This is a genomic window from Staphylococcus massiliensis (assembly GCF_043186315.1).
In the GTDB taxonomy this organism is placed as follows: domain Bacteria; phylum Bacillota; class Bacilli; order Staphylococcales; family Staphylococcaceae; genus Staphylococcus; species Staphylococcus massiliensis.
In genome coordinates this window covers 461,372-519,042 of record NZ_CP171119.1, presented here as the reverse complement: position 1 = coordinate 519,042, position 57,671 = coordinate 461,372, and the positions used below count along the sequence as shown (strand labels likewise).

Below are 57,671 nucleotides of genomic sequence, written 5' to 3'. Positions count from 1 at the left end.
TAATTAATGTTTCATTATGCTCTACAATAATACGTGTTTCATCCAGTCCCAATGATTGAATTATTTCTTGTATATTAATTGGTTGTTCAAAGTTAAATACGTCACCATTAATCTTACATTTCATTTCGTTCATCTCTCCTAATCTGAAAATCATACAATTGTTTCGGCCTATGCCCACTGATAATCCATTGACTCATCAACTCACCTATTAAAGGCGAAAGTAAAATTCCATTGCGATAATGGCCAGCAATGACAAATAAGTCTTTATCCACTTCATCCATAATAGGCTGTTCGTTTTGACAATAAGGCCGTATACCTGACCATTGGTTTATGATTTTTCCATTTTTCAAATCTGGTATATAGTGCAAAGCTTGTGATTTAAGCCATGATTTACCAGAATTAGACACCCCAACTGAATAATCATTAAAGTAACTTGTTGCACCGATTAAATATCTATTTTTTAATTTTGGAATGACGTAACAACCATTAGTCAGAAACATGGTAATATTCAAGTTTAAATCAGGTTGTTCTACCAATAGCGCTTCTCCTTTTACCCCAATAACCGTTTCACAAGGTAAATATTGCTGTAAAAGTTTTCCTGTCCAAGCGCCTCCTGTGACAATTAACTTTTCAGTATAATAAGCTCCATTTCGTGTCTCCACACGGTACCCATCTTTTATGGATTCAATATGGGTTACAGTTGTTTGGTATATTCTATCTATATGTCTATTTGATAATGACTTCAACAACCCTTTAGTATAGCGGTTTGCATTGATTTGATTATCTTCAGGCATATAAATACCATTTGTATGTTTTGAAGTTATAGCACCGTTGGACATGTGTTGAACATCAGTAGGACTAAGACGTTCTACAGATGCAAAATGTTGTCTTAAAAATTGATATTGCTGTTCAATCTTTTTATTATCATAATGGTTCGTAGCCAATTTTATTAATCCACTATTTAAATACTCAATATCCACGCCAACCTCTTCCAACAAACTATCTCTTAGAGGTTTGAACATCTTTTGAGAAATTGTTGCCAAACTAAACAAAGCACTATTTTTGGTGAATTCATTTTGCGCGCCTAACATCCCACCTGCTTTATAAGATGCATGCTTACCTGCTTCATCTCTATCTATCACAGCTATATTCGCAAAAGACTGACTTAACCCACGTGCGATTGACATGCCCATGACTCCCGATCCAATAATAATGACATCATACATGTCCATCCCACACTTCCTTCATGTTTATAAGTTTTTCTTTCGAATATTGATTAAAAACAGAAATACCGGCTATTCCTGAAAATCCATTAGGTAAAGAAGATAAAGTATGTTGATTAATACCTCCAATTGCAATAATCGGAATATCAATTTGTAGCGCTTCTTCAACCTCCGACTTTGCTCTAGGTGTTTGTTGAGGTTTAGATGACGTCTCGAATACGTGTCCAAATAATACAAAATCTAGCCCTAAATATTTAGCGTTAGCAATAGCATCTTTATGGTGCGTAGACATACTTATTTGCATATCGGGATAACTAGCTTGTACCTCCTCAATATAAGGATCACTTTCCCTAAAATGAATTGCCGACAAGTCACATTGTATGATTACATTGATATCACTATGAACAATAATCTTATCCTTAGGAAACTCATTTTTTAGTAATCCGTGAACCCACTGAATGACTTCTTCAGTATTCATTGGCACTCTTATTAATAAGTAATCGATAACGCCTTCGATTTCACAGTAATGCTTAATATGTGATTTAGACAAATCTTGATATGGTGTAATAGCAATAAACAATATTTTCACCTCAAATAAAAAAACGTTACTTTTCCTGGTGGAAAAATAACGTTGTATGATTACATTTATCATAGAAAACGACACTTTCCTACGCCAGTGCGAACTGGATCAGGTTCTAGGAATCCCTCAGTTATTACTTCGGTCTCAGCCTTTATCAAAGGCACTTCCAGTGGTTTCTATCTATTAAATTTTCGTTTCATAATGTTTTAGCGATTACTTACAATCTAACTTATAATCATTTACTTTTCAAGTCTCACTTCAACTTTGACAACATGTATCCTAAAGTCAGCTGGCTTAATTGTGCATAATCACGCTTATAGAGACAACTCGGTTCTGTTGCAAAGTTGAATTTATAGTATAATTTTAACAAAAAGGAGTCTTCTGTATGAACTATTTCAGATATAAACAATTTAACAAGGATGTTATCACTGTAGCCGTTGGCTACTATCTAAGATATGCATTGAGTTATCGTGATATATCTGAAATATTAAGTGAACGTGGTGTAAACGTTCATCATTCAACGGTCTACCGTTGGGTTCAAGAATATGCCCCAATTTTGTATCAAATTTGGAAGAAAAAGCATAAAAAAGCTTATTACAAATGGCGTATTGATGAGACGTACATCAAAATAAAAGGAAAATGGAGCTATTTATATCGTGCCATTGATGCAGAGGGACATACATTAGATATTTGGTTGCGTAAGCAACGAGATAATCATTCAGCATATGCGTTTATCAAACGTCTCATTAAACAATTTGCTAAACCTCAAAAGGTAATTACAGATCAGGCACCTTTAACGAAGGTCGCAATGGCTAAAGTAATTAAAGCTTTTAAACTTAAACCTGACTGTCATTGTACATCGAAATATCTGAATAACCTCATTGAGCAAGATCACCGTCATATTAAAGTAAGAAAGACAAAGTATCAAAGTATCAATACGGCAAAGAATACTTTAAAAGGTATCGAATGTATTTACGCTCTATATAAAAAGAACTGCAGGTCTCTTCAGATCTACGGATTTTCGCCATGCCACGAAATTAGCATCATGCTAGCAAGTTAAGCGAACACTGATATGATAAATTAATGGTTAGCTTTATTTTTTTACTTTGCAACAGAACCGATGAGCGTATCCATAGAATTATTTGTCAGAGGATAAATATTTACTCTAAATATCAAAGTCCTACTGTAAATCAGAGGTACTTTTGAGAAATTTTTAATTCACTAAACTCAAAATGGCGCGGAAAGTTTCGTTCTCCACCATAATATATATTCCTAATCCTATAAACACAATTGGGATAATCCAGCGGCCGTATTTCTCAAGTGTTTCAGAAACATATCTGAACCTTGCTAGACGATAGCCAATTAAACACCAGACAGCAACCATTATAAAGAAAGTAACAACTGTAATTATCAGTTGGTTGTTATTTAAGGTAGAAAAGAATGGAACATAAATTCCAATATTGTCTCCGCCATTGGCGAATGTGATAAAGGCTACACTTAAATAGAACTTATTAAATTTGTTTAAGCTGGAAAGAATGTTACCTTCATCCTCATCTTCACCCTTTATAAAGAGTTTTACTCCTAGATATATCGGTATTAATCCTAGCAAACCTACCCACTGATCAGGAATGAGTGTTACTCCAAATGTTGCTAAAAGACTGATTAAAACTAAAAGTGCAAAACCAAGATATTGGCCAATGACTATATCTCTTGGATAAATACGGTTTCCTTTCGACTCCATGCTAACTATTCCACTGTTACCCGTTTTAGTTTGTGACCTTGCTTGAGAGAACAGTAACATCAAGACAAAAATATCATCGACATTGGTTACTATAAAAGAACCTAAAGCAGAGAGAATAGTTAAAATTAAATTCATTTATATCAACTCCTTCATCGTACATAAACAGTCAGAAAAACGATTGGATATATTTCATAATTTGTATTAACCCAGTTCATTAGAAATTCATGAATAGTGATTAATCCATACCATCAGGAATTTTATACAGTAATACATCTATCAATACAAAATGTGCATGAGTCTCCATCCATTAATAAAAATTCAACCTGCACTTATGAAAAAGTGCAGGTTGGCCTGCATTCACATTATTGCTTTTTATTCAACGTGTGTATAGCATGTCCCATCACACCTTCTGCTGCTTCCATAAGTGGCTCTGGTAAGGTAGGATGAGCATGAATCGTAAGGCTAAGATCTTCCGCATTTGCCCCAGCCTCAATCGCAAAAACAGCCTCTGCAATCAGAGAGGATACCTCTGGTCCAACCATCTGTACTCCTAACACTCTTTTCGTATTCTTTTCGGCTACAACTTGTACAAAGCCATCTGCATCCGAGACAGATAACGCCCTAGCATTTGCTTGGAATGGAAAACGACCGGATACTGTTTCGTATCCTTTTTCCTTTGCTTCCTTCTCTGTTAAACCTGTATAGGCTACTTCAGGATCGCTGAAGATAACAAAAGGCATCGCTTGAAAATCAATCACACTATTTTGACCACTGATCACTTCGGCTGCTATCTTTGCTTCATAACTAGCTTTATGAGCAAGGAGGTCACCACCAGCACAATCCCCTATTGCATAAACATGTTCAATGTTTGTTTGACATTTGTTATTTATCTTAATAAATCCTTGGTCGTCTAATACTACTCCGATATTTTCCAGACCAATTTTACCTGTGTTTGGTTTTCTCCCAATAGAAACTAAGCAATAATCACCTTGAATAATTTCTTCCTTTCCATCAACTTGAACATGGACGTTAACTTCATCGCCTGTATTTTCTCCACCTTGAACAAGGGCATCCGTTATAACAGTGATTCCAATTTCCTTTAAATGACGTTTTACTGTTTTTGTTAGGATAGGATCTGTCCCGGACAAAATTGTATCCGATCCCTCAAGGATGGTCACTTTTGCCCCAAACTTTGCATAAGCAGTACCTAACTCTAAACCGATATAACCACCACCTACCACAACTAAATGATTGGGTACTTCCTGTAGTTGCAATGCCTCCGTTGAAGAAATGATTCTTTTTTGATCAAATGGCATACTTTTTAACTCGACTGGCAAAGAACCTATTGCAAGAATTAAATCTTTGTAGGAAAAAATCTGTTCCTCGTCCGCTATTTTTATTTTTGCAATATGTGCTTCAGTGAGATAGGCTTCCCCACTGATGACCTCTACACCATTTCCTTTTAACAAGGTGCGGATCCCATCTGTTAGCTTGTTCACGATTCCGTCCTTCCACTTTACTACTTCTGGCATATCAACTTGAACCTCACCCGAAACCTTAAGCCCCATTGTATTGGCATGTTTAATGTGTTTGACTCGTTCAGATGCACTAATAAGAGCTTTTGAAGGGATACACCCTCGATTAAGGCAAACTCCTCCTAACTCCGCCTTATCAACCAGTACCACCTTTTTTCCTAACTGGGCAGCACGTATTGCCGCCACATAACCTCCAGACCCTGCTCCTATCACTAAAAGGTCTACATCTTTTTTCACTTCTCCAGTCATCCTAGATTCCTCTTTTGATAAGTAACTATAATTACTATTTGTACTCAAGAATATAGTTGTGTAATATCTATCTAACCTTTTTCTTATTTTCACCTATTTTTCTTCTCTTATTAGACAATTTATAAAAAATAATCTACATTTTGATTAAAAGGGCTTTCTAAATGGAAAGCCCTTTTTACTCTTACTCTTTCACTCGCATAAGTCGTAAACTGTTCAACGCTACAAGAAGAGTTGTACCCATATCTGAAAGAATCGCAATCCAGAGTGTTAACCAACCTGGAATAACCAATAATAAGGCAATAAATTTAATAGCAATTGCAAAAGTAATGTTAGCTTTTATTATGTTTAGCGCTTTTCGACTTAGTTTTACCGTAAACGGAAGTTTTCTTAAATCATCTCCCATTAGTGCAACGTCCGCCGTTTCTAATGCTGTATCAGTACCAGCTCCACCCATTGCAATTCCAACAGTGGAAGCTGCCAATGCAGGTGCATCATTGACACCATCGCCAATCATAGCTACGTTGTTGTATTCCGATTTCAATTGTTTAATATAATCCAATTTATCCTGAGGCATTAATTCAGCCTGAACTTCTTTTACTCCGACATGACTTCCAATGGCATTCGCAGTACCTTTATTATCACCGGTAAGCATAATTGTATTTTTGATGCCAAGTTGATGTAGTTTTTGAATGACTTCTTTACTTGATTCACGTACTTCATCTGCTACTGCAATAATAGCTAGTATTTCTTTGTCAGTTCCAACAACCATAGCAGTTTTCCCTTGATTTTGAAGAGTTGCAACTTTTTTCTCTAAATTCTTATCAAAACTAGAGTTTGACAGTTCCTTAAATAGTTTTGGACTTCCAATATAATAGGTCGTTCCGTCTACAGTACCCTTAATTCCTTTTCCTGTAATGGAAGAGAAGTCATCTACCACAACATCTGAATAAGAAATATTCGCCTCTTCTGCTCTTTTCATGATTGCTGATGCAAGAGGGTGCTGAGAACGATACTCTAATGCAGTAATAATGGATAGCATTTCATTTTCATCTACCTGTTTGTTCAACACATTGAAATCAGTTACAACAGGGACACCTTTTGTCAAAGTACCTGTTTTATCGAAAGCAATGGCCTTTAAGGCACCCATTTCTTCTAAATAAACGCCACCTTTTATTAGGACACCCTTTTTCGCTGCATTTCCAATTGCTGAAACAATCGAAATCGGGGTGGAAATAACCAACGCACATGGACAACCAACGACTAAAACAGCTAAACCTTGATAAACCCATGTTTCCCAACTAGCCCCAAAGAATAATGGTGGAACTACAGCAACTAACGCAGCTATGATGATGATGATCGGAGTATAATATTTCGCAAATTTTTCTACAAAGGCTTGAGATGGTGCTCGTTCTCCCTGTGCTTCCTCTACAAGATGAATAATTTTTGAAATGGTTGTATCTTCTACTAATTTAGTTATTTCTACTTCAAGTAATCCTTCTTCATTTAGAGTACCTGCAAATACTTCATCATCAACCGCTTTTTCAACAGGGACTGACTCACCTGTAATGGCAGCTTGATTAACAGCAGAGTACCCACTTACAACCATCCCGTCCATGGCAATCTTTTGACCAGGTTTGACAATCATAATATCTCCAACTGCAATATCATCTACATGAATCATCATTTCTTGACCTTTTCGTCTAACAAGTGCCTCTTTAGGTGCAATATCCATTAATGATTGAATTGATTGTCTCGCTTTATCCATAGAAAATCGTTCTAGAGCTTCACTAATTGCAAAGAGTATGACAACAACAGAAACTTCTGCCCATTCTCCTATAATCGCACCACCTATAACTGCAACAGTCATAAGTGTTTTCATGTCAAATTCAAAGCGTAACAAGTTTTGGAAACCAACTTTAAAAAGCGATAATCCTCCTATTAACATCGATGCTACAAATAATAATGTAGTAACAATGTTCTCATCCCCATTAACAAAGACTGAAAGATATCCGAAAACAATCAATAAGGTCGAATAGAGTAAAGTACTGTGCTTTTTATAGAATGGCACTTTTTCTTCTTTTTCATCCTCTTTTTCCTGGTTAATCTCTTGTGTAGCTTGCCGTACAGGTTTTTCAGAGGCCACTTTAAGATTCTCAAAAGCACCTGCTTTTTCTAATTCTTCAATCGTTGCTTCTCCGTATACGGAAATTTTAGATGCTCCAAAATTTACTTTTGCATCCTCCACACTCGGAATTTTTTTAACATTTCTTTCAAACTTTCCTGCACAGTTTGCGCATGAAAACCCTTCAACACGATATATATTTTTGTCTTTTTTAACCTCTTGCGGAGCCTGCCGTCTAGGTTTTTCTGGAGCCACTTTAAGGTTCTCAAAGGCACCTGCTTTTTCTAATTCTTCAACCGTTGCTTCTCCGTAAACGGAAATTTTGGATGCTCCAAAATTTACTTTTGCATCCTCTACTCCCGGAATTTTTTTAACATTTCTTTCAAACTTTCCTGCACAGTTTGCGCATGAAAATCCATCAACACGATAGACATATTTCTTCTCTAATGGCTTCGTTGCTTCACTCATATTTAATAACCTCCTTCTTAATTAACTAATGTATCTTTTATCAATCAATGCATGTGGAATTCCTATATTCTTGGCCACCTCTCATTATGATATTCATTTGAATATTACGTTATGTTCTGTTGCTATTATATATCCACACATATAGATAGTCAAATGATTATTTGATTATATTTTATTTCTTTTTTTGCTAAGACTAAACTCAACTTTTCTGTTTAATTTCCTCAACTGATTATTCAAGGCTATTCCTTTAATATTTTCATTCCAACCCAACAACTCCTATGATCCAAGAAGCTATATAGAAAACGGCTACACCAAGCAAAACGTAAAGACCAGTTTTTCGATTTTCAGATTGATTAACAACTGGAAGTAAGTCCGTTGCTGCAACATATAGAAAAACACCTGCTGAAAATGACAAAGCAATTCTTGCAAAAGAATCGCCAAGTACTTCAGCTGCAAATTCTGTGTCACTGAGTAGCCATACTAAAGCCCCTCCAAATATAGTAGCCAAAGCCAGTACTGCAGAGGCAATAAACGCCTTTTTCCTGTCATTAAATACTACAAGAACAATCGAAGAAATGGTTAAGCCATCTGGTATTTTATGAAGTAATACAGCAACAAACACAAGGAAACCTAATTCACTGCTTACTTCGAATCCCGCAACAATGGAGACCCCATCAAAGAAACTATGAATGGTCATTCCGATAAAGGCACCTAAACCGCCCGTTTTTTTACTGAGTTTATCCTCATGTGTTTCATAGCCGAAATGAAAATGAGTTGTGAGGATTCTTTGAAAGGCAAATAATACTAAAAATCCTATTAATATATAGATTCCATTTTCAGGTGAATTTTCTAATCCTTCTGGCATTAGATCAAGAATACCTATGGATAAAAGAAAACCTGCACTAAAAGCCATTAAATATGTAAGAGCTTTGGGGGACCATTCTTTTCTCACGACAATAAGTCCTCCAACAAGATTAGCTATACTTGTGAGTAACACAAGAGATACTACAGTCCATGAGAACATTACAAACTCTCCTTACTTTAATTCATTCCATTTCACAAATAATTTGGACCATCAGGGTACAATTCAGAGAAAAAACAAGATTTAAGCCCCAGTGGATACCAGGGCTTAAATCTCCTGAGATGATTTTTTATCTAATGGTCTTTTCTTAGGTAATTTTTATGGTTTATTTTTGAGCAACTGCATTCCATCACGTAAAACGGAGGACTGAGTTGTTTGTAACATTTTAACTAATTTTTCCCAACACTCATCACATTTACTTCTTTTCCTTCAACTGTAGTGCTTCTTGCATAAGGTGATGCACATGATTACTTACTAGCCTATAAAAAACCATCTTCCCTTTTTTACGGTACTCGGCAAGCCCCATATTACGTAACATACGTAGGTGGTGTGAAGCAGTAGCATTCGTAGAACCAATAATCGTTGCTACATCACAGACACACATTTCATCTTCTTGCGTAAGTGCATAAACAATTTTCAACCGTGTATCATCCGCAAAAACTTTAAACAATTGTGATAAGCCATCCGTTTGACCGACTTCCTGCTGACGGCGCTCAACCTTTTCTGGGTCAAATATAAATGTCTCACAAGCATCTTTTCCCCTTGATTTTATACCATCTAAATCATGTTCTTTTTTATTTATGGAAGTAATACTCAAAACAACCCCTCCTCTGTAATTAGTGTATACAATAACATTCAAATTATTGTTTGTATATATTAGTATAAATAACATAACGTTTTATTGCAACAATAAAATATACATTTGTTCGTTATATCATGGTATACTTTAAAATAATGAATATTGGAGGAGAATCAGGATCTACTATATCATTGCAGTCATCGTTTTAATCATTGATCAACTATGGAAATCTGCGATTGTCAAATGGATGGAAATAGGTCAAACCATTCCTTTATGGGAAGGAGTATTCCATATTACTTCTCTTCGAAATAAAGGAGCAGCATTTGGAATTTTGCAAGGTCAACGCTGGTTTTTTATTATTGTAACGTTAATTGTTGTACTGGGTATCATTTATTATTTACAAACAGAAGGAAGGAATAACCGACGAATCTCTTTTGCCTTATCACTGTTGCTAGGTGGAGCAATAGGGAACTTTTTTGACCGCTTGATTAGAGGAGAAGTAGTAGATAGCCTTGATTTTCGGCTTATTGATTATCCTATCTTTAATCTCGCTGATGTTTTCATAGTTTCTGGTGTTGCTTTAATGATATTGGATATGTGGTTGGAAACTCGTAAGGGGCAACAAAAACAGGAAAATGAAAAAGTATAGTTTAAAACGAGGATTTTTAGTGGAATTAGGAACACAAACAACCAAATATAAATGTACAAAAAATCGGTTCATTCATAATATAGAGAACCGATTCTTTAATAGCTATTCAAAAAAGAAATACAAACCGACAAGAAATAATCCAACGCCAATTGCTTTACTCAAGAGTTTCTGCCACCGTACCATCCATCTGGTATTCTTCAATACCCTAGCCAACCATCCAATGATCAAAAAGGGCATGCCATGTCCAATCCCATATACTAGTAACAAAAGGGTACTTTTAACTAATGACCCAGTAATTGATGCGAAGGCGATCATTGCAATAATCATAGGTGTTGTACATGGTGATGGTGTAAGGCCAAACAAGGTACCTAACGAGTAAGCCTTCATTATAGGATTACGAGGTTTTTGTTGTTTTTTTCAGGTTTGGAATAAAAGGTAACAACTCTAAAAGGAAGTAACCCTAGAAAGTGATGAAGCCTTAAACCGAGAACATAAAATCCAATTAATAAAAATAAGAAACCTAGAAAATTATGAAATAAATCTTCATATTGTTCCGTCCATTCTAATACTTGCTCACCAAAAAAATACTAACCACACCAAGAATCGTGAACGTAAGTGTAAAAGAAATCATAAAAGTCAAAGTGATGGGTAAAATGCTTTTGTTTTTAGATTCTCCTTTAAAAGCAAAGATACTGGAAGCCATCCCTAGCATACAGGGATTAAAGCTTGTCAATAATCCGACCGAAAAACTAACTATTAATGCAATAGAGAAATGTATATTTGCCAATTGGTCTATAATATGTGTCGCCCACTCCATTTTTATCACCCCTTGTACAAGACTATTTAAGGATGATAAATATTAGTGGTTCTGTTGCAAAGTTAATTTTATAGTATAATTTTAACAAAAAAGGAGCGTTCTCTATGAATTATTTTAGATATAAGCAATTTAATAAAGATGTAATAACTGTAGCCGTTGGCTATTACTTAAGATACGCGCTTAGTTATCGTGATATATCTGAAATACTAAGAGAACGCGGCGTTAACGTTCATCATTCAACGATCTACCGTTGGGTTCAAGAATATGCTCCTATTTTGTATCAAATTTGGAAGAAAAAGCATAAAAAAGCTTATTATAAATGGCGCGTTGATGAGACATACATTAAAATAAAAGGAAAATGGTGCTATTTATATCGTGCCATTGATGCAGATGGTCATACATTGGATATTTGGTTACGTAAGAAACGAGATAATCATTCAGCATATGCGTTTATTAAGCGACTTATTAAACAATTTGGTAAACCTCAAATGATAATTACAGACCAGGCACCTTCGACGAAGGTGGCAATGTCTAAGTTGATTAAAGATTTTAAACTTAATCCCGACTGTCATTGTACATCTAAATATCTTAATAACCTCATTGAGCAGGATCACCGTCATATTAAAGTGAGAAAGACGAGATATCAAAGCGTCAATACGGCAAAGAATACACTCAAAGGTATTGAATGTATTTATAGTCTATATAAAAAGAACCGTAGGTCTCTTCAAATCTACGGATTTTCGCCGTGCTACGAAATTAGTCACATGTTGGCCAGTTAAGGGAATACTACCATGTTAAAATGATAATTAGTTATATTTTTTCTGACTTTGCAACAGAACCCTATTATATTTCTTAGTGAAGTATTTGACGTTTTACTTCACTATCAACGTTCCTTAATGAAGTATTTCCCGTTTTACTTCACTATCGACATTCCTTAGTGAAGTATTTCCCGTTTTACTTCACTATCGACGTTCCTTAATGAAGTATTTCCCGTTTTACTTCACTATCGACGTTCCTTAATGAAGTATTTCCCGTTTTACTTCACTATCGACGTTCCTTAATGAAGTATTTCCCGTTTTACTTCACTATCAGTATTCATCTTCATAGAAACAACCAATCGTTTTACTAAATTTGTATAATTTCAAGTAACTGAGGGCAGTAATAAATTTTATTTCGTTTCTTATCGGTAGATTTAATGTAACCCAACTTTTCCATTTTATTTAATAGCGTATATATACTTCTAATACTTAGTTGAGAAGCCTTACTAGCTTGCTTTGCATTAAATACCGGAGACTCAAAAATAAAGTTTAAAAGTTTAATACTATTTGCCGAATTAAGTTGATTAATTACTTTATTTTTCATAAATTCATACAAAGCATAAATTTCTTTAGCAACTTGTATACTATATTCGGTTTGAGCGATAATCCCTTCAAGGTAGTATTTAATCCAACCAATCCAATCGTTCTTCTGAGATACACGGCTTAACTTATCAAGATACAAAGCTCTATCATTTTCAAAATACATACTCATATATAGCGTTGGAAAAGGTAAAATTTCTCTATAATACAGAAATAGTGGAATTAACAATCTGCCTATTCTACCATTGCCATCTTCGAATGGGTGTATCATTTCAAATTGAGCATGTATAATCGCAGACTGGATGAGTACATCAAAATCTTCTTTATGTATATAAGCTTCCAAATTCTGCATATAGTCATCAGTTAACTGAGGTGATACTGGTGTAAATGAAACGCTTGATTTACCCCCTATGTAATTTTGGTAGACTTTGTAGATACCTTTACGCTTAGAGTTACCTCTTGCGCCTTCTAAAAGTATGCAATGCATATCCTTTATAATTCGACCAGTCAATGGTAATTTTTGAGGATCGTCTTCATAAAACGTTCCTAGTACATCCATAGCATAAAAAAGAGCTTTTCTATAGTTGACTACTTCCCTCATTTCATCACGTTCAATATCCACCACGATACCTGCATCGTAGTTTAAGACATCTTCTAAAGTAGCATGTGTACCTTCTAATTTAGAAGATAATACCGCTTCTTGATTAATTAAGGGAGAAATCAATAATATCGGATTAATTAAAGTTGATAAAAAACCTTTATATTCACCTAAATATCGATTAGCTTTAGTTAAACGCACTAAGGTTTCATAGTCATTAATATAGATACTCGAGTCTATAGGTAATCGTTGAGGCTCAAAAGGCTTTGGAACAAGAAATTCATTCATAAAGAACACCCACTCACTTAACTTAAAAACTAAGTAATTTTTAATTATTATACCTGGGTTGTGTCTTATATAAAAGTTTTAACATAACAAAAAATCCCTAAAGCCTTAAGCCTTAGGGATTTAGCAATAATTATTGCTCTTCTTTAACATATGGTAATAATGCCATGTGACGTGCACGTTTGATAGCTGAAGTTAACATACGTTGATACTTCGCTGACGTACCAGTAACACGACGTGGTAAAATCTTACCGCGTTCTGAGATAAAACGTTTTAAAAGATCAGTGTCTTTATAGTCGATGTGTGTAATACCATTTGCTGTGAAATAGCATACCTTTTTACGACGACGTCCGCCTCTTCTTGGTCCTCCTGCCATGATAACTGCCTCCTTTTAGATAATTTTTATATAACGTTTATTATTTTAGAATGGTAAATCATCATCACTAATATCAATCGGTCCATTAGCGTTTGCGAATGGATTATCTGACTTAGGTTTTGATGAATCTTGGTAAGACGAAGTATTTTGACCTTGTTGTTGTCCGCCAAAGTTTTGTTGTCCATAATTTTGGTAGTTATTACCTTGATTATTAGACTGACGACCACTTTGAGCTGATTTAGGTTCAAGGAATTGAACGCTATCACAGACAACTTCTGTAACAAAAATACGACGGCCTTCTTGGTTTTCGTAACTGCGTGACTGTATGCGACCATCAACGCCAGCAAGACTTCCTTTAGATAAATAATTATTTACATTCTCTGCTTGTTTTCTAAAAACAACACAGTTAATGAAGTCCGCTTCACGTTCCCCTTGCGCATTCGTAAACGTACGATTTACTGCTAAAGTGAATGTCGCTACACTTACGCCTGAGGGAGTCGTTCTGTATTCTGGATCCTTAGTTAAACGACCTACTAATACAACTCGGTTAATCATGTTAACGCCCCCAAATTAAATTACTTCTTGTCTTCGTCTTCGCGAACTACGATATAACGAATGATATCGTCATTAATCTTAGCTAAACGTTGGAATTCATCTGTAGCTTCGTTACCTTCAGCATTGATGCGTACGATGTAATAGAAACCTTCTTTAAAATCATTGATTTCGTAAGCAAGGCGACGTTTGCCCCACTCTTTAGTTTCTAATACTTCTTCACTTTTAGATTCTAGAATGCCGTTGAAACGTTCAACTAATGCTTTTCTAGCTTCATCGTCGATATTTGGACGAACGATGTACATAACCTCATAAGTTCTCATATTATATTTGCACCTCCTTGTGGTCTATACGGCTTACTAACTTAATAATAAGCAAGGAATAATTTTCATTACTCACAATCAAGTATTATAGCATACCGAGTTACATTATACAATAATAAATCCTTAGTTCAATGTTCAAATCATTTCAATACTTTCCCTCTTTGAAAAGCCCTTTAGTTACGCCTTCTTTGCAACTTCAATTAACTCGTAAACATCGTTACGATCCAATACACGATCGTTACGCTCTAGCTGCAATAATTTATTTTTGTCTTTTGAAGCGAAAATGAGTAAATAATGTTTCGAATACTCAGGAATATAATACTGACCCATAGCAACACCGTTCTTTTCGGAGTCGTCATAAGCCGTTGTAAGTGAGTCAACAGTTTTCGAACCTTTCATTTCAAATATCACTTGAAAATGTTCAAGCCTTCTATTATAGAATACGTGGTCATTCTCAAAATCAAGGTCTTCAAATAATGTTGCTCTAATCGGTTTACATTCCATCGTAATTCCTCCATCTCATTTGCTTGGATAAAAGTTAAATGCAATTAAAAGATAATTATGAATTTAATTTAATTATAACAGACGATTGTTAATACTGCAGAAAAGTTTCTTTTTTAAAAAGACTTAATGAATCAAAGCATTTATAATGATAAATAAACTTACGATAAGCATAAGTACCTGCATACTTATTACAATCAATTGATCTCGATATGGCTTGATGACGACTCCGTTTTTCATAGGTGGTATTAACGTAAGCAGAAATACAAATACCGTCACACCCATACAAGCAACAAAGGCAAATAGCTTTGGCAATGTATATGTTAAACGTCCGTCAGACTGCTTTTGCATGACGATGTCCGATGGTAACAGGAATAACATCACAAGCCATGTTAAAGCGTGAAGCGCCATTATCACAAGCGCCCATTTAAAATGCTTAAAGATGTCTTGCATGACCTCAACCGCTCCTAACTTATAAAAAAACAGTGAGCATGTCACTCACTGTTTCGACTATTAGCATTAAACGTTGAATCTAAAGTGAACAACGTCGCCATCTTTCATAATATAATCTTTACCTTCTAAACGTACTTTACCCGCTTCTTTAGCACCTTGTTCGCCACCGTACTCAACTAAATCATCATAGCTTGTTACTTCGGCACGAATGAAACCACGTTCAAAGTCTGTATGAATAATACCCGCACATTGTGGTGCTGACATACCATGTCTAAATGTCCAAGCACGTACTTCTTGTACACCTGCAGTGAAGTAAGTCGCTAAACCTAATAAATCATAAGTCTTACGGATTAAACGATCTAAGCCTGGCTCTTCAATACCAAGGTCTTCTAAGAACATTTCTTTATCTTCATCATCAAGTGTCGCAATTTCTTCTTCAATCTTAGCACTAATCACGATAACGTCAGAACCTTCGTTCTCAGCATATTCTTTAATTGCTTTAACCTTTTCATTATCGTCATCATTAATTTCATCTTCGCCTACGTTAGCGATGTATAACATTTCTTTAGATGTAAGTAATTGTGCTTGCTTAACATACTTTTGGTCTTCAGGCGTGAATTCCATACTACGAACTGGTTTACCATTTTCAAGCACTTCTTTAATTTCAGTTAAGATACGCACTTCATTCACAGCGTCTTTATCTTTTTGACGCGCCATCTTTTCAAGACGAGGTAAACGTTTTTCAACAGATTCTAAGTCAGCAAGTACAAGCTCCATGTTAATAACTTCGATGTCGTCAATCGGATCAACTTTACCTGAAACGTGCGTTACATTGTCGTCATCAAACGCACGAACAACCTGACAAATTGCATCTACTTCGCGAATATGAGATAAGAATTTGTTACCTAAACCTTCACCTTTAGAAGCACCTTTTACGATACCTGCAATATCAGTGAATTCGAAAGTCGTTGGAACTGTCTTCTTAGGTACAACAATTTCAGTTAACTTTTGTAAACGATGGTCAGGCACTTCTACAATCCCTACGTTAGGGTCGATTGTTGCGAAAGGATAATTTGCAGCAAGTGCACCTGCTTTTGTAATTGCGTTAAATAATGTTGATTTACCTACGTTTGGTAACCCTACGATACCTGCTGTTAAAGCCATTATTCATTCTCCTTATCATTTGTATCCTGTGATACTAATATTTTTTTAAGTTTTTTATTGAAGGTTTGTCGTGGCATCATGATACTGCGATCACAGTGTTCGCATTTAATACGAATATCTGCGCCCATACGTATAATCTTAAATCGATTCGTACCACATGCATGCTGTTTCTTCATTTCTACTATATCATTTAACTGATAGTTAGATGTCAACTTATTTCCTCCTTGATTTACGCGTTATGAGTTGGACGATTAGGATCATAACTAACATAAGCTGGCGTAGATGGTTTGATACCTTCTCGTTGGAAGAATTCTTTAATCTCACGTCGTAAGATACGAGCACCTGCAAATCCTTCGCCAGGTATTGTTTCAGCAGTGATTTTAATCACGATTTCTAAACTTGTCACACGCTCTACACCAAGTACAATTGGATCTTTCGTAAAGACATCATGTTCCTTGCGCATTTTCGGCAAGAATTCGCTTAATAACGTCTCTACCTTTGTAATGTCTTCCTCCGCAGAAAAAGGCATTTCGACAACTGACGTGTTATTGCTAACAGAGTAGTTTACCACTTCGTTAATCGTACCATTTGGTAAGATCACAAGTTCACCTGAAAACGTTGTCAGTCTTGTAGAACGAAGTCCAATTGATTTAATAAAGCCTTCTGCCACTGTAGCGCCTGATGTATTAATTTTAACATAATCACCAACGTCAAATTGATTCTCAAAGATGATAAAGAAACCAGTGATGATATCTTTAACTAACGTTTGAGCACCAAAACCAATGGCTAAACCTACAACCCCAGCACCGGCTAAGATACCTTCAACACTTACACCAAATTTACCTAAGATTGTAGTAATTGTAATAAACCAAATAATATAACCTACGACGTTCTGAACAAGTGTAATCAACGTTTCAGAACGCTTCGCACGTGCATAATTCTTGTTACGTTTATTCATCTTAAAGAACTGTGCGATAACTTTATTTACGATACGCGTTAAGATAAACGCGACGATAATATAAATCGCAATAATAATTAATTTTGTTATGAGTTGTTCATACGTTTCTGGTTTCGTTAAAGGTTCAATTAACCCTTTAAAAATATTATCTATTTGTTTCACCATGTACTAGTCACGCTCGTTTCTATCTTGTAGTAGTTGAATCAAGTGATGATATTCTGATTCTGATTTAAAGGTAAACGCAATTTCACCTTTTTGTTTTTTAATCGATATGTTTACGTCCGTACCATACGCTTCCTTAAGCTTACGTTCATGTTTTTGAATGAGTCTTGGTAATGACGTAGAAACTTTAGATGAAGGCTTTTTAGACGGTTGGTAAGACTGCACGACCTCTTCTAAATAACGGACGCTATACGATTCTTGAATTGTTTTATGTGCTAAATGAATCATATCGTCTTGATTCTTTAGTGCTAATAACGTACGTCCGTGCGCACCTGATAATTGACCTTTTTGCACTAAGTCTCTAATCTTAACAGGTAATTTTAGCAACCTCAACATGTTCGCGATATAGGGTCTAGATTTACCTAATCGCTTCGCTACCTCTTCCTGATTCATATCAAGTTCCGTCATCAATTTTTGATAACTCATCGCTTCTTCAATCGCATTCAAATCTTCACGCTGTAAATTTTCAATAATCGCAAGCTCCATCATCTCTTGCTCAGAAAGCAACTTAACGATAGCTGGGATCGTATCAAGACCTAACTTCAATGAGGCACGATAACGTCTTTCTCCAACCACGATATGATAACCTCTAATAGTTTGACGTAGAATGATAGGTTGTAAGACACCATGCGTTTTAATGGAGTCTTTTAAATCATCGAGTTGCTTCTCATCAAAAGTCACACGCGGTTGATATGGATTAGGATGAATGTCGGAGAGTGCTATCATGCGTACATTTTCATCATCTTGATGTGTACGGTCATTTTCAAAATGAGAAATGGTCAACACCTTCTTTAAGTTAATAAACTCTGAGTAATATTTTATAAGTAAACAAAGCCATTTAACAAGTGTTATTTAGGAAAATGAGCGCTTAATTTTCATCACGAAAATTCTTTTTAATCAAAATTTTCAGATTATTTGTTGACAAACCTAAACGAACCGTGTAAAGTTTGGATTAACCAAACAACAACATTACAAATTACACACATTAACAAGGAAAGTAGAACATACCCTGCTATCACAGAGACTCTTCATTTTGCTGAAAGAAGAGATAGAAAGCATGTTTGAAAATGGCCTTTGAGTGGTGGTTTCGATATGAGGAATCACCGGGTTCGCCCGTTATCGCGATACAGTATAAGCATATATAATATGTCGTACTGGAAATTTTTATAATGACCACGTACCACAATTGATATGCCGTACTGGTAGAGGTTGTTTTAGCGATAAAACAACAAATTAAGGTGGTACCACGAAATAGAGCTTTCGTCCTTTTTATCTGAGTCTAGTATTCGGATACGAAGGACGGGAGCTTTTTTTATTGTTAGGAGGTTCATTTATGAAAAGCACACAACTTGCACAAATCACACGCACCGACGACTCAACTGGTGCGATTAGTAATCCGATTTATCTATCAACAGCATACAGTCACCCTAAGCTTGGTCAATCAACAGGTTTTGATTATACACGCACAAAAAATCCAACAAGAAGCACGTTTGAAGAGGCTTTCGCAAAACTTGAAGGCGGCATCCAGTCTTATGCGACATCAAGTGGTATGGCAAGCATTCAACTCATCTGTAATCTATTTAAACCAGGTGATGAAGTACTTGTATCGTTCGATTTATACGGTGGCACATTCCGCTTATTTGACTTTTACGAAAGGCAATACAATATCACATTCAAGTATGTTCACTTTGAAAACTTTGAAGATGTGGAAGCAGCTGTTACACCACAAACGAGAGCTTTCTTCATCGAACCAATATCGAATCCATTGATGATTCATATTGATTTAGATGCGTACTATCGACTGGCTCAAGCACACAATATCTTAACGATTATTGATAATACATTTCTAACGCCTTACTTAAGCACACCTTTAAAGGACGGTGCAGATATCGTGTTACATTCCGCTACGAAATATATTGGTGGTCATAACGACGTGTTAGCCGGAGTCGTAACCGTCAAAGATGCAGAATTAGTAGAATCGTTAAGTGCCTTTCACAATATGATAGGCGCAACACTATCACCTATTGACAGTTATCTATTATTACGCGGGCTTAAAACATTGCACTTACGCATGGAACGTTCAGAAAGAAATGCCAAGCAGTTAATCGACGTACTACAATCATCACCAGCTATTCAAGAGGTATTATATAGCGGGCACACGGGTATGCTGAGTCTTCGATTAAATAAGCAGTATGACGTAGGTCGCCTACTTGAACATATTAAGGTTTGTATCTTTGCTGAAAGTCTAGGTGGCACGGAATCATTTATCACATTCCCTTACACACAAACACATGTCGATATGCCAGATGATGAAAAGGATAAACGCGGTATCGATCAACAACTCATCCGCCTGTCCATTGGTATTGAAGACTTCGATGATATTAAAGACGACCTAATTCAGGCTCTTGAAAAATCTAAATTGGAGGTGACGCCATGAAACACAAATTACACGATTTAATTTATGACCCTAATGTGGGTAATCATTATGACTCAGCGAATCAACCGCTATATTACTCGTCTACTTATCACCAAGATACGCTTAACGGTCAAAGTGATTACGATTATGCGAGAAGCGGTAATCCGAATCGAAAGCATCTAGAGTCGAAACTTGCGAAGCTTGAAAATGCAACTTATGCACTCGCTTTTAATGCAGGGATTAGTGCCATCAATGCTTTATTTCTATCCTTTAAAGCAGGCGATCACTTTATCCTTCCTGATGATGTATACGGCGGCACTTACCGACTCACTCAGGACATTCTAACACGATTTAATTTATCATTTACGACCGTTGATCAAATTGATTTATCCGCCATTGAAAGGGCCATTCAACCTAATACGAAATTAATCTACATTGAAACACCGTCTAATCCGTTATTTAAAGTTACCGATATTAAAGCCATTACATCTTTAGCGCAGTCACATGACATCCTAACAGCTGTAGATAACACCTTTATGACGCCACTCGGACAATCACCTTTAGCACTAGGAGCTGATGTCGTCATTCACTCGGCGACTAAGTTCTTAGGTGGTCATAGTGATATGATCGCGGGTGCATTAATGACCAATGATAAGGCTTTGCATCAAGATCTATACAATGTACAAAACGGAACTGGCTCAGCGCTTAGTGTCTATGATTGCTGGGTTTTAAGCCAACATTTGAAGACATTTCCGCTTAGATTTCAACAATCGGTGCAACACGCTGAAAAAGTTATCGCGTTTCTAAAATCGCACCCAAGTGTTGCACACGTCTATTACCCGGGAAATGATAGCGTTCACCAACAACAAGCATCTACTAACGGTGCTGTATTTGGTTTTAGGTTGAAACATGAAGATGCTTATCAAACATTTGTCGATCATTTATCGATTCCAATTGTTGCTGTAAGTTTAGGCGGCGTTGAAACGATTTTATCGCATCCTTTCACGATGTCTCATGCCTCTATTCCTGAACCGGTTCGAATTGCACGCGGTATTACGAAAGGGCTTTTCAGATTGAGTGTGGGACTTGAGGATCCAGACATCTTAATAGAAGATTTAAATCAAGCGTTAAATGAGGTGACTGATGATGACGTTACTTAAGAAACTTGAATCAAATATTCTTGTTGCTGACGGTGCGATGGGAACGATTCTTTACTCGGAGGGTTTAGATACGTGTCCGGAGGCTTATAATTTATCGCATCCAGATAAAATTGAGAAGATTCATCGGTCCTATATTGAAAGCGGGGCCGATATTATACAAACGAATACGTATGGTGCCAACTTTGAAAAGCTCAAAGCATTTGGCCTTGAGCATAAAGTTAAGGACATACATGTGAAAGCAGTCGAGATCGCGAAACGCGCAGCTCGAGATGATACGTATATTCTAGGAACGGTCGGTGGCTTTCGGAGCGTACGACAAACTGAACTGAGTCTGGAAGCAATACGTTACCACGCAGAAATTCAAATCGACACGCTCGTTAACGCTGGCGTAGATGGGTTACTCTTCGAAACGTATTATGATTTGGAAGAACTGTTGCAAGTGATTCAAGATACGCGGAAGAAATATGAAATACCAATTATTGCGCAGCTAACCGCTTCTAATATCCATTATTTAAAGGACGGTACAGAGCTAAATGAAGCGTTTGAACAATTAATTGAAGGCGGGGCCGATGTGGTTGGCCTCAATTGCCATCATGGTCCGCATCACATGTTAAAGGCTTATGCGCATTTGAAATTACCGAAGCAAGCTTACTTATCGTGTTATCCAAATGCGAGCCTACTTGACTTACAAGATCAAGCATTAACGTATAGCGACAACGCGACTTACTTTGGCGACGTTGCACGTTCGCTTATTGAAGAAGGCGTACGTATTATCGGAGGTTGTTGTGGTACGACGCCAGAGCATATTCAAAAGATTAAACAATCTGTTAAGGATATGAAGCCAATTACAGATAAACGCGTTGTACCTTTAAAGCAGCCTTCACGTCAAACGCGTCAAACTGAGGCAAAAGAGAACTTAACAACGGCAGTTAAAAAGCGTAAGTCTATTATCGTTGAACTTGATACACCGAGACATTTAGATACGACAAAGTTCTTTGAAAACGTAGAAAAGCTTGATAATGAGCGGATAGATGCCATTACGCTAGCGGATAATTCACTCGCTAATGTGCGTATTTCGAACTTTGCGGCTGCGAGCTTGATTAAACAACGTTACAATTTAGAACCTTTAGTACATATCACATGTCGCGACCGTAATTTAATAGGATTACAGTCTCATTTACTAGGTTTATCGATGATAGGCGTTAATGAAATTCTGACCATCACTGGCGACCCTTCTAAAATCGGCCATTTGCCTGGTGCAACCAATGTCTATGACGTGAATTCTAAAGGGCTCGCTGAACTTGCCATTCGCTTTAACCAAGGTATTAACACAGACGGCGCTGACCTTAAGGGTGCCACCCATTTTAATATCGCTGGCGCCTTTGACCCGAACGTTCGGAATATTCAAGGTTCTGTGAAACGACTCGAGAAAAAAATTGAAAGTGGCATGAATTACTTTATTACGCAGCCTGTCTTTTCAAGTGAGAAAATCATTGAAATCTATGAAGCAACGAAACATCTTGAGACACCATTCTTTATCGGCATCATGCCAATCACAAGTTATAAGAACGCTGTCTTTCTACACAATGAGGTGCCGGGCATTAAGCTTGAAGCGGATGTCTTACAATCATTTGAAGCCATCAAAGACGATCCTGAACAAACCCGCGCACTCAGCATTAAACTTTGTAAGTCACTCATTCACACCGTACATCAATACTTTAATGGTTTGTATTTAATAACACCATTTGAGCGCGTCGATTATTCAATCGAACTCGCGCAATACTTTAAATCTTTATCATCAAAAGAGGAGGTCATTTTATGACAATTAAAACATCAAATTTAGGATTCCCAAGATTAGGACGTAAAAGAGAATGGAAGAAACTTATCGAAAGTTATTGGTCTCAAAAGATCGATTTAGATACACTTCATACAGAATTAGCGAATTTGCATAAAGAAAATTTATTACTTCAGAAAAATTATCATTTAGACAGTGTCCCTGTTGGTGACTTTTCACTATACGACCACATTTTAGATACGTCATTATTATTCAAAATCATCCCTAAACGTTTCCAAGGTCGTGACGTTAACGATGATTTATTATTCGATATTGCACGCGGCAACAAAGAACATGTCGCGAGTGCGTTAATTAAGTGGTTTAACACGAACTATCATTATATTGTGCCTGAATGGGACGATGTAACACCGCAGCTGAATCATAACGTTTTACTTGAACGTTATAACTTTGCGAAGTCATTAAATGTGAACGCGCATCCAGTGATTGTTGGGCCTATTACGTTTGTGAAGCTTTCTAAAGGTGGCGATCAATCATTTGATGAAAAGGTACGTACGTTACTACCGCTTTATAAAGAGGTATTCAATGCTTTAATCGACAGCGGTGCTTCTTACATTCAAGTAGATGAACCAGTACTTGTGACAGATGAAAGTCAATCTTTAGAAGCTATCACGAAAGAAGCGTATGACTATTTTGAATCTGAAGGCGTTGCGAAATCGCTTATCATTCAAACGTACTTTGAACGCGTAGATTTAGCTTTCTTAAATACCCTTCCTGTAAAAGGCTATGGCTTGGACTTCGTTCATGATCATGGGCATAACTTAGCTCAAATTGAAAAAGGGCTTTTAAATAAGGAAAAAACGTTGCATGCAGGCATTATTGATGGACGTAACGTTTGGGCGAGTGATATTGAGGCGAAGAAAGCGTTAATTGAAACGTTATCACAATATACAGAGGAACTGTATATTCAGCCGTCGTCATCTCTACTTCATGTGCCGGTGTCATTAGATGACGAAACGTTAGACGATGCTGTCCGTGACGGTTTAAGCTTTGCGACTGAGAAATTAGATGAACTTGATGCGTTGAAACGCTTGTTTAATGAAGACGATGATACAAAATTTGAAGCGTTTAAAACAAGTTATGACCGCTTCCAAAATCAAAGCTTTAAGAACTTAGAGTATGATTTCGATAGCGTTCGTACTGCACGTGCCTCAGCATTTAGTGTGCGTCGTGAGAAACAAGATGCGAAGTTACAATTACCGGAACTTCCGACTACAACGATTGGTTCTTTCCCTCAATCAAAAGAAGTACGTAAACAGCGTGCGGATTGGAAGAATAAGCGTATCACGGATGAGGCCTATGAAACATTCCTTAAGAATGAAATTAGTCGCTGGATCGATATTCAAGAGGAAATTGGTTTAGACGTATTCGTTCATGGTGAATTCGAGCGTAATGACATGGTTGAATTCTTTGGTGAAAAGCTACAAGGTTTCTTAGTAACGAAATATGGCTGGGTTCAATCTTATGGATCAAGAGCTGTAAAACCACCTATTATTTACGGTGATGTTAAGTGGACGGAACCGCTTACTGTGAAAGAAACCGTATATACGCAAAGTCTTACGGACAAACCAGTTAAAGGTATGCTTACAGGACCTGTGACGATTTTAAACTGGTCGTTTGAGCGTGTGGACGTTCCACGTGAAACGGTTCAAAACCAAATTGCGCTTGCGATTAATGAAGAAGTATTAGCGCTTGAAGCGAACGACATTAAAGTGATTCAAGTAGACGAACCTGCTTTAAGGGAAGGCTTACCGCTTCATTCTGAATTCCATGAAACATACCTTGAAAATGCGGTTAAATCCTTTAAACTTGCGACATCTTCTGTGAAAGATGAAACGCAAATTCATACGCATATGTGTTATTCGCAATTCGGTCAAATTATCCATGCGATTCACGATCTTGATGCGGATGTAATCTCAATTGAAACATCAAGAAGTCATGGTGATTTAATTAAAGACTTTGAAGATATCACTTATGACTTAGGTATCGGACTTGGTGTATATGATATTCACAGCCCACGTATTCCTACAGAAGCTGAAATTACGACTGCCATTAACCGTGGTCTTCAACAAATCGACCGCTCATTGTTCTGGGTAAATCCGGACTGCGGACTTAAAACACGCAAAGAAGAAGAAGTTATTGATGCATTAAACGTGCTCGTTAGCTCTGTTAAAAAACTTCGCCAGGGATAAGGCGGGGCGTAATTTAAGGAGAGAAAGGAGGGTTGCCCATGACATATCCTTTGTGGGCGCAACTCGAAACGTTAAAATCACATAAGTGGGTCGACCTTACCCACACTTTTCACAGCGATATTCCTCACTTCCACGCGTTTGACGGTGCAAAAGTCGACGTACCCTTTACGGTAGATAAAGATGGCTTCTTTGTACAAGAATGGTCGCTTGTGACACAATATGGCACGCACATTGACGCACCCATTCATTTCGTAAATCAAAGACGTTATCTGCATGAACTCGAGTTACAAGAGCTTGTGCTACCTTTAATCGTACTTGACTTCTCAAAAGAGGTTGCTGTAAATGCGGACTTCATATTAACGAAAGATCACATAGTTGCGTGGGAAGCGGAACATGGTGAGATTGAAGCGGGAACGTTCGTCGCATTTAGAAGCGACTGGTCGAAGCGCTTTGGTGACGCTGACCGCTTTGAAAATAAGGACGCTGAAGGAAACCAACATTTACCTGGTTGGGGACTTGATGCTTTGAAGTATCTATTTGAAACACGTGGCGTTAAAGCAATTGGCCATGAAACATTTGATACGGATGCATCGGTCGACATAGCGAAGAATGGCGATATTGTTGGTGAACGTTATGTGCTTGGTCTTGATACATTCCAAGTTGAATTACTTACGAATCTCGATCAATGCCCGACACGCGGTGCAATTATTGGAACGATTAGTCCAAAGCCAGATAAAGCGCCTGGCTTCCCGGTTCGTGCGTTTGCGATTGTGCCTTAGATAAAAATTACGCTACATGATAGGTTAACCTGTCATGTAGCTTTTTTGTGTTTGGTTTGTTTGGTTACTTTGAAAAGCGTACAGGTACTTGCCCCCATTTTCATAAAGAAAAAGCCTGGACTTAAGTCCAGACTTAAAATTAAGCTAATGATTGATGTGGAATTTGATAATCAAGTTCAAATGCTTTACCTGACGTGTTCTTCTTATATTGGTACATGAAGAAGGCAATCCATAATAACGTGAGCACGACGGCTAGATAATAACTCATCGTTAAATCGAGACCGAAGCCTATAGGTTGACTGAGAATATACGTGAAGATGTTCCAAGTCATGAATGTCGCTGGAATCATTGAAACGATGAAATTCTTCTTAGCTAACATGAGGTACATCGTGCCGACCCAAAGTGCAACGGTTGCTGTCGTTTGATTCGCCCATGAGAAGTAACGCCAAAGTAACATAAAATCAACTTGTGTTAAGATGAAACTCATGATGAATAATGGACCTGCAACGATGAATCGTTTCCAAATCTTACGTTGGCCAAGGTTAATGTAATCTGCAATTATCATACGCGCACTTCTAAATGACGTGTCACCACTCGTGATAGGTAGGATAATAACACCCAACACCGCGAAAGTACCGAATACGGAACCTAATAGAAGTGTTGAAACTTTACTTACAACTAGCGCCGCTTCACCTTTAGCGAGCACTTCTTGAAGGCCACCATAGCTACCGAATAAACTCATCGCTGCTGCAGCCCAAATCATTGCGATGATACCTTCAGCGATCATCATACCGTAGAAGATAGGACGTGCATTCTTCTCATTATTTGTCGTTCTTGAAATAATCGGTGACTGCGTCGCATGGAAGCCTGATAATGCACCACACGTAATCGTAAAGAATAGTAACGGAATTACGGGTGCGTTTTTAGGGTGCATGTTCTCGAGTGTGATTTCTGGAATCGGCGCACCTGTTTGAATCAGTCTAAAACCGACACCTAAAGCACTTATAACAAGTAATGCGCCGAAGATCGGATACACTTTACCGATAATCTTATCGATTGGTAACACTGTAGAAAGAATGTAGTAAACAAAGATTAGGAAAATTATAACGCCTAAAGCGATTTTGCCATCTACTAAGTTATGTAACAATAACGCTGGACTTGTGACAAATACTGTTCCTGTTAAAAGTAAAAGCAATAATGTAAATATGTTTACAAAGTGCTTCATGAGTTTGCCTAGAAACTTACCCGCTAATTCAGGTAGATGCGCGCCTCGGTTACGGATGGAAATCATACCTGTTAAGTAATCATGAACGGCACCTGCGAAGATACAACCCACTACAATCCAGATAAAAGCGACAGGTCCATATAGAGCACCCATAATAGGTCCAAAAATAGGTCCTACACCTGCAATGTTGAGTAGTTGGATGAGTGAATTTTTCGTCGTTTTCATTGGTACGAAATCGACATTGTCTCGTTGATCATGTGCTGGGGTTGGTCGTTGATTTTTAGGACCAAACATCTTATCAATGTATTTCCCGTAAGTAAAATAACCCAAAATAAGTAGTACGATAGAGACAATAAACGTTATCACATAAACCCCTCCCCTAAAATCGTGTAAACGCTTTCTCAAACTCTATCATAAATCTATTTTCACAAAATTGCCACATTAAATTTATGAAAATGAAAATTGTTGGAGAATTAGAAAAACCCTCCACTTAGTAGTGGAAGGTTACTTGATGTTAATAAAAGGCGATTCCGATGACTAAACCGATAAGTACGATGGCCCATGATGGGAACTTAAAATACATCAATAATGCGAATAGTAGTGCTGCAAAGCCAAAGTCCATATTCGTCTTGATTGTAGACGTCCATATAGGTGTGAAGAAAGCTGTGATTAAAATACCAATAACCCCTGCGCTTACGCCTTTTAAGACGGCTTTAACGTGATGATTGTTTTTCACAGCATCCCAAAACGGTAAAATGCCGAATAATAGTAAGAACGCTGGCAAGAATATCGCGATGGTTGCGAGTAAACCACCTGGAATACCTGATATAGCTGTACCAAGGTATGAAGCGAACGTAAATAAGGGGCCTGGTACGGCTTGTGCTGCACCATAACCTGTAATAAACGTATCTGCGTTCATCATGCCGCTCGGTACGAGTTCTTGTTGAAGTAGTGGTAAAACAACATGTCCACCACCAAATACCAATGCACCTGAACGATAGAAACTATCAAACATTTTAACCCAATGTGAGTTTGTCATTGAACTCATAATAGGAAGTATAAACAATAATATAAAGAAGAGTGATAATGACACTATTCCTAAAGATTTAGGTAAGTGAAATAACTTAGAATCGCCCTTTTCAGAAGTGTCAATTTCATCTCTTAAAAAGAAAAATCCGATAATACCTGCTATAGCAAGCGCTATGATTTGAATCATAACGTGATTGATAAGTAACGTCATTAAAAGAACAAATAAAGCAATGAGCTTTGTTTTCTTAGTTTTATTAAGCTTCTTACCCATACCTATGATCGCTTGTGCTACGATAGCGACCGCAACTAATTTCAAACCTTGAATCCATGTAAATTCTTGATTTGAACTTGAAAAGATTAATGCAAATAACATGAGAACGATGACTGAAGGTAAAGTAAATCCAATGAATGATACAATACCACCCATTAGACCTCCCCTAGCCGTCCCGATACCGATACCAACTTGACTGCTTGCTGGTCCTGGCAAGAACTGACATAAAGCTACTAAATCTGTGTAGGACTTTTCATCAAGCCACTTTCGTCTTTTTACATACTCGTCATAGAAATAACCTAAGTGCGCTGTCGGTCCCCCAAACGACATTAGTCCTAACTTAAAAGATATTACGAATATCTCAATAAGCCGCTTCAATTTTGTATCCCCCTCGTTTAATTAAACTTCTTGAATGAGTTCTTTCAATTTAGCCTTACTTTCCTCGAGAAACAAAATGCCATCATTGGTAATCTCGTAATACTTGCGATTATGACCATTCACTGTACGTGTTTCTGATTTAAGTAAGCCTTCTTTTTCCATTGTGTGAAGTATTGGATAAAGCGTACCTGAACTCATTTGATAACCATGTTCTTCGAGTTCCGCCTTCATCCAACTACCATAGATTGCTCCTTCCTTCGCATGATGCAAGATATGAATATAAATAAATCCTAGGAAAAGCTTGCGATGTAATTTCGAACGCATAAAATCAAACCTTTCTAATATCGAAAACCGATATCGCAATTCGATAATAGCATTATTAATCAATTGCTACAATAAAAAAGCTACTTTCAGAATGTTGAAAGTAGCTCACTTAAAGTTTATTTTTTATAAACGCGAATTTTAATTTCATAGTAGTCCTGATGTTCTTTCTCTCGTTGTTCAAGCTTCAAGCCTGAAGCCTTGATTTGATCAATACTTTTCGTAATTTCATCACGAGCTTCATTTAAGTCTTTCGTGAACTGAAAAGATTGTGCTTTGACTTTTTCAGGACCAGTTTTTTGTTTCACACGGTCTTCGGTTTGTTTAACATTTAGCTTTTGCGAAATGATGATTTTTACCATTTCTGCTTGTTCTTCTTTGGATAAATTTAGGAGCGCTCTTGCATGGCGTTCTGTAATTTTGCCCTCTCGTAATGCTTCGATAACTTGTTCGCTTAATTTAAGCAGTCTCAGTTTATTTGCGATAAAGCTTTGACTTTTACCAAGACTTTTCGCAAGTTCACTTTGTGTCGCATTTCCAAACTCTAATAACTTCTTATAAGCTTCCGCTTCTTCAACAACAGACAAGTTCTCACGTTGAATATTCTCAATTAACGCGACAACTGCTGTTTCTTCGTCATCAAGTGGTCTAATAATCACATCTGCATACGCCATTTGGTTCATTTGTAGTGCACGAAAACGACGTTCACCTGCGATGATTTCGAACATACCTTCTTCAATTGGTCTCACTACAATGGGTTGTAATAAGCCATGGGTCTTGATGGAATCAGCCAATTCTTTAATTTTAGCTGACTCAAACGTCTGTCTCGGTTGATAGCGGTTTGGTACGATGCGTTCAATGCTTATCGATTCTACATTACTATATACTTCTTCTTTAGATACAGGGCTAATTTCTTTATTTTTTAAACCAAATAATTTAGAAAAAGGTTTTTTCATATTTCATTCGCTCCCTCTAACGCCTTTTGAACCTTATTCTTTTTCTAGTAAAGGTGATTTATTAGGTGTTCCAGGCTTTCTAGGATATTTCTTCGGTGTTTTACTTCGTTTATCAATCATAATCATTTGTCTTTCGCCAGCATCTTCTGGTAATTCAAAGTGATGAATCTGATTAACTTTCCCGCCTAATATACCTATAGCAAATCGTGCATCTTCAAGTTCCTCTAAACCTTTAGAAGATTTAAGTGACACAAACTGACCGCCTTTTTTAACTAGAGGTAAGCATAATTCGGAGAGCACAGATAATCTAGCAACAGCCCTTGCTGTAACAATATCAAAAGACTCACGGTAGTCTCCCTTACCAAAACTTTCAGCACGATCATGCACAAAGTTAACACCTTCTAATTCTAACGCATTTGCTAACTGATTTAAAAACTGAATACGCTTGTTTAAAGAGTCAACGATCGTAACGTGAATTTCAGGAAACACAATTTTCAAAGGGATGCTAGGGAACCCTGCCCCAGCACCAACATCACATAAATGTACGGGCTCCTTTAAATCCATATAGAAGCCTGCTGTAATTGAATCATAGAAATGCTTTAAATAAACATCGTGCTCTTCAGTAATGCTCGTTAAATTTACCTTTTCATTCCATTCAACCAACATTTTAAAATACATTTCAAACTGTGATTTTTGTGTTTCATTTAATTCGATACCTTCTTTAGATAACTGATCCTGTAGCCAATTAACACTCATCTATTGATTCACCCTTTGAATTTTACCTTGTTCTAAATAAACAAGTAAGATTGAAATATCTGCAGGATTAACACCTGAAATACGTGAAGCTTGTGCAATATTTAGCGGTTTAACTTCAGCTAATTTTTCACGCGCTTCTGACGCAAGACTGTCGACTTTGCTATAATCCATGTCTTCTGGAATTTTCTTGTTTTCCATACGTTTCACTTTATCAACTTGTTGAAGTGATTTGCTAATATAACCTTCGTACTTCGTTTGAATTTCAACTTGTTCTTCTACATCATCACTTAAATGTGATGTTTCTTCTAAAATATCTAAAATTGTCGCGTAGCTCATCTCAGGACGTCTTAATAATTCAATGGCTAAGATACCGTCTTTTAAGCGTGAACCACCTTTAGATTCAATGATTTCTTGTACACGTTCTTTAGGTTTAATACGAATATCAGTTAAACGTTTAATTTCGTCCTCAATTTGACGGCGTTTTTCGTTGAAGTTCTCATAGCGCTTTTCAGAGATAAGACCAAGCTCATAACCTAAGTCAGTTAATCGTAAATCAGCGTTATCATGACGTAATAGTAAACGATATTCTGCTCTTGAAGTTAGTAAGCGATATGGCTCGTTGGTACCTTTAGTTACAAGGTCATCAATTAACACACCGATGTAAGCATCTGAACGGCTTAAGATCACTTCTTCTTTACCTAACACACGACTCACTGCGTTAATACCTGCCATGATACCTTGGCCTGCCGCTTCTTCATAACCAGAAGTACCATTGATTTGACCTGCTGTATATAAATTTTTAATTTTCTTCGTTTCAAGCGTTGGCCATAATTGAGTTGGTACAATCGCATCATATTCAATCGCATAGCCAGCACGCATCATATCTGCACGTTCAAGACCTGGGATCGTCTTAAGCATTTCACGTTGCACATGTTCTGGAAGACTTGTAGATAAACCTTGAACATATACTTCGTTCGTATTGCGACCTTCAGGCTCTAAGAATAGTTGATGACGTGGTTTGTCATTAAAGCGTACGAATTTATCTTCAATAGAAGGACAATATCTTGGTCCAGTACCTTTAATCATACCTGAATACATCGCTGATAAGTGTAAGTTATCATCAATTACTTTGTGCGTATCACCATTTGTGTAAGTTAACCAACATGGAAGCTGGTCTAAGATATATTCTGTAGTTTCGTAACTGAATGCACGTCCTACATCATCACCAGGTTGAATTTCAGTCTTACTATAGTCGATAGATTTAGAGTTCACACGTGGTGGTGTACCAGTCTTAAATCGAACTGTTTCAAAACCAAGTTCACGTAAATGATCGGCTAACGTAATAGATGGTAACTGATGGTTAGGCCCACTTGAATATTTAAGGTTACCTAAAATAATTTCTCCACGTAAGAACGTACCCGTTGTTAAAATAACTGCCTTAGAACGGTACTCTGTTCCGACATTAGTTTTAACACCTTTAATTTCATCGTCTTCGATAATCAGTTCGTCTACCATACCTTGCATAAGGTCTAAGTTATCTTCATCTTCAATCACGCGTTTCATTTCTTGTTGGTATAAAACTTTATCTGCTTGAGCACGTAACGCACGTACTGCAGGTCCTTTACCTGTATTAAGCATACGCATTTGAATGTGCGTTTTATCAATCGTCTTAGCCATTTGGCCACCTAAAGCATCAAGTTCTCTTACCACAATACCTTTAGCTGGTCCCCCTACTGATGGGTTACATGGCATGAATGCTGTATTATCTAAATTTATTGTTAACATTAACGTTTTAGCACCTCTGCGCGCTGAAGCTAGTCCTGCTTCAATACCAGCGTGTCCGGCACCAACAACGATTACATCATAATTTTGTGTCATTCTCAGTTTTCACTCCTTTATATATTATTTTCCTAAACAGAATTGACTAAATAGTTGATCGATTAGTTCTTCACTGGCTGATTCACCTATGATTTCACCTAGAATTTCCCAAGTTCTTGTTAAATCGATTTGTACCATGTCCATTGGTACGCCCATTTCTGCAGCATCAATGGCATCTTGAATGCTATTTCTTGCTTGTTTTAATAATGAAATGTGTCTTGAATTAGAAACGTATGTCATATCTTGGCTTTGTACGTCGCCACCAAAGAATAAATCACGAATCTGAATTTCTAATTCATCGATACCACGTTGTTCTAACATGGATGTTTCAATTAATGGCATATCGCCTATCATACGCTTAACCTCATCTAAATCAAGGTTTTGCTCAAGGTCAGTCTTATTAATAATAACGATAGCATCTTCGTTTTTAACGACTTCATACAATTTGCGATCTTCTTCAGTTAAAGCCTCATTATAATTAAGTACAAATAAAATGAGGTCAGCTTCACTAAGGGCTTTTCGAGAGCGTTCCACACCAATACGCTCAACAATATCTTCAGTATCACGAATGCCTGCTGTATCAACGAGTCTCAATGGTACACCTCTAACATTCACGTACTCTTCTAAGACGTCTCGTGTTGTACCTGCTACCTCCGTTACGATAGCTTTATTATCTTGAATTAAGTTGTTAAGCATGGAAGACTTCCCGACGTTTGGTTTACCAACAATTACAGTAGATAAACCTTCACGCATGATTTTACCTTGCTGCCCTGTCTCTAATAAAGCATCGATTTCTTTCTTGATCGCTTTAGATTGCGTCACAAGGAATTCGCTCGTTGCATCTTCTACGTCGTCATACTCAGGGTAGTCTATATTTACTTCAATTTGTGCGAGAATCTCTAGAATTGTTTGACGTTCCTTTTTAATAAGTTCGCTTAATCTACCTTCGATTTGGTTCATCGCGACTTTAGAGGCACGGTCAGTTTTAGAACGAATAAAGTCCATAACTGCTTCAGCTTGTGACAAGTCGATACGACCATTTAAGAAAGCACGTTTCGTATATTCACCAGGCTCCGCAATTCTGGCACCGTGCGTCATTGTTAATTCTAATACGCGATTAATTGTTAAGATGCCCCCGTGACAGTTAATTTCTACGATATCTTCTCTGGTAAAAGTCCTAGGCGCTCTCAGAACAGATACCATAACCTCTTCAACAACTTCGTCTGTTTCTGGGTCTATAATATGTCCGTAATTAATCGTATGTGTTTGAACATCTTTTAATTGTTTCTTACCTTTATATAATTTATCTGCAATTTCGACTGCATCTTGACCTGACATTCTTACGATGCCGATAGCACCCTCCCCCATTGGGGTCGATATACTTGTAATTGTATCTAAATCCATAGTACTTTCTCGCCTCCTTAACTTATATGAACTAATTAAAAGCGAACGTTTTATAAAAGCGCTTGATAACAATGATTAAGTCGGTTAAGGTTAGACTTCGGTTTGTCTTAAGTAAGACTGGCTTCCGTCTAAATCCCCTACCCTTTTATATCTTTTTATTAAATAAGCGTGCAATTTTTAAAACATGTTCTAAGCTTTTTTGAATTTCATTAACTGACATTTTATTAGCTGGAAATCTAGCAATTACGATGATGTCTTTCGAATGAAGATTATGTTTATGAACTTTAAAACATTCTCTTATCGAACGTTTAATTCGATTACGTACAACAGCATTACCTAACTTTTTGGAGACGCTAATACCTAATCGAAAATGATCACATTCCGGGTTTTCTCTCATATAAATAACAAATTGTCGATTTGCGACTGATTTACCCTTTCGATAAATGAGTTGGAAATCGCGATTCTTTTTAATACGATATGCTTTTTCCATCTTAATTCACTCGTTTCTCTTACATCTTTCAAGTCTCATTATATTCCAATATAAAATCAAAAAAAAGACCACTGATATGCCAGTGATCTCAGACTAAATAACAAATGAGCATCATCTGCAGTTGATGCTCAATCAAATCGTCATAACAGCTTGCCGACTACTGAAATGACTTGATACTAATGAGAGCACACATAAGTGTATCTCTTTATAAGTTCGTCTTATGCAGAAAGAACTTTACGGCCTTTACGACGACGACGCGCTAATACTTTACGGCCGTTCTTAGTGCTCATGCGTTTTCTGAAACCATGAACTTTACTGTGTTTACGTTTATTTGGTTGATACGTACGTTTTACCATTAAAATACACCTCCATAAAGTTTGTTGTTATCTAACGTTAGTTAATAGATAAGATTGATATACCAATTTAATTTTCTGAAAGATCTTGATTTTATATCAATGAAATAGCCATATTTCAAGCAACTACTAAAATATAACAAATTACCGTCTATAAAGCAAGATAAAATTTCTCTTCTATATATAATAAAGTTATCCACTTATTCACATTAGAACTTAATTATTTTGTGGATAAAAAATTTTGTTCACAAGCTTATTATAATTTTAGGAACATATTCACAGCCATTTGACATGTCTCATTGTGAAAAAGTATAATGATGTGGATAAGTAGTTTAACACTTGTTATATCTGAGTTTATATCACTACAATTATATACAAAATACTGTGCATAAATCATAGTTGTGTTATACTTACCCACAGAATGTGACTAACCTGTGGATAATTATCAACATGCTGTGATTCTTTTTATCCACGCATGAGAATTATGTGTATAACTAAATTTACAAGGAAGATGGAATTTATTATGTCAGAACAAGAAATTTGGGATAAAGTTCTCCTTCACGCTAAAGAAGAAATCAGCGAAGTTAGTTATCAAACGTGGCTGAAAGATACAGAACTTTACACATTACGTAATGATGAAGCCATTATCGTAACCGAAAGTCCTTTTATTGCAAATTGGCTCAAGCAACATTATCTTCAGATCATTGAACAGTGTTTATACAAATCGACAGGTCATGAATTAAAACCAATATTCATCACACGCGATGACATTAGTGATCTTGAAAGTGTTCAGCAAGCCCACCAGAAAGAAGAATCAAAAGAAGCTTTAAATGAAGGAAACGGTGCTCAAGGTGAAGAGCAATTCAATATCAATAACACATTCGAAACGTTCGTTATTGGACCTGGCAACCGCTTCCCACACGCCGCAAGTCTCGCTGTTGCAGAAGCACCAGCGCAAGCTTACAATCCTCTATTTATATATGGAGGCGTTGGGCTCGGTAAAACGCATCTTATGCATGCCATTGGTCACTACGTCCTAGCGAACAATCCGGATGCCAAAGTACTTTATACTTCAAGTGAGAAGTTTACAAACGAATTTATTAAATCAATTCGTAACAACCAAACTGAGGCTTTCCGTGAAAAGTACCGTAATATTGATATCTTATTAATTGATGATATTCAATTCATTCAAAAGAAAGAACAAACGCAAGAAGAATTCTTCCATACGTTTAATGATTTACATCAAGCCAATAAGCAAATTGTAATCTCAAGTGACCGACCGCCAAAGGAAATTTCAACGTTAGAAGAACGCTTGAGATCACGATTTGAATGGGGATTAATCGTGGATATTACACCGCCAGATTACGAGACTCGAATGGCAATCCTACAGAAGAAAACAGAAGAAGAAAATTTAGACATCCCGCTAGAGGCCCTTACGTATATCGCTAACCAAATTCAATCCAATATACGTGAGCTCGAGGGTGCTTTAACACGCGTGTTAGCGTACTCCAAGTTGCAAAATAAACCAATTACGACTGAACTTACAGCTGATGCTTTAAAAGACATCATCCAGTCACCAAAATCAAAGAAAATCACTATACAAGATATACAGAAAGTTGTAGGCCAGTATTACAGTGTTCGCTTAGAAGACTTTGCAGCTAAAAAGCGTACGAAGTCCATTGCATATCCTAGACAAATTGCAATGTATTTAGCACGAGAACTTACAGATTTTTCATTGCCTAAAATCGGTGAAGAATTTGGAGGTCGAGATCATACGACAGTCATTCATGCGCATGAAAAAATTCGAAATGACATCTTAAATGATCCTACTTTTAAACAAGAAGTAGAAACGTTAGAAAAGGATATTCGTAACTAAAATGTGAATCGTGTTGATAAGTCATACACACCATCAACAAGTTATCCACACTTTAAAATTCCGAATTGCTAAAGACTTATTAAAGTTATCCACGAATCCACAGCCCCTATGACTATTACTACGAATTTAAAACCTATATAATATATATAAACGACTGGAAGGAGTTTAGAATACTAATGGAATTTTCTATTCAAAGAGATTATTTCTTAAATCAATTAAATGACACACTAAAAGCCATCTCACCACGTACGACATTACCAATTCTAACTGGTATTAAAATCGATGCGACGAGTGACAAAGTTATACTTACAGGTTCAGACTCTGAAATTTCAATTGAAATCGCTATTCCTAAAGAGCAAGATGGGGAAACGATTGTAGACATCGCTGAAACAGGTTCAGTTGTATTACCTGGACGTTTCTTCGTAGATATTGTTAAGAAATTACCTGGTAAAGAAGTTAAATTATCAACAAACGAACAATTCCAAACATTAATTACTTCTGGTCTTTCAGAATTTAACTTAAGTGGTTTAGACCCTGATCAGTATCCATTATTACCTGAAGTTTCCCGTGATGACGCGATTCAGCTACCTATCAAAGTACTTAAGAATGTTATTGCTCAAACGAATTTTGCAGTGTCCACCTCAGAAACACGCCCTGTATTAACAGGTGTTAACTGGCTTATACAAGATAATGAATTAATATGCACTGCAACCGATTCTCACCGCTTAGCTGTCAGAAAGCTTAAACTTGAAGATGAAACTAACGAAGATAAGAATGTCATCATTCCAGGTAAAGCTTTAGCTGAATTAAATAAAATTATGAGTGACAGCGATGACAACATTGATATTTTCTTTGCATCAAACCAAGTTTTATTTAGAGTCGGTAATGTAAACTTTATTTCACGTTTACTTGAAGGTCATTATCCAGATACGTCTAGATTGTTCCCTGAGAACTTTGAAATTAAATTAGGTATTAATAACAGCGATTTCTATCATGCGATTGATCGTGCATCATTACTTGCTCGTGAAGGCGGTAATAATGTTATTAAATTAAGTACTGGTAACGAATTAGTTGAATTATCTTCAACTTCTCCAGAAATTGGTACTGTTAAAGAGGAAGTTACAGCAAGCGATGTTGAAGGTGGTAATCTTAAGATATCGTTTAACTCTAAGTACATGATGGATGCTTTAAAAGCCATTGATAATGACGAAGTTGAAGTGGAATTCTTCGGTACTATGAAACCATTTATTCTTAAACCAAAAGATGATGACTCAGTAACACAATTGATTTTACCTATCAGAACATACTAATACACCGCATATTTAAAAGGGGTGAGGCTAAAGGAGGTCTCACTTCTTTTTATTTATGAGAAGAAAAAATAATATTCTTAACGTATAATTATATAGAGAGTACTTAAAAGAGGTGTCAAAATGTTGAAGGGTAAAACAAATAAATTTTTTATGATTCTAACGTTATTTGTAATCGCGATGATTTTAATCACAGTGTTTCTATTATTTCAAAATAAAACTCAGAATCACTCAGCGAAAGAGCTTTTCGATAAGGTAAAAGATCATCCAACCATGGGGCATAAAGATGCTAAAGTTAAGGTGGTTGAGTTCGGTGATTATACGTGTCCTTACTGTAAAGCTTTAAACGCGGATATTAAAAAGCATCTTTACAAGGATTTCGATAAGAAAGATGTATCGTTTACATATGCAACACGTTCGGTGCATGGAGAGGTTTCTGATCTAGGAAATCGTGCGATGCATGCTGTACATATTAATGCGCCTGACAAATATTGGGCATTTCATCAAGCTATGTTTGATAAGCAAACCGATGAAGCACCTGAATCTTGGATGAATGAGAAGACGATTCAACAAGTATTGAAGTATATTGGTGTGAGTGAATCAAAGCGTCAAAAAATTCAAGATGCGTATCAAAACCCTAAAAGTGAAGCACAAGCTAAGCTTGATCAAGATAAAATTCTTGCTGATGAACAGAACGTCAAGCAAGTGCCAAGTGTCTTTGTAAACGGGCACAAAGTTGAAAATGGCACGGATTATAAACAGATTAAAGCTCAAATCAATAAGGAGCTTAAACAAAAGTGATGTTTTTTACGAATAACGAAATTGTGGTAAAATTTTCACTTTAAAAACATCGCTTAAATCGTACGCTAACACATGAAATTTAGCCTAAAAAAAGGTATAATATAGGAGTGAGTACGATTAGAATGGAGTGATAAATTTGGCTACAGAAATTGTTGTAGAAGGTGACATAACTTTAGGTCAATTTCTAAAAAATGAAGGCATAATAGAATCAGGTGGTCAGGCTAAATGGTTCTTAAACGAATTCGAAGTTTTCTTAAATGGCGAACTCGAAAATAGAAGAGGTAAAAAGCTTCATGATAATGATTTAATTGAAATCCCTGAAGTCGATTCATTTAAAATCATTCATGAAGGTGAACGATGAAATTAAACACACTCCAATTAGAGCATTATCGAAATTACGAATATGTCATGCTAGATTGTCATCCCGAGGTTAATATTTTAATCGGTGAGAACGCTCAAGGTAAGACAAATCTCTTAGAATCTATCTACACATTAGCTTTAGCAAAGAGCCATCGTACAACGAATGACAATGAACTCATTCGTTTTAATAAAGAGTATGGTAAAATAGAAGGGGAATTGTCTTATCGCCACGGGGTGATGCCTTTAACCATGTTTATCACAAAAAAAGGTAAGAAAGTTAAAGTAAATCACATAGAACAAAGTCGTTTAACAAAGTACATAGGTCACTTGAATGTCGTATTATTTGCGCCTGAAGACTTAAACATTGTCAAAGGTTCACCTCAAATAAGACGACGTTTTATTGATATGGAACTTGGTCAAATTTCTGCACTTTACTTAAATGATTTATCTCAGTATCAGCGCATACTTAAACAAAAAAATCATTACTTAAAGAAATTACAAATAGGTAAGACAGACGATACAACGATGCTAGAAATATTAAACCAACAGTTTGCTGAGTATGCCCTCAGTGTAACGAGACGACGCCAACGTTTTGTGGATGAGCTTCAAAAATTAGCGAAGCCGATTCACAGTGGCATTACGAATAATCAAGAGACACTTAGTTTGAAGTATCAACCAAGCGTTAAGATCGAAGCGGATGACGAAGCAACACAATATGAAGCGTTGCTTGAAACGCTTAATAATCACATAACTAAAGAAAAAGAACGTGGTGTATCTGTTATTGGTCCGCACCGTGATGATTTAAGCTTTAACGTAAATGGCATGGACGCTAAAACATATGGCTCACAGGGCCAACAACGCACAACTGCATTATCAATAAAGCTTGCTGAGATTGAATTAATGAATCAAGAAGTCGGCGAATACCCAATTTTATTACTAGATGATGTATTAAGTGAGCTCGATGATTCAAGACAAACGCATTTACTAACAACAATTCAACATAAAGTTCAAACGTTTGTGACGACGACATCTGTTGATGGCATAGACCATGAAATTATGAAACATGCGAAGTTATATCGAATTAATCAAGGTGAAATTATGAAGTAGAGAAAGTGAAGGTGGAACTATTGAAAGACAATAACAACACGGAAAGTTATGGTGCAGGACAAATACAAGTCTTAGAAGGACTTGAAGCGGTTAGAAAACGCCCAGGTATGTACATTGGCTCGACTTCAGAAAAAGGATTACATCACCTCGTATGGGAAATTGTTGATAACAGTATTGACGAAGCACTCGCAGGTTACGCTTCAGAAATTACAGTCACAATTGAGAAAGACAACTGGATTAAAGTTACAGATAACGGTCGTGGTATTCCTGTAGACATCCAAGAGAAAATGGGCCGTCCAGCTGTAGAAGTTATTTTAACGGTATTACACGCTGGTGGTAAGTTCGGCGGCGACAGCTATAAAGTATCAGGTGGTCTACACGGTGTAGGTTCATCTGTAGTTAACGCGTTATCAGAAGACTTAGAAGTTTATGTATACCGTAACGAAACCGTATATCATCAAGCTTATAAAAAAGGTGTTCCACAATTTGATCTTAAAGAGATTGGCGATACATCTTTAAACGGAACGACAATCCGTTTTAAAGCTGACCCTGAGATCTTCCAAGAGACTACGACGTATCAATACGAAACGTTACAGAACCGTATTCGTGAACTAGCATTTTTAAATAAAGGGATTTCTATAACGCTAAAAGATGAGCGTGAGGAAGAAGAACGTGAAGATAATTACTACTATGAAGGTGGTATTAAGTCTTACGTTGACCTTTTAAACGAGAATAAAGACCCGTTACATGAATCACCTATTTATGTTCATGAACAACGTGAGGATGTTGAAGTTGAAATTGCACTTCAATACAACCGCGGCTACGCTACAAACCTATTGACGTATGCGAATAATATTCACACTTATGAGGGTGGTACACACGAGGATGGCTTTAAACGTGCGTTAACGCGAGTGTTAAATAGTTACGGTCAAAAGAATCGCCTTCTCAAAGAGGATAAAGAGCGTTTAACTGGTGAAGATACACGTGAAGGTTTAACAGCAATTGTTTCAATCAAACATGGTGATCCTCAATTCGAAGGACAAACGAAAACGAAGCTCGGTAATTCAGAAGTACGACAAATCGTTGACAGAGTCTTCTCAGAGCTCTTTGAACGTTTCCTAATGGAAAACCCTCAAGTTGGAAAAATTATCGTTGAAAAAGGGCTCATGGCTTCTAGAGCACGTATCGCTGCTAAGAAGGCGCGTGAAGTGACACGACGTAAATCTGGTTTAGAAGTATCTAACTTACCAGGTAAATTAGCGGACTGTTCTAGTAAAGATCCTTCAGAGAGTGAGATTTTCTTAGTAGAGGGTGACTCTGCCGGGGGGTCTACGAAACTAGGCCGTGACTCAAGAACACAAGCAATTCTACCACTTAGAGGTAAGATACTTAACGTTGAAAAGTCACGTCTTGATAAAATCTTAAATAACAACGAAATTCGCATGATGATCACAGCGTTTGGTACAGGCATTGGAGAAGATTTCGATATTTCTAAAGCGAGATATCATAAGATCGTTATTATGACAGATGCCGACGTTGATGGAGCGCATATTAGAACATTATTACTTACGTTCTTCTATCGCTTTATGCGTCCACTTGTTGAAGCGGGTTATATTTATATCGCGCAGCCACCGTTATATAAATTAACGCAAGGTAAACAAAAGTACTACGTGTTTAATGATCGTGAGCTCGATAAGCTTAAATCCGAATTAAAACCGACACCTAAATGGTCTATTGCACGTTATAAAGGTCTTGGTGAAATGGATGCTGATCAACTCTGGGAAACTACTATGAATCCTGAACACCGTTCAATGCTTCAAGTTAAGCTTGAAGATGCGATTGAAGCGGACCAAACGTTTGAAATGCTCATGGGTGACATCGTTGAAAATAGACGTCAGTTTATTGAAGACAATGCAGTATACGCAAACTTAGATTTCTAAAGTTAGAATTTGAAGATGAATTAAGGAGGATATCTTGATGGCTGAAATACCTGAATCAAGAATTAATGAACGAAATATAAGCAGTGAAATGCGTGAGTCATTTTTAGATTATGCGATGAGCGTTATCGTTTCACGTGCATTGCCAGACGTTAGAGATGGTTTAAAGCCGGTTCACCGACGTATTTTATACGGTTTAAATGAACAAGGTATGACGCCGGATAAACCTTATAAGAAGTCCGCACGTATTGTCGGTGATGTAATGGGTAAGTATCACCCTCATGGTGACTCATCTATCTACGAGGCTATGGTACGTATGGCTCAGGATTTCAGTTATCGTTATCCACTTGTTGATGGACAAGGTAACTTTGGGTCTATGGACGGCGATGGTGCCGCAGCAATGCGTTATACTGAAGCGCGAATGACAAAGCTCACGCTTGAATTACTGCGTGATATTAATAAAGACACGATCGACTTTATCGACAACTATGACGGCACGGAAAGAGAGCCGTCAGTCTTACCTGCTCGTTTCCCTAACCTTCTTGTTAACGGTGCGTCAGGTATTGCGGTAGGTATGGCAACGAACATACCACCTCATAATATGACTGAAGTTATTGATGGTGTTTTAAGTTTAAGTTATAACCCTGATATTACTATTTCAGAGCTTATGAACGATATTCAAGGTCCAGATTTTCCTACTGCGGGGCTTATTCTCGGTAAAAGTGGAATTAGACGCGCTTATGAAACTGGACGAGGCTCTATTCAAATGCGTGCTAAGGCAGAAATTGAATCACGTGGAAATGGTCGTGAAAGCATCGTCGTAACTGAAGTACCGTTCCAAGTGAACAAGGCGCGTATGATTGAAAAGATTGCTGAACTTGCTCGTGATAAGAAAATCGAAGGTATCACAGACTTACGTGACGAAACAAGTTTACGTACTGGTGTACGTGTTGTAATCGATGTTAAAAGAGAAGCGAATGCGAATGTCGTATTAAACAATCTTTATAAATTAACTCCACTACAAACGTCATTTGGTGTGAATATGATTGCTTTAGTTAACGGCAGACCACGCTTAATTAACTTAAAACAAGCTTTAGAATCTTATCTTGAACATCAAAAAGTCGTTGTACGTCGTAGAACTGAATACAACCTTAGAAAAGCCGAAGACCGTGCACATATCCTTGAAGGTTTACGTATCGCGTTAGACCATATCGATGAAATCATCTCAACAATCCGTGAATCTGAAACAGATAAGATTGCGATGGATAGCCTGCAAGAGCGCTTTAAATTATCTGAACGTCAAGCTCAAGCTATTTTAGATATGCGTTTAAGACGTTTAACAGGCTTAGAGCGAGATAAGATTGAAGACGAATATAATCAACTTATTGAATATATTAAAGAGTTAAAGGCTATCTTAGCTGATGAAGAACTCTTACTTAATATCGTTCGAGAAGAACTTGAAGAAATTAAAGAACGCTTTGGTGATGAACGTCGTACTGAAATTCAAATAGGCGGCATTGATCACATTGAAGACGAGGATTTAATTCCTGAAGAGCAAATCGTGATTACATTAAGTCATAATAATTACATTAAGCGTTTACCAGTGTCTACATATCGTGCGCAAAATCGTGGTGGTCGCGGTGTGCAAGGTATGAATACGCTTGAAGAAGACTTTGTAAGTCAGCTTGTAACGCTGAGCACGCATGATCACATCCTATTCTTCACGAATAAAGGTCGCGTGTATAAACTTAAGGGTTATGAAGTACCAGAACTCTCACGTCAGTCTAAAGGTATTCCTATTGTGAATGCTTTAGAAATTGAAAAAGACGAAGTGATCAGTACCATGATTGCTGTTAAAGACTTAGATAAAGAAGATGATTATTTAGTCTTTGCGACAAAACAAGGTATCGTGAAGCGTTCACGTTTAAATAACTTCTCTCGCATTAATAAGAACGGTAAAATAGCAATTAGTTTTAAAGACCACGATGAGTTAATTGCGGTAAGACTTATCGATGGCAACCAAGATATTCTAATTGGTACTAAACACGCGTCATTGATACGTTTCGACGAATCAACGTTACGACCTCTCGGACGTACTGCGGCAGGTGTAAAAGGTATTACACTTCGTGAAGGTGATATGGTCGTCGGCTTAGACGTTGCACATAAAGAAAGCGATGACGAAATTCTTGTTGTAACTGATAAAGGTTATGGTAAGCGTACTAACGTAAATGAGTATCGTTTATCTAATCGTGGTGGTAAAGGTATTAAGACAGCCACGTTAACTGAACGTAACGGAGATATTGTATGTATTACGACTGTTAGTGGCGATGAGGATCTCATGATTGTAACGAACCTAGGCGTTATTATCCGCCTTCAAGTAGAAGACATTAGTCAAACAGGTCGTGCGACTCAGGGTGTGCGTCTTATCCGATTACAAGATAACCAATTCGTATCTACTGTAGCAAAGGTCAAAGAAGACGACGATATTAAAGGTGAAGATGATTCGGAATCTGAAGACGACAATGATGTTTCTAAAGAACAAGTACTTGAAGATGAAGCACCAGGAGATGTTATCAAAACTGAAGAAGCGGATAGCGATTCAGAGGAACGCATCGAAGTCCGTAAAGACTTCATGGATCGTGTAAACGAAGATATCGAAAATAGCGATAAAGACGACGAATCTTAATTTCATATTATAAAAAAGACAGGCTAGAACATCACCTTGTTCTAGCCTGTCTTCTATTTTAATTAGTCTTCTAAACGTTTCATTGCGTAAGGAATTTCATCAATTAGGTTTGAAGGCGGTACAACATACATACTTTTTGATAATTCTTCTCCAATATAACTGTGTGTATACGTCGCACTTGTAACCGCATCGTCGTTTTCAAATTGGCCTACAAAGCTTGTAATCATACCTGCTAAAGTATCACCCATGCCACCTGTTGCCATTGCTGGGCTACCAATTTGTAATTTATATTCGCCTTCTTGGAAGAAAATTTCCGTGCCGTGCTTTTTAAGCACTACAGTCGCGTTTAGACGGTCGACCGCTTCACGGTTACGTTCATACGTTTGTTCTTCAATCGGAATACCACTTAGACGTTCCCATTCTTTTTGATGTGGTGTGTAAATCACATGACACGCAGGAATGTCTGGTTTCAGTTTACTAATGATTGAAATTGCGTCACCGTCAATAATTAAAGTTTGATGAGGTTGAATGTTTTGTAATAAGAACGTGATTGCATTGTTACCTTTAAAGTCACAACCTAGACCTGGTCCAATTAAGATACAATCCGTTGCTTCAATATGCTTCGTTAATTTTTTAGTATCGTTGATATCAATAACCATGGCTTCAGGACAATTTGCATGTAATGCTGGGTGGTTAGTCGGATGCGTTGCTACAGTAATTAATCCGCTTCCACTATTCACACATGCACGAGCTGCTAACATAATAGCGCCACCTAAATTGCTATTTCCGCCGATGAGTAAAATTCTGCCGTAATCACCTTTATGCGTTTCCTTTTTACGTTTGGGTATGCTAACAGTGGATAAGATTTCCATACGAAAGCCTCCTTATATCCATGATTTAACAAATACTTATAGATAACTGTAAGAACTTTACATTCTCTAAAAGATTCATTAATGATTATATTTGCACCAAATACAATAAGATATATTATACCTGTACACAGGTTAAGTCAATAAGCAATTTCTTTACCCCTTTAAAATACTAATTCAATACCATGTTACGGATTTCACGAACTTTATTGTTTCCCCTATTTTCTAAGCGTATACTTTTAATAAGAGAGAAAAATAAGGGGGATTATATATGGCATTACAACTATCAGGAGCTAACTTATCTATAGAAGACATTCGTGTATTTTTAAAAGACAATCAAAAAGTATCTATCACTGAAGACGCACTAGAACGCGTTAAGAAGAGCCGTGAGATTGTTGAAGGTATTATCGCTAATAAAGAGACGATTTATGGTATCACAACAGGTTTCGGCTTATTTAGTGATGTTTTAATAGAAGGTCATCAAACCAACCAATTACAAATGAATTTAATACGTTCTCATGCATGCGGTATGGGGAAACCATTTTCACAAGAAGTATCGTTAGTAATGATGGTGTTGCGTTTAAATACTTTATTAAAAGGCCATTCAGGTGTAACAACGGACTTAGTCGATCAACTCATATACTTTATCAATGAACGCATTATTCCTATCATTCCAAGTCAAGGCTCTTTAGGAGCGTCAGGAGATTTAGCACCTTTATCTCACCTTGCACTAGCACTAGTAGGTGAAGGTCGTGTCCATTACAAGGGAGAAGATTTAGACAGTCGGGAGGTCTTAAATCGCCTTAATAGAGAGCCTCTTGTGTTAAAAGCCAAGGAAGGCCTAGCACTTATCAATGGAACACAAGCTATGACTGCTCAAGGTGTTATTAACCACATAGAAGCTACAGCTCTCGGATATCAGTCTGAATGGATAGCTGCACTTACACATCAAGCACTAAATGGTATCACGGATGCATACAATGAGAACGTACATAAGGTACGTAACTTTAAAGAACAAGTAGAAGTTGCAGCGCGCATGCGTGACTGGTTAAAGGGGTCTCAGTTAACGACGCGTAAAGGTGAAGTACGTGTACAAGATGCCTATACGTTACGTTGTATCCCTCAGATTCACGGTGCAAGTTTTCAAGTATTCAATTACGTAGCAGAAAAACTAGAGCATGAAATGAACGCTGCGAACGATAATCCACTTATCTTTGAAGACGGTGATGAAACACTTGTGATTTCAGGAGGTAACTTCCATGGTCAACCTGTAGCATTCGCATTAGACTTCCTTAAAATTGGAATTAGTGAGCTTGGTAACGTTTCAGAACGTCGTTTAGAGCGTTTAGTGAACCCTCAGCTTAATGGTGAATTACCAGCTTTCTTAAGTCCTGAGCCAGGTTTACAAAGCGGTGTAATGATCATGCAGTATGCGGCAGCGTCACTCGTTTCAGAGAATAAGACACTAGCTCATCCTGCGAGCGTCGATTCTATTCCTTCATCAGCTAACCAAGAAGATCACGTATCCATGGGTACGATTGCGTCACGTCACGGATACGATATGCTTGAGAACACACGACGTGTTCTTGCAATAGAATGTATCATCGCGTTACAAGCTGCTGAATTAAAAGATGCGTCATTATTATCTCCTAAAACAAAAGCACAGTTCGATACCTTACGTGAAGTTGTACCTTCAATCACTGAAGATCGTCAATTCCATAAAGATATCGAAAATGTGGCAAATTATTTAAAAGAACAAGCTTACCTATAATATTTCTTGAATTTTGAGAAATCTTTTGGTATATTAAAATTAACTTAATAAACTTATTATTGTTTTGTGGAATAAGTAATATTGTGTATTTAAATTCAGAGAACTTGTGGTTAGTGCGAACAAGCATTTAAACATAATATGAATCTACCCACGTTAAGATGAACAATCGGTTTAACCGTTATTTTAGTGAGAGTGCAGTCTAATTTTAGACTGTTAAATAGGGTGGCAACGCGTCGTACCACGTCCCTTGTAACATAGGGATGTGGTACTTTTTTTATGCGTGAATACTCAAATATATATAAATTTGAAAGGGTGTTTTTAGAAGATGTTAGATATTAAAGTTTTTAGAAATGAACCTGATTACGTTAAAGAAAAAGTTAGATTAAGAGGTATGGAGCCTAGTGTTGTTGATGAAGTTCTAGAGCTTGATGCAAAAAGCCGTGAATACATTAACGAAACTGAACAACTTAAAGCTGAGCGTAACAAAGCAAGTGAAGAAATCGCTCAGAAAAAACGTAATAAAGAAGACGCGGATGATGCGATTAAAGCTATGCGTGAAGTTGGCGACAAAATCAAAGACTTAGACGCTAAATTAAAAGAAGTTAAAACTGAAATTGAAGATAAATTAGCACGTATACCAAACTTCATTCATGACGATGTACCTGAAGGTGATTCAGATGAAGACAACGTTGAAGTTAAAAAATGGGGTACGCCACGTGAATTCGACTTCGATTACAAAGCTCATTGGGACTTAGTAGAAGATCTTAAGATGGCTAACTTTGAACGTGCTGCAAAAGTTTCTGGTGCACGTTTCGTATACTTAACAAACGATGGTGCGTTACTTGAACGTGCTTTAATGAACTACATGCTTACTAAACATACAACTCAAAACGGTTACACTGAAATGATGGTACCACAATTAGTTAACGCTGATTCAATGTATGGTACTGGTCAGTTACCTAAATTCGAAGAAGACTTATTCAAAGTTGAAAAAGAAGGTCTTTACACAATCCCAACTGCTGAAGTACCTTTAACAAACTATTACCGTGACGAAGTTATCCAACCAGGTGTCTTACCTGAGAAATTCACTGGAATGTCAGCTTGTTTCCGTAGTGAAGCGGGTTCTGCAGGCCGTGACACTAGAGGTCTTATCCGTTTACACCAATTCGACAAAGTTGAATTAGTACGTTTCGAGAAACCAGAAGATTCTTGGAATGCTTTAGAAGAAATGACTGAGAACGCTGAAAGCATCCTTGAAGAATTAGGCTTACCATATCGTCGTGTAATCTTATGTACAGGTGATATCGGCTTCGGCGCAAGCAAAACTTACGACTTAGAAGTTTGGTTACCAAGCTACAATGAATACAAAGAAATCAGTTCTTGCTCTAACGTAACTGACTTCCAAGCACGCCGTGCAAATATCCGTTTCAAACGCGATAAAGATGCTAAACCAGAATTTGCACACACATTAAATGGTAGTGGTCTAGCAGTAGGTCGTACGTTCGCAGCTATCGTTGAAAACTATCAAAACGAAGACGGTTCTATTACAATCCCTGAAGCGCTTGTTCCATTCATGGGTGGTAAAACTAAGATTGAACCAATCAATAAATAAATCTTAAACATTATAAATGGCTTTTAACAGGAGCATCTAGATCGGTTACGAATCGATCTAGTTGCTTTCTTTTTTTATCATTGCTAAGACATTAAAGATGAATTGTACTTAAGAAGAGGGGAGGTTGCTTTTAAGGTCGCCTCTTTTTTAAAAGCCCTTTAAATCAAGGGTTTTATTTAAATTAAGTAACCCCCCCTGGTGGGGTAGGGGAGTTTGAAGGGTGTCTAAAAATATCAGGGAAGTCTAAATTTTCGAGTAAAAATTCACAAGCAATAAAACGCCATAATATTAGCTTTCCGAGTATGACGTTTGTCTTACTTCAGACAAACGGAAGTGTAACTAAGGATGCTATAAAGTAATTTTTATCAGAATATTTTGACATATCACTTTAATAATAAAGCCATATAAGTTATGATTAACTTAATCAATTTCATATTGCTTATTAAGAGAAGTGGAGGGACTTGGCCCGATGAGACTTCAGCAACCGATCTCAAGACACGGTGCTACAACCAACGTTCATTCGATTGATAAGTCTACAAACACCTTACAATCGAGTAAGGTGTTTTTTTAATATGCAAGGAGGTTTTGGAATGAACTATACAGTAGATACGTTACATTTAGGTGAATTTACAACTGAATCAGGTGAAACAATAGAAAATCTTAAACTCAGATACGAGCACGTAGGCTACAAGGGTCAACCACTCGTCCTCATTTGCCATGCGCTTACAGGAAACCATCTAACTTATGGTACAGATGATGATCCAGGCTGGTGGCGAGAAATCATTGATGGGGGATATATGCCTGTACATGATTATCAATTTTTAACGTTCAATGTTATAGGTAGTCCATTTGGTTCAAGTTCAGCATTAACTGAGCGTGCTTTTCCAGAGAGATTAACGATACGAGATATCGTTCGCGCGATTGAAATCGGTATTTCACACTTAGGGTTTAAAACGATTGATATCTTAATCGGAGCGTCCTTAGGTGGTATGCAAGCGATAGAACTGCTATATAATAACCAGTTTAACGTTAAGAAAGCCGTAATTCTCGCTTCAACGTGTAAGACATCTTCATATAGCCGCGCATTCAATGAGATAGCGAGACAAAGTATACATTTAGCGGGTAAGGAAGGGCTAAGTTTAGCAAGACAAATTGGGTTCTTAACGTATCGATCTTCAAAGTCTTACGAAGAAAATTTTACGCCTGAAGAAGTGGTAAGTTACCAGAAGTATCAAGGAGACAAATTCAAGGAACGCTTCGATTTGAAGTGTTACCTGACACTGCTCGACGTCTTAGACAGTCATAATATTGATAGAGGCCGTGAAGATGTTGATGCAGTCTTCAAATCGCTCGAAACTAAAGTCCTCACAGTAGGATTTAAAGACGATTTATTGTATCCAAACGAAGACGTCTATCACGTAGGGAAACGATTTAAATATCATAGGCATTTCTATGTGCCTGACAACGTAGGTCATGATGGATTTTTATTGAACTTCAATATATGGGCACCCAACTTATATCATTTTTTAAAAGTAACGCGAAATAAGCGTAAATAAACCGAATTTGATGATTTGTAAATCAATATACTACAATTGTATAACAACGCTAAAGATTGTAGAATAGAGATTAAAGATTATAAAGTTTGGAAGTGGCATTATTGTTTTCGAAAATAGATGTTAAAGCAACGATGATTGCTACAAGTGTCATGATTGTCTTAGCTATAATATTAAGCTTCGTACCATGGCTTAGCGTATTGTTACTTTTATTTGCAACAATTCCAGGTATCGTATTATGGCACAAATCAATTCCATCATTTGGCATGAGTGCATTAATCACGGTGATAATTACAACGCTTACGAAAAGTGTCTTTGCATTAAGTATTGTAATTATCATCTTTATTTTAAGTGCCGTGATCGGTCAATTGTTAAAAGAACGCGCATCAAAGGAACGCATTTTTTACTTAGCTTCATTTATATCAAGTCTGATCACTTTAGTGGTTATCATGATTTTACAAAGTATAAAAATGATTCCACTCACATATCAAATGATTAAACCGTTAGAATCATTAATGAAAGAAGCGCAAAAAGTAAGTGATGTGTCTAAAGAGTCAATGGATATGTTAGAAAATAGTATTCATACCTTAAGTGCGTCTTTCCCATCATTTTTAGTACTTTTTATCATATTCATTGTATTTTTAAATCTACTCATCACTTTTCCAATGTTACGTGAATTTAAGATTGCAACACCATCATTCAAACCCTTGTATTCATGGGAAATGAACCGCTCATTCTTGTGGATATATTTTGTCGTATTATTGGGTATGATGTTTACAACGGAAATTAACACATGGACAAGCATTCTATTGAACTTACAAGTTATGTTACAATTAGTTATGTTTATTCAAGGATTAAGTTTAATACATTACTTCGCGCACAAGAAACGATTCCCTACAGCGGTATCCGTTATTTTCGTGATTTTAGGTGTTATCTTTTATCCGATTACGAGACTCATTGGAATGTTAGATTTAGGTATAAATTTAAAAGGCTTCATTAAAAAATGATTTGAGGTGACAAAATGAACCGTCAAACCACTAAAAAGTCACTGTTAATCCCTTATCTTTTAATGGTGATTACATCGATCGCTATCGTTGTTATATGGTTCATATTTAGGCCGTTATTGGCTTTATTTGTAACGATTGGTCTTATCGTAATGATTATCATTACAGCTTTCATGTTAAGACACGCTTACAAGAAGATGGACGAATACGTCAATCAACTAAGTGGTGAAATATGTGGAACGAGTGATAGAGCAGTAAAGACGTTGCCGATTGGTATCGTCATTCTCGATGAAAATGACCAAATCGAGTGGTTAAACCAATTTATGCATGATCGCATTGATCGTAACGTCATTTCGGATCCGATTAATGAGGTTTATCCTAATATTTTAAAGCAATTAGAAAAGACAGAAGAAATCGAAATTACAGACGAACCATATCACTACCGTGTTAGTCACGCAGAAGAGGAAGGCGTACTTTATTTCTTCGATATTACTGAAGAGGTACAGACTTCTCAATTATTTGAAGATCAGCGTCCAATCATTGCAACGCTTTTCCTAGATAACTATGATGAAATCACGCAGAATATGAACGACACACAACGTTCAGAAATCAACTCAATGGTTACAAGAGTGATTAACCGCTGGGCAACAGAGCATGACGTTTACTTTAAACGTTATAGCTCAGACCAGTTTGTCGCATACTTAAACCATCGTATCTTAAAGGAAATTGAAGATACGAACTTTGATATTTTAAGTCAACTTCGTGAAAAGAGTGTCGGTTACCGTGCACAACTTACATTAAGTATTGGTATCGGTGAAGGTTCAGATAACCTCATTGATTTAGGTGAATTATCACAATCAGGCTTAGACTTAGCGCTAGGTCGTGGTGGTGACCAAGTTGCCATCAAGAATATGAATGGTAACGTTCGTTTCTATGGCGGTAAGACTGACCCGATGGAGAAACGTACGCGAGTTCGTGCGCGTGTTATTTCTCACGCTTTAAAAGACATTTTAATGGAAGGTGACAAAGTGATTGTTATGGGTCACACGAGACCTGACCTTGATGCAATCGGTGCAGCTATCGGGGTATCACGATTTGCGATGATGAATAACCTTGATGCATATATCGTATTAAATGAAGAAGATATAGACCCAACATTACGCCGAGTAATGAATGAAATTGATGAGAAACCAGAACTTAAAGAACGCTTTATTACATCGGATGAAGCTTGGGATATCATGACATCTAAGACAACCCTCGTTGTTGTAGATACACACAAACCAGAAATGGTTCTTGATGAAAATATTTTAAATAAAGCAAACCGTCGTGTGGTTATTGACCATCACAGACGTGGTGATAGTTTCATATCAAACCCATTACTTGTTTATATGGAACCTTATGCAAGTTCGACTGCTGAGCTTGTTACAGAATTGCTTGAGTATCAACCTAAAGAACAACGTTTAACACGTTTAGAGTCGACAGTGATGTTTGCAGGTATTATTGTAGATACACGCAACTTTACACTACGTACTGGTTCTAGGACTTTTGATGCAGCAAGCTATTTAAGAGCACACGGTGCAGATACAATTCTGACGCAACATTTCTTAAAGGATGATATTGATACGTATATTAATCGTTCTGAATTAATTCGTACGGTAGAATTACAAGATCATGGCGTAGCAATCGCACATGGCTCTGACGAAAAGATTTATCATCCGGTAACAGTCGCTCAGGCGGCAGACGAATTATTAAGTCTTGATGGCGTTGAGGCATCCTATGTGGTAGCGAAACGTGAAGAGAACTTAATTGGTATATCAGCACGTTCGCTTGGTGAAATTAACGTGCAACTTACGATGGAAGCATTAGGTGGCGGCGGACATTTAACAAATGCTGCAACACAACTTAAAGATTCAAATATAGAAGATGCAATCGCACAACTTCAAGAAGCAATTACAGAACAGATGAATAGGAGTGACGAATCATGAAAGTAATTTTCACAGAAGATGTTAAAGGTAAAGGTAAGAAAGGCGAAGTTAAAGACGTACCAGTAGGTTATGCGAATAACTTCCTTTTAAAAAAGAACTTAGCAGTTGAAGCAACACCAGGTAACTTAAAACAATTAGAACAACAAAATAAACGTAAAGAAGAAGAAAAACAACAAGAATTAGAAGACGCTAAAAAGTTAAAAGAACGTTTAAGTGAATTAGAAGTTGAAGTTACGGCTAAATCAGGTGAAGGCGGTAAATTATTTGGTTCAGTGAGCACGAAACAAATCGCTGAAGCACTTAAAGACCAACATGATATCAAAGTAGATAAACGTAAGATGGATTTACCAAATGGTATCCACGCACTTGGTTATACGAACGTACCAATTAAACTTCACAAAGAAGTAGAAGGTACATTACGCGTTCACACAGTGGAAAAATAATACGTAAGGTAATGAGGTGCTCCGTATGGATGGTATGTATCAACAACAAAATCAAATGCCACATAACAATGAAGCAGAGCAGTCTGTACTTGGTGCAGTTCTCATTGATCCAGAACTGATTATAACAACTCAGGAAGTCTTACTTCCTGAGTCATTTTATCGTATGGCACATCAACACATCTTCCGTGCCATGATGAATTTAAATGAAGACGGCAAAGAGATCGACATCGTTACATTACTCGAACAACTCACGACTGAAGGTAAGCTCAGTGAGTCAGGTGGACCATCATATCTCGCTGAACTTGCGAATAACTTACCTACAACTCGTAACATCGATCATTATATCGACATCGTAATTAAGCATGCGATTAAGCGTAAGTTGATTTATGTTGCTGAGAGTATCGCAAATGATGGTTATAATGATGAGTTAGATTTAGAAGTCGTGTTAAATGACGCCGAAAAACGTATTCTTGATATTTCGTCTACACGTGAGAGTGACGGCTTTAAAGATATTCGTGACGTCTTAGGTGATGTGTACGATAATGCAGAATTGCTTGATCAGAATAGTGGTCAAACACCTGGTATCCCAACAGGGTACCGTGATTTAGATAATATGACAGCGGGCTTTAACCGCAATGATTTAATCATCTTAGCAGCAAGACCATCTGTCGGTAAGACTGCCTTCGCACTAAATATTGCGCAAAAGGTTGCGACACACGAAGATCAATTTACGGTAGGTATCTTTTCACTAGAGATGGGTGCTGACCAGCTCGCAACGCGTATGATTTGTAGTTCAGGTAACGTAGACTCAAACCGTTTACGTACCGGTACGATGACTGAAGAAGATTGGAATCGTTTCACGATTGCAGTCGGTAAGTTGTCACGTACGAAGATTTTCATCGATGATACGCCAGGTATTCGAATCACAGATATTAGATCAAAGTGTCGTCGTCTTAAACAAGAGCACGGCCTCGATATGATTGTGATCGACTACTTACAACTGATTCAAGGAAGCGGTTCTCGTATGTCAGATAACCGTCAACAAGAAGTGTCAGAGATTTCGCGTACATTGAAAGCTATCGCAAGAGAGATGGAGTGCCCTGTGATTGCACTCAGTCAGTTATCACGTGGTGTTGAACAGCGACAAGATAAACGACCTATGATGAGTGATATTCGTGAATCAGGGTCTATCGAGCAAGACGCGGATATTGTAGCTTTCTTATATCGTGAAGATTATTATAACCGTGGTGAAGATGACGACGATGAAGATGGCGACAACTTACCTCAAACGAATGATGATAATGGTGAGATTGAGATTATTATCGCCAAGCAACGTAACGGCCCTACAGGAACCGTTAAACTTCACTTCATGAAACAATATAATAAATTTACAGACATTGATTACGCACACGCAGAAATGTAATGCGAAGTATTTAACCGTACATTTAAAAGTTTTTATGCTTTAATGTACGGTTTTTGTATTGATTTATCGTTCATAATCATTCAGAAGTATGTATTTTTAAAAAGAATGTATTGAGCGATAAACGTTGTAACGACGGCCTTAGCGGGCTTTTGTTGGTTCGTAATCGCGGTGGCGCACGCCTTTTAAAAAGTCAAATAAATGTTCGTTTTTATGTTTGCAATTACAGAATAGTATTGGTAGAATACATATGGTTAAATGAGAAAAACTTGGAGGTGCTCTTATGTCATCAATCGTAGTTGTTGGGACACAATGGGGAGACGAAGGTAAAGGTAAAATCACAGATTTCTTAGCTGAACAAGCGGATGTAATCGCACGTTTTTCAGGCGGAAATAACGCGGGTCATACAATCAAGTTTGACGGTGAAACATATAAATTACATTTAGTACCATCTGGTATTTTCTATAAAGATAAATTAGCTGTTATCGGTAACGGCGTTGTAGTAGATCCAGTCGCATTATTAAAAGAGTTAGACGGCTTGAACGAACGCGGTGTATCAACAGATAATTTACGTATCTCAAACCGTGCTCAAGTTATCTTACCTTACCACATTAGACAAGATGAACTAGAAGAAGAGCGTCGTGGTGATAATAAAATTGGTACGACTAAAAAAGGTATCGGTCCAGCATATGTAGATAAAGCACATCGTATGGGTATCCGTATGGCAGACCTTTTAGATAAAGAAACATTCGAACAAATTCTTAAAACGAACCTTGATTATAAAAATGATTACTTCAAAGGTATGTTTAACGCTGAAGAAATCAAATTCGAAGACATCTTCGAAGCATACTATGAAGCGGGTCAACGTTTAAAACAATACGTTACAGACACTTCAAAAGTGCTTGACGATGCGTTTCAATCAGATGAGCGCGTATTATTCGAAGGTGCACAAGGTGTTATGTTAGATATCGACCACGGTACATATCCATTCGTTACATCAAGTAACCCAGTTGCAGGTAACGTTACAGTAGGTACTGGTGTAGGTCCAACATTCGTTTCTAAAGTAATCGGCGTATGTAAAGCATACACATCTCGAGTAGGTGACGGTCCATTCCCAACAGAACTATTCGATGAAGACGGTAACCACATCCGTGAAGTTGGCCGCGAATACGGTACAACAACAGGTCGTCCACGTCGTGTAGGTTGGTTCGACTCAGTTGTATTACGCCATTCACGTCGTGTAAGTGGTATCACAGACCTATCAATCAACTCAATCGACGTATTATCAGGTTTAGACACAGTTAAGATCTGTACAGCTTACGAGTTAGACGGTGAAGAAATTACAGAATACCCAGCTAACTTAAACACACTTAAGCGTTGTAAACCAATCTTCGAAGAGTTACCTGGTTGGAAAGAAGACATTACAGGTTGCCGCACGTTAGAAGAACTTCCTGAGAACGCACGTCGTTACCTAGAACGCATTTCAGAACTATGTAACGTTCACATCTCAATCTTCTCAGTAGGTCCAGACCGCAACCAAACAAACATGCTAGAGAAATTATGGTAAATTAGACGGACGGACGTCTTAAATATATCTAAGCCAGCAAAGTTCTATGACTTTGTTGGCTTTTTTCTTTTTGAAAAT

At 37.1% G+C, this 57,671-nt stretch carries 52 protein-coding genes, 2 riboswitches and 2 other annotated features (1 of these 56 cut by a window edge); of the genes, 23 read left to right on the top strand and 29 right to left on the bottom strand.

The window, feature by feature from the left end; all coding sequences use genetic code 11:
- From thiS to ACF3N8_RS02440, 3 genes are all read right to left on the bottom strand, one after another.
- Positions 1-124, bottom strand: the 5' portion of a protein-coding gene (gene thiS / locus ACF3N8_RS02450; protein WP_011304055.1) for a sulfur carrier protein ThiS. 77 nt of this gene lie to the left of the window's left edge; 124 of the gene's 201 nt are visible here — the first part of the coding sequence; it begins with the start codon at positions 122-124; the stop codon falls past the left edge of the window.
- The gene (locus ACF3N8_RS02445) at positions 114-1,226 is read right to left on the bottom strand and encodes an FAD-binding oxidoreductase (RefSeq protein ID WP_238101222.1); all 1,113 of its coding nucleotides are present in this window, start codon (positions 1,224-1,226) and stop codon (positions 114-116) included. The genes thiS and ACF3N8_RS02445 overlap by 11 nt, the downstream gene beginning before the upstream one ends.
- Positions 1,219-1,875: a thiamine phosphate synthase gene (locus ACF3N8_RS02440; protein ID WP_238101217.1), complete on the bottom strand. Its 657-nt coding sequence runs from the start codon at positions 1,873-1,875 to the stop codon at positions 1,219-1,221. Before ACF3N8_RS02440 ends, ACF3N8_RS02445 begins: the two co-directional genes overlap by 8 nt.
- A riboswitch (TPP riboswitch) is annotated at positions 1,872-1,981 on the bottom strand. (Overlaps the previous gene by 4 nt.)
- A gap of 207 nt (positions 1,982-2,188) precedes the next feature.
- Between ACF3N8_RS02440 and ACF3N8_RS02435 the strand changes: the two genes are divergently transcribed.
- Positions 2,189-2,863 (top strand): IS6 family transposase, encoded by a 675-nt coding sequence (locus tag ACF3N8_RS02435; RefSeq protein WP_392450184.1) that lies wholly within the window; start codon positions 2,189-2,191, stop codon positions 2,861-2,863.
- A gap of 153 nt (positions 2,864-3,016) precedes the next feature.
- Here the strand turns inward: ACF3N8_RS02435 and ACF3N8_RS02430 are convergent, their stop codons facing one another.
- The 5 genes from ACF3N8_RS02430 to ACF3N8_RS02410 all read right to left on the bottom strand — a co-directional run bounded on the left by ACF3N8_RS02430 (position 3,017) and on the right by ACF3N8_RS02410 (position 9,597).
- Entirely contained in the window at positions 3,017-3,679 is a 663-nt protein-coding gene (locus tag ACF3N8_RS02430; protein ID WP_238094328.1) for a CadD family cadmium resistance transporter, read from the bottom strand.
- A 227-nt stretch (positions 3,680-3,906) separates the two neighbouring features.
- Positions 3,907-5,328 carry a dihydrolipoyl dehydrogenase gene (lpdA, locus tag ACF3N8_RS02425; RefSeq protein WP_392450182.1) on the bottom strand — a complete coding sequence of 474 codons (1,422 nt, stop codon included), beginning with the start codon at positions 5,326-5,328 and terminating at the stop codon, positions 3,907-3,909.
- A gap of 181 nt (positions 5,329-5,509) precedes the next feature.
- Complete coding sequence (locus ACF3N8_RS02420; RefSeq protein WP_238094325.1) at positions 5,510-7,918, bottom strand: heavy metal translocating P-type ATPase; 2,409 nt, start codon at positions 7,916-7,918, stop codon at positions 5,510-5,512.
- 256 nt (positions 7,919-8,174) lie between these two features.
- Positions 8,175-8,942 (bottom strand): ZIP family metal transporter, encoded by a 768-nt coding sequence (locus tag ACF3N8_RS02415; RefSeq protein ID WP_002454666.1) that lies wholly within the window; start codon positions 8,940-8,942, stop codon positions 8,175-8,177.
- Positions 8,943-9,195: 253 nt separating this feature from the next.
- The gene (locus tag ACF3N8_RS02410) at positions 9,196-9,597 is read right to left on the bottom strand and encodes a metalloregulator ArsR/SmtB family transcription factor (protein WP_002454665.1); all 402 of its coding nucleotides are present in this window, start codon (positions 9,595-9,597) and stop codon (positions 9,196-9,198) included.
- 154 nt (positions 9,598-9,751) lie between these two features.
- Here ACF3N8_RS02410 and lspA point away from each other — a divergent pair, with 154 nt between their 5' ends.
- Positions 9,752-10,228 (top strand): signal peptidase II, encoded by a 477-nt coding sequence (gene lspA / locus ACF3N8_RS02405; RefSeq protein WP_162129658.1) that lies wholly within the window; start codon positions 9,752-9,754, stop codon positions 10,226-10,228.
- Positions 10,229-10,330: 102 nt separating this feature from the next.
- Here the strand turns inward: lspA and ACF3N8_RS02400 are convergent, their stop codons facing one another.
- Positions 10,331-10,615: a cytochrome c biogenesis protein CcdA gene (locus ACF3N8_RS02400; RefSeq protein ID WP_081502238.1), complete on the bottom strand. Its 285-nt coding sequence runs from the start codon at positions 10,613-10,615 to the stop codon at positions 10,331-10,333.
- A gap of 534 nt (positions 10,616-11,149) precedes the next feature.
- On the opposite strand from ACF3N8_RS02400, the gene ACF3N8_RS02395 reads away from it, so the two are divergent.
- Entirely contained in the window at positions 11,150-11,824 is a 675-nt protein-coding gene (locus tag ACF3N8_RS02395) for an IS6 family transposase (RefSeq protein WP_392450160.1), read from the top strand.
- Positions 11,825-12,170: 346 nt separating this feature from the next.
- On the opposite strand, the gene ACF3N8_RS02390 is transcribed toward ACF3N8_RS02395, so the two are convergent.
- From ACF3N8_RS02390 to ACF3N8_RS02345, 10 genes are all read right to left on the bottom strand, one after another.
- Complete coding sequence (locus ACF3N8_RS02390; RefSeq protein WP_392450179.1) at positions 12,171-13,289, bottom strand: Fic family protein; 1,119 nt, start codon at positions 13,287-13,289, stop codon at positions 12,171-12,173.
- A 130-nt stretch (positions 13,290-13,419) separates the two neighbouring features.
- Positions 13,420-13,662, bottom strand: coding sequence for a 30S ribosomal protein S18 (gene rpsR, locus ACF3N8_RS02385; RefSeq protein WP_009383308.1), 243 nt, complete (start codon positions 13,660-13,662; stop codon positions 13,420-13,422).
- 45 nt (positions 13,663-13,707) lie between these two features.
- Positions 13,708-14,217, bottom strand: a complete 510-nt coding sequence (gene ssb / locus ACF3N8_RS02380; RefSeq protein WP_009383307.1) for a single-stranded DNA-binding protein — start codon at positions 14,215-14,217, stop codon at positions 13,708-13,710.
- A 20-nt stretch (positions 14,218-14,237) separates the two neighbouring features.
- Positions 14,238-14,537: a 30S ribosomal protein S6 gene (gene rpsF / locus ACF3N8_RS02375; protein ID WP_009383306.1), complete on the bottom strand. Its 300-nt coding sequence runs from the start codon at positions 14,535-14,537 to the stop codon at positions 14,238-14,240.
- A 177-nt stretch (positions 14,538-14,714) separates the two neighbouring features.
- On the bottom strand, positions 14,715-15,041 hold the full coding sequence (locus tag ACF3N8_RS02370) for a hypothetical protein (RefSeq protein ID WP_009383305.1): 327 nt from the start codon (positions 15,039-15,041) through the stop codon (positions 14,715-14,717).
- Positions 15,042-15,164: 123 nt separating this feature from the next.
- A complete protein-coding gene (locus ACF3N8_RS02365) occupies positions 15,165-15,491 on the bottom strand; it encodes a hypothetical protein (protein ID WP_009383304.1) in 327 nt (108 codons plus the stop codon).
- Positions 15,492-15,557: 66 nt separating this feature from the next.
- A complete protein-coding gene (gene ychF / locus ACF3N8_RS02360) occupies positions 15,558-16,655 on the bottom strand; it encodes a redox-regulated ATPase YchF (protein WP_009383302.1) in 1,098 nt (365 codons plus the stop codon).
- The gene (locus ACF3N8_RS02355; protein ID WP_009383300.1) at positions 16,655-16,867 is read right to left on the bottom strand and encodes a DUF951 domain-containing protein; all 213 of its coding nucleotides are present in this window, start codon (positions 16,865-16,867) and stop codon (positions 16,655-16,657) included. The genes ychF and ACF3N8_RS02355 overlap by 1 nt, the downstream gene beginning before the upstream one ends.
- Positions 16,868-16,884: 17 nt before the next feature.
- The gene (locus ACF3N8_RS02350) at positions 16,885-17,775 is read right to left on the bottom strand and encodes a mechanosensitive ion channel family protein (protein ID WP_392450415.1); all 891 of its coding nucleotides are present in this window, start codon (positions 17,773-17,775) and stop codon (positions 16,885-16,887) included.
- Positions 17,776-17,781: 6 nt separating this feature from the next.
- Positions 17,782-18,561 carry a ParB/RepB/Spo0J family partition protein gene (locus ACF3N8_RS02345; protein WP_392450414.1) on the bottom strand — a complete coding sequence of 260 codons (780 nt, stop codon included), beginning with the start codon at positions 18,559-18,561 and terminating at the stop codon, positions 17,782-17,784.
- 250 nt (positions 18,562-18,811) lie between these two features.
- Positions 18,812-19,106, top strand: a binding site (T-box leader).
- A 62-nt stretch (positions 19,107-19,168) separates the two neighbouring features.
- On the opposite strand from ACF3N8_RS02345, the gene ACF3N8_RS02340 reads away from it, so the two are divergent.
- From ACF3N8_RS02340 to ACF3N8_RS02320, 5 genes are read left to right on the top strand one after another with little or no spacing between them, the layout of a single operon-like run.
- A complete protein-coding gene (locus ACF3N8_RS02340; RefSeq protein WP_009383294.1) occupies positions 19,169-20,272 on the top strand; it encodes a PLP-dependent transferase in 1,104 nt (367 codons plus the stop codon).
- Positions 20,269-21,411: a PLP-dependent aspartate aminotransferase family protein gene (locus tag ACF3N8_RS02335; RefSeq protein ID WP_009383292.1), complete on the top strand. Its 1,143-nt coding sequence runs from the start codon at positions 20,269-20,271 to the stop codon at positions 21,409-21,411. The genes ACF3N8_RS02340 and ACF3N8_RS02335 overlap by 4 nt, the downstream gene beginning before the upstream one ends.
- Positions 21,395-23,233: a bifunctional homocysteine S-methyltransferase/methylenetetrahydrofolate reductase gene (locus ACF3N8_RS02330; protein WP_026048985.1), complete on the top strand. Its 1,839-nt coding sequence runs from the start codon at positions 21,395-21,397 to the stop codon at positions 23,231-23,233. Before ACF3N8_RS02335 ends, ACF3N8_RS02330 begins: the two co-directional genes overlap by 17 nt.
- Positions 23,230-25,455 carry a 5-methyltetrahydropteroyltriglutamate--homocysteine S-methyltransferase gene (gene metE, locus ACF3N8_RS02325; RefSeq protein WP_392450175.1) on the top strand — a complete coding sequence of 742 codons (2,226 nt, stop codon included), beginning with the start codon at positions 23,230-23,232 and terminating at the stop codon, positions 25,453-25,455. The genes ACF3N8_RS02330 and metE overlap by 4 nt, the downstream gene beginning before the upstream one ends.
- 38 nt (positions 25,456-25,493) lie before the next feature.
- Positions 25,494-26,234, top strand: a complete 741-nt coding sequence (locus ACF3N8_RS02320; protein ID WP_009383286.1) for a cyclase family protein — start codon at positions 25,494-25,496, stop codon at positions 26,232-26,234.
- 139 nt (positions 26,235-26,373) lie between these two features.
- Here the strand turns inward: ACF3N8_RS02320 and ACF3N8_RS02315 are convergent, their stop codons facing one another.
- The 9 genes from ACF3N8_RS02315 to rpmH all read right to left on the bottom strand — a co-directional run bounded on the left by ACF3N8_RS02315 (position 26,374) and on the right by rpmH (position 35,298).
- Positions 26,374-27,825, bottom strand: a complete 1,452-nt coding sequence (locus ACF3N8_RS02315; protein ID WP_009383284.1) for a carbon starvation protein A — start codon at positions 27,823-27,825, stop codon at positions 26,374-26,376.
- Positions 27,826-27,973: 148 nt separating this feature from the next.
- On the bottom strand, positions 27,974-29,137 hold the full coding sequence (chrA, locus tag ACF3N8_RS02310) for a chromate efflux transporter (protein WP_009383282.1): 1,164 nt from the start codon (positions 29,135-29,137) through the stop codon (positions 27,974-27,976).
- 21 nt (positions 29,138-29,158) lie between these two features.
- Positions 29,159-29,461 (bottom strand): PadR family transcriptional regulator, encoded by a 303-nt coding sequence (locus ACF3N8_RS02305; RefSeq protein WP_009383280.1) that lies wholly within the window; start codon positions 29,459-29,461, stop codon positions 29,159-29,161.
- 116 nt (positions 29,462-29,577) lie between these two features.
- A complete protein-coding gene (gene noc / locus ACF3N8_RS02300; protein ID WP_009383278.1) occupies positions 29,578-30,414 on the bottom strand; it encodes a nucleoid occlusion protein in 837 nt (278 codons plus the stop codon).
- Positions 30,415-30,447: 33 nt separating this feature from the next.
- Positions 30,448-31,170 carry a 16S rRNA (guanine(527)-N(7))-methyltransferase RsmG gene (rsmG, locus tag ACF3N8_RS02295; protein ID WP_238093974.1) on the bottom strand — a complete coding sequence of 241 codons (723 nt, stop codon included), beginning with the start codon at positions 31,168-31,170 and terminating at the stop codon, positions 30,448-30,450.
- On the bottom strand, positions 31,171-33,048 hold the full coding sequence (mnmG, locus tag ACF3N8_RS02290) for a tRNA uridine-5-carboxymethylaminomethyl(34) synthesis enzyme MnmG (RefSeq protein WP_238093976.1): 1,878 nt from the start codon (positions 33,046-33,048) through the stop codon (positions 31,171-31,173).
- Between the two features lie 24 nt (positions 33,049-33,072).
- Entirely contained in the window at positions 33,073-34,452 is a 1,380-nt protein-coding gene (gene mnmE, locus ACF3N8_RS02285; RefSeq protein WP_009383272.1) for a tRNA uridine-5-carboxymethylaminomethyl(34) synthesis GTPase MnmE, read from the bottom strand.
- Between the two features lie 145 nt (positions 34,453-34,597).
- On the bottom strand, positions 34,598-34,942 hold the full coding sequence (gene rnpA, locus ACF3N8_RS02280) for a ribonuclease P protein component (protein WP_009383270.1): 345 nt from the start codon (positions 34,940-34,942) through the stop codon (positions 34,598-34,600).
- Between the two features lie 218 nt (positions 34,943-35,160).
- Positions 35,161-35,298 carry a 50S ribosomal protein L34 gene (gene rpmH, locus ACF3N8_RS02275; protein ID WP_000240855.1) on the bottom strand — a complete coding sequence of 46 codons (138 nt, stop codon included), beginning with the start codon at positions 35,296-35,298 and terminating at the stop codon, positions 35,161-35,163.
- Positions 35,299-35,818: 520 nt separating this feature from the next.
- Between rpmH and dnaA the strand changes: the two genes are divergently transcribed.
- The 7 genes from dnaA (at position 35,819) to gyrA (ending at position 45,369) form a co-directional block, all read left to right on the top strand.
- Entirely contained in the window at positions 35,819-37,171 is a 1,353-nt protein-coding gene (gene dnaA / locus ACF3N8_RS02270; RefSeq protein WP_009383267.1) for a chromosomal replication initiator protein DnaA, read from the top strand.
- Positions 37,172-37,347: 176 nt separating this feature from the next.
- Entirely contained in the window at positions 37,348-38,481 is a 1,134-nt protein-coding gene (dnaN, locus tag ACF3N8_RS02265; protein WP_009383266.1) for a DNA polymerase III subunit beta, read from the top strand.
- Between the two features lie 120 nt (positions 38,482-38,601).
- A complete protein-coding gene (locus ACF3N8_RS02260) occupies positions 38,602-39,279 on the top strand; it encodes a thioredoxin domain-containing protein (RefSeq protein ID WP_009383265.1) in 678 nt (225 codons plus the stop codon).
- Positions 39,280-39,406: 127 nt separating this feature from the next.
- Complete coding sequence (yaaA, locus tag ACF3N8_RS02255; RefSeq protein ID WP_193765448.1) at positions 39,407-39,640, top strand: S4 domain-containing protein YaaA; 234 nt, start codon at positions 39,407-39,409, stop codon at positions 39,638-39,640.
- Positions 39,637-40,746, top strand: a complete 1,110-nt coding sequence (gene recF / locus ACF3N8_RS02250) for a DNA replication/repair protein RecF (protein ID WP_009383263.1) — start codon at positions 39,637-39,639, stop codon at positions 40,744-40,746. The genes yaaA and recF overlap by 4 nt, the downstream gene beginning before the upstream one ends.
- A gap of 11 nt (positions 40,747-40,757) precedes the next feature.
- Positions 40,758-42,686, top strand: coding sequence for a DNA topoisomerase (ATP-hydrolyzing) subunit B (gene gyrB / locus ACF3N8_RS02245; RefSeq protein WP_193765447.1), 1,929 nt, complete (start codon positions 40,758-40,760; stop codon positions 42,684-42,686).
- A gap of 37 nt (positions 42,687-42,723) precedes the next feature.
- Positions 42,724-45,369 (top strand): DNA gyrase subunit A, encoded by a 2,646-nt coding sequence (gene gyrA, locus ACF3N8_RS02240; RefSeq protein WP_009383261.1) that lies wholly within the window; start codon positions 42,724-42,726, stop codon positions 45,367-45,369.
- Between the two features lie 62 nt (positions 45,370-45,431).
- On the opposite strand, the gene ACF3N8_RS02235 is transcribed toward gyrA, so the two are convergent.
- Positions 45,432-46,241 carry an NAD(P)H-hydrate dehydratase gene (locus ACF3N8_RS02235; protein WP_009383260.1) on the bottom strand — a complete coding sequence of 270 codons (810 nt, stop codon included), beginning with the start codon at positions 46,239-46,241 and terminating at the stop codon, positions 45,432-45,434.
- Positions 46,242-46,509: 268 nt separating this feature from the next.
- Between ACF3N8_RS02235 and hutH the strand changes: the two genes are divergently transcribed.
- The 8 genes from hutH (at position 46,510) to ACF3N8_RS02195 (ending at position 57,593) form a co-directional block, all read left to right on the top strand.
- Positions 46,510-48,009 (top strand): histidine ammonia-lyase, encoded by a 1,500-nt coding sequence (gene hutH / locus ACF3N8_RS02230; protein ID WP_392450168.1) that lies wholly within the window; start codon positions 46,510-46,512, stop codon positions 48,007-48,009.
- A gap of 53 nt (positions 48,010-48,062) precedes the next feature.
- Positions 48,063-48,260, top strand: a binding site (T-box leader).
- A gap of 74 nt (positions 48,261-48,334) precedes the next feature.
- A complete protein-coding gene (gene serS, locus ACF3N8_RS02225; protein ID WP_009383258.1) occupies positions 48,335-49,621 on the top strand; it encodes a serine--tRNA ligase in 1,287 nt (428 codons plus the stop codon).
- Positions 49,622-50,057: 436 nt separating this feature from the next.
- A riboswitch (SAM riboswitch) is annotated at positions 50,058-50,155 on the top strand.
- A 56-nt stretch (positions 50,156-50,211) separates the two neighbouring features.
- Positions 50,212-51,177 (top strand): alpha/beta fold hydrolase family protein, encoded by a 966-nt coding sequence (locus ACF3N8_RS02220; RefSeq protein WP_009383257.1) that lies wholly within the window; start codon positions 50,212-50,214, stop codon positions 51,175-51,177.
- Between the two features lie 101 nt (positions 51,178-51,278).
- Positions 51,279-52,181 carry a DUF2232 domain-containing protein gene (locus ACF3N8_RS02215; RefSeq protein ID WP_009383255.1) on the top strand — a complete coding sequence of 301 codons (903 nt, stop codon included), beginning with the start codon at positions 51,279-51,281 and terminating at the stop codon, positions 52,179-52,181.
- Positions 52,182-52,195: 14 nt separating this feature from the next.
- On the top strand, positions 52,196-54,163 hold the full coding sequence (locus tag ACF3N8_RS02210; RefSeq protein ID WP_009383253.1) for a DHH family phosphoesterase: 1,968 nt from the start codon (positions 52,196-52,198) through the stop codon (positions 54,161-54,163).
- Entirely contained in the window at positions 54,160-54,606 is a 447-nt protein-coding gene (gene rplI, locus ACF3N8_RS02205) for a 50S ribosomal protein L9 (protein ID WP_009383252.1), read from the top strand. The genes ACF3N8_RS02210 and rplI overlap by 4 nt, the downstream gene beginning before the upstream one ends.
- A gap of 25 nt (positions 54,607-54,631) precedes the next feature.
- The gene (dnaB, locus tag ACF3N8_RS02200; RefSeq protein ID WP_009383251.1) at positions 54,632-56,029 is read left to right on the top strand and encodes a replicative DNA helicase; all 1,398 of its coding nucleotides are present in this window, start codon (positions 54,632-54,634) and stop codon (positions 56,027-56,029) included.
- Between the two features lie 280 nt (positions 56,030-56,309).
- The gene (locus tag ACF3N8_RS02195) at positions 56,310-57,593 is read left to right on the top strand and encodes an adenylosuccinate synthase (protein WP_009383250.1); all 1,284 of its coding nucleotides are present in this window, start codon (positions 56,310-56,312) and stop codon (positions 57,591-57,593) included.
- Positions 57,594-57,671 lie beyond the last annotated feature (78 nt).

Bases quoted from the DNA above. Each gene is read 5' to 3' on its own strand.
- ACF3N8_RS02415 (WP_002454666.1), bottom strand. From the start codon at position 8,942: ATGTTCTCATGGACTGTAGTATCTCTTGTGTTACTCACAAGTATAGCT.
- recF (WP_009383263.1), top strand. From the start codon at position 39,637: ATGAAATTAAACACACTCCAATTAGAGCATTATCGAAATTACGAATAT.
- dnaA (WP_009383267.1), top strand. From the start codon at position 35,819: ATGTCAGAACAAGAAATTTGGGATAAAGTTCTCCTTCACGCTAAAGAA.
- ACF3N8_RS02370 (WP_009383305.1), bottom strand. From the start codon at position 15,041: ATGGAATGTAAACCGATTAGAGCAACATTATTTGAAGACCTTGATTTT.
- ACF3N8_RS02330 (WP_026048985.1), top strand. From the start codon at position 21,395: ATGATGACGTTACTTAAGAAACTTGAATCAAATATTCTTGTTGCTGAC.
- ACF3N8_RS02235 (WP_009383260.1), bottom strand. From the start codon at position 46,241: ATGGAAATCTTATCCACTGTTAGCATACCCAAACGTAAAAAGGAAACG.
- ACF3N8_RS02445 (WP_238101222.1), bottom strand. From the start codon at position 1,226: ATGTATGATGTCATTATTATTGGATCGGGAGTCATGGGCATGTCAATC.
- ssb (WP_009383307.1), bottom strand. From the start codon at position 14,217: ATGATTAACCGAGTTGTATTAGTAGGTCGTTTAACTAAGGATCCAGAA.
- ACF3N8_RS02430 (WP_238094328.1), bottom strand. From the start codon at position 3,679: ATGAATTTAATTTTAACTATTCTCTCTGCTTTAGGTTCTTTTATAGTA.
- ACF3N8_RS02390 (WP_392450179.1), bottom strand. From the start codon at position 13,289: ATGAATGAATTTCTTGTTCCAAAGCCTTTTGAGCCTCAACGATTACCT.
- lpdA (WP_392450182.1), bottom strand. From the start codon at position 5,328: ATGACTGGAGAAGTGAAAAAAGATGTAGACCTTTTAGTGATAGGAGCA.
- ACF3N8_RS02210 (WP_009383253.1), top strand. From the start codon at position 52,196: ATGAACCGTCAAACCACTAAAAAGTCACTGTTAATCCCTTATCTTTTA.
- mnmG (WP_238093976.1), bottom strand. From the start codon at position 33,048: ATGACACAAAATTATGATGTAATCGTTGTTGGTGCCGGACACGCTGGT.
- ACF3N8_RS02305 (WP_009383280.1), bottom strand. From the start codon at position 29,461: ATGCGTTCGAAATTACATCGCAAGCTTTTCCTAGGATTTATTTATATT.
- rnpA (WP_009383270.1), bottom strand. From the start codon at position 34,942: ATGGAAAAAGCATATCGTATTAAAAAGAATCGCGATTTCCAACTCATT.
- ACF3N8_RS02400 (WP_081502238.1), bottom strand. From the start codon at position 10,615: ATGAAGGCTTACTCGTTAGGTACCTTGTTTGGCCTTACACCATCACCA.
- ACF3N8_RS02340 (WP_009383294.1), top strand. From the start codon at position 19,169: ATGAAAAGCACACAACTTGCACAAATCACACGCACCGACGACTCAACT.
- ACF3N8_RS02365 (WP_009383304.1), bottom strand. From the start codon at position 15,491: ATGCAAGACATCTTTAAGCATTTTAAATGGGCGCTTGTGATAATGGCG.
- ACF3N8_RS02395 (WP_392450160.1), top strand. From the start codon at position 11,150: ATGAATTATTTTAGATATAAGCAATTTAATAAAGATGTAATAACTGTA.
- rsmG (WP_238093974.1), bottom strand. From the start codon at position 31,170: ATGAGTGTTAATTGGCTACAGGATCAGTTATCTAAAGAAGGTATCGAA.
- mnmE (WP_009383272.1), bottom strand. From the start codon at position 34,452: ATGGATTTAGATACAATTACAAGTATATCGACCCCAATGGGGGAGGGT.
- rplI (WP_009383252.1), top strand. From the start codon at position 54,160: ATGAAAGTAATTTTCACAGAAGATGTTAAAGGTAAAGGTAAGAAAGGC.
- rpsR (WP_009383308.1), bottom strand. From the start codon at position 13,662: ATGGCAGGAGGACCAAGAAGAGGCGGACGTCGTCGTAAAAAGGTATGC.
- ACF3N8_RS02420 (WP_238094325.1), bottom strand. From the start codon at position 7,918: ATGAGTGAAGCAACGAAGCCATTAGAGAAGAAATATGTCTATCGTGTT.
- ACF3N8_RS02260 (WP_009383265.1), top strand. From the start codon at position 38,602: ATGTTGAAGGGTAAAACAAATAAATTTTTTATGATTCTAACGTTATTT.
- rpsF (WP_009383306.1), bottom strand. From the start codon at position 14,537: ATGAGAACTTATGAGGTTATGTACATCGTTCGTCCAAATATCGACGAT.
- ACF3N8_RS02320 (WP_009383286.1), top strand. From the start codon at position 25,494: ATGACATATCCTTTGTGGGCGCAACTCGAAACGTTAAAATCACATAAG.
- ACF3N8_RS02440 (WP_238101217.1), bottom strand. From the start codon at position 1,875: ATGATAAATGTAATCATACAACGTTATTTTTCCACCAGGAAAAGTAAC.
- noc (WP_009383278.1), bottom strand. From the start codon at position 30,414: ATGAAAAAACCTTTTTCTAAATTATTTGGTTTAAAAAATAAAGAAATT.
- dnaN (WP_009383266.1), top strand. From the start codon at position 37,348: ATGGAATTTTCTATTCAAAGAGATTATTTCTTAAATCAATTAAATGAC.
- gyrA (WP_009383261.1), top strand. From the start codon at position 42,724: ATGGCTGAAATACCTGAATCAAGAATTAATGAACGAAATATAAGCAGT.
- serS (WP_009383258.1), top strand. From the start codon at position 48,335: ATGTTAGATATTAAAGTTTTTAGAAATGAACCTGATTACGTTAAAGAA.
- ACF3N8_RS02195 (WP_009383250.1), top strand. From the start codon at position 56,310: ATGTCATCAATCGTAGTTGTTGGGACACAATGGGGAGACGAAGGTAAA.
- rpmH (WP_000240855.1), bottom strand. From the start codon at position 35,298: ATGGTAAAACGTACGTATCAACCAAATAAACGTAAACACAGTAAAGTT.
- ACF3N8_RS02435 (WP_392450184.1), top strand. From the start codon at position 2,189: ATGAACTATTTCAGATATAAACAATTTAACAAGGATGTTATCACTGTA.
- ACF3N8_RS02345 (WP_392450414.1), bottom strand. From the start codon at position 18,561: ATGATAGCACTCTCCGACATTCATCCTAATCCATATCAACCGCGTGTG.
- ACF3N8_RS02220 (WP_009383257.1), top strand. From the start codon at position 50,212: ATGAACTATACAGTAGATACGTTACATTTAGGTGAATTTACAACTGAA.
- ychF (WP_009383302.1), bottom strand. From the start codon at position 16,655: ATGGCTTTAACAGCAGGTATCGTAGGGTTACCAAACGTAGGTAAATCA.
- hutH (WP_392450168.1), top strand. From the start codon at position 46,510: ATGGCATTACAACTATCAGGAGCTAACTTATCTATAGAAGACATTCGT.
- dnaB (WP_009383251.1), top strand. From the start codon at position 54,632: ATGGATGGTATGTATCAACAACAAAATCAAATGCCACATAACAATGAA.
- ACF3N8_RS02335 (WP_009383292.1), top strand. From the start codon at position 20,269: ATGAAACACAAATTACACGATTTAATTTATGACCCTAATGTGGGTAAT.
- metE (WP_392450175.1), top strand. From the start codon at position 23,230: ATGACAATTAAAACATCAAATTTAGGATTCCCAAGATTAGGACGTAAA.